Here is a 57,671-nt window from a genome sequence, read left to right as displayed (position 1 = left end):
GCCTCCTCCAGATCTCTTTTTATGAGCTCGCCAGCGCGCTCATTGCTCGATGTGACGAGAAGCTCAACCTCCAGCGTCTTTCCGTCCTTCTCGAAGAAGACCCCCTTCTTCTCATACCCCAGCTCCTTCAGGAGCTCGCCCGCCTTCTCCGGATCATGGGCATACTGCTCAACATCCGGATTGTACCACTCGCTGTCAGGCGCGAAGAGGCCGGGGCTCGCAGGAACACCATACCCGCGCTGGGCTATCTCAACGAGCTTCTCCCTGTCTATGGAATACGCAAGAGCCTGTCTGAACCTGACATCGGAGAACGGCTCCTTCTTGTGGTTTATCATGAGCTTCGCGAGCCAGTCGTGCGCGCCCTCGAGAACCACGAAGCTGCCCCTGAGCCCCTCAGCGACCTCTGGAGGCACAGCCGCAGCATCGACCTCGCCTCGCTTCAGCGCCGGCCCTGCCATCTCCTCGCTCAGCTTGACGAACTTGAGCTGCTTCACCTTCGGAGCGCCCTGGTAGTAATCCTCATTAGCCTCGTACAGATAGGTGCCCTGGGCCTTGTTGTAATCGACAAGCTTGAACGGTCCTGTGCCTGTAAGCGCCTTCGCATCCTGGAAATCCTCCGGCTTCGTCACATCGATGTAGATGTGCTCCGGGAGGATCGGCAGTGTACCTGCGACCTGGTCCAGGAACGGGGCGTAGGGCTTCGCCAGGTAGATCTTAACCGTGTGATCATCGATCTTCTCAGCCCTATCCACAGTGCTGCTGTCGACCCACTGGTACGGATGCTCTTTTATGTAGTTGATCGTGAAGACCACATCGTCCGCTGTGAATGGCTCGCCGTCATGCCATTTCGCGTTCGGATTCAGATTGAAGATGTACGCGTTCTCGTCCTTCAGATACTCCCAGCTCTCTGCGAGCGCAGGCACGAAGCCGTTCTGGTCCTTCCAGACCAAGGTATCGAAGATGAAGCTCATCCGCACATATCCGGGACCCCTGGAGTAGTGGAGGTACGGCGATGGGTACCCCCAGTCCCCGGTCGTGTCCGCTATCGTGTATACCGGTATCTCCTCTGCAACTGCCGGCAGAAGAAGCGATATCAGCATGGCAGTGCAGAGGATCTTTACCAACCTGCTCATGTTCTACATCTCCTTTTCAAGTTAATATGAAATTTTTCCTACATATATGAATTCTTTGTCATTGAATAACATCTTTAATGAAATTGCTTGCAACAAGTCTGGCTCATCAATTTAATCTGGCAACTAAAGTGTCGTATTTATTGGTAGAGGTCATTAAAGTTGCTAAATATAAAGGAGGGATTATGTCCCTCACATCACTCCCGCAACCTTCAGGGGATGCATGCCAGCGTTCTGGAGCTGGGCCAGCATATTCTGGTCAACCTGGAATCTCTTTATAACGCTCACCGCGATCTCTGGCTCATCCCAGTAGTCCATCATGCGAACATCCATCACGAGCTTCGGTGCCCAGGATGGGCCCTTCCAGTCCTTCGTCTCCGTGAGCTCGTACATCCTAGTCCAGTTGAAGCTCAGAACCAGCGCATCCCCCTGCTTTGCGGTATCGTTCCATCTAACGAATATCCCTGCGACGTCGCTCTGGTTGTACTTCGCCCTGAGCGCGTTCTTCTCTGTATCCGTCAGAGCCATGACGAAGATGCCGCTCTTTCCGACCGTCGCATCCCAGAGAATCTGGAGTGCGTCATCCTTGCACCATGGAGGCACTGCTATCACCTTGTAGCTCTCAGCGCTGCTGTTTATCGGCAGCTCCTTCTCCACGTATTTCGCGATCATGTATCCGCTGGTGACTCCGGGGCAGAGATGGTCGTGGAATGAAGCTGCCTGAATGAAGTCGAAGCTTGCGTTCCTGGCCCACACATTTGATATTCCCACAAGCGAGAACTCGTTCCCATCGAAGATCTTCTCGTTAAAAGTTCTGTTACCTTCATCGGTGTTGTTCAATAGGTAATCGAGATCCACATTTGCCTTTGAGATCTTTGAGAAGACTGCATCATCCGACGCAGCTTTCAACCCCTCTAGACTCATCGAGAGCGCCTCCGCCTTCACTTCCAGATACAGCGCCTCTTTGCTGTTCTTATCGAAGAAGTAGAACCACAGCGGCTTCCAGTGCGGCCTCAGAACCTGAAAGAGGTTTCCGTCGCCATGAGAGCAGCCTGCGGTCTCTGAGACTCCCTTCAGCGCCTTCTGGGTGGTCATGCCTGAGACGATCGCGTAACCAGCATTCGTCAAAACAAGTATGTTCTCATCGCCTTTCTGGAAGGATAACTCGCTCATCGCCTTCTCTGCAGCTCTGACACCAATCTCCTGTATCGCGGCATCGTCTGCAAACGCGCATGATATCAGGACAAGGGTGATGCAGATACTACTTAAAACAAATCTCATCATACCATCACCGATTTTGGAATATTAGTATACTACTATTTAAGATTAATCTTAACAATTGTAGCAAAAATGCCTGCAGCATGGGTTTTTTGTGATGGAGTCGATACATTCGTAATCTGCCAGACTGTTTATCGCCTTTGCCAGATCGTATGGGGTTGAGGATCATGGGCTCGAATAACTGAACGCTATCAGCTATCAGGAATACTGCTCTGGCATAATGCTGCATGATATCCACGAGGTTGGATGCGTCAGAACTCGTCGATTCGAATACCGTATCGGGTGATACTGCAACCACAGATGGCCAGACATCTTGTCGTCTATTCGAACCTGGCCGATCATCCGCTACATCAGTCGGGTAGATCTCCAGGACAGTGTCGATCGCCAACCTTTTTATGTTCCCGGACAGACTCGCTCTCATGGAGATACTCGCAGATGTTGGCGGCAGGCCCGGCATTGATTGCGGTGGCTTCTGCACCTACTGCTACTTCAGGGGCGTGAAGCCGGTTCCGCCCTTCGGCTGCAAGCACTGTCTTCCGTTCAGGAAGGGCTGCGATTACTGCACCAGGGCCATAATCGAGGGCTACCCCGGATTCAAGCCGATCGATGCGGTGGTGTTCGATGTCGCCCAGGCCTCTTATGGAGCCACGCCGGACAAGGTGACCATAAGCGGTGGTGGAGACCTGAGCTGCTATCCGGATCTTCTGAAGCTTGTGAGGATTCTCGGTCAGAAGAGCGTCCCGATACATCTGGGGTACACCAGCGGCAAGGGCTTCAAGCGGGGCGATGAGGCGGATGAGCTTGTGGACGCGGGCGTCAGAGAGGTCTCATTCACAGTCTTCTCCACAGATCCTGAGCTGAGACGGAAATACATGCATGATAAGCATCCAGAGGCGGCTCTATCAAACCTGAGGATATTCTGCGAGAGGTGTGATGTCTATGCTGCAGCGGTCCTGCTGAAGGGCGTGAACGACAGGGAGGTCCTTGAGAGGACATGCCAGGATCTCGAGGACATGGGAGCAAAGGGCCTGATCCTGATGAGGTTCGCAAACCATCCTGAGCAGGGATTGATACTGGGAAATGCGCCTATCATCCCAGGGCAGGATGTTCACACCGTCGAGGAGTTCAGGGACACTGTTACTGAGATGAATCAGAGATACAGAATCAGGATAACCGGAACTCCACTCTGGGACCCGGAGACGAAGGCGCCTTTTGCTCTGTCCCACAATACCGAGAGGCTCAGATCCCTCCCGGAGCTGAGGAGATCTGCGACGATCATCACGGGATCGATAGCCGCTCCGCTGCTGGAGAGGATATTCTCCGCGCTGGGTGGAGATGTGAATGTTATCGCCACGAAGAAGGACGTAGCATGCCTCATGACGATCGACGATCTCAGGGATGTGGACCTCTCCAGGGTCAGAAGGACCGTCGTCATTCCGGGGAGAATGCTTGCGCATGAGAGGGAGGTGAAAAAGGAGCTCTCAAGGGATGGTATCGACAGGCTGATAGTGAGAGGTCCGGACAGGCTCACAGTCGATGGCGAGATGAGCATCTCGATGACAGAGGAGGAGGTCATAGAGCTAGAGCTTGAGGCCTTCGCCGAGCTGATCGATGAGATCAACGCGCTCGGCGTGTAAGAACGCGAACGCGGAGATCAGGATGCGAGGCATCTACACCCTGATACTGGACCTGGAGCATGGGATCCGGATAAGAGTTGGCTCTCTCGGCGAGATTCTGTTTCCAGAAGGATACTACGCGTACACCGGCTCTGCCCGCGGCCCGGGCGGCTTCAGGCGGATAAATCGCCATATTGCGGTGATGAATGGTGAGAACGCCACGCGCCGCTGGCATATCGATTATCTCCTTCCACATGTCATTTTGAGGGATGTCATCACCACAGCAACCGATAGGGATCTAGAATGTGAGGCAGCCAGGAGGATCGGCGTGAATTGCATCCCTGTAGCGCGTTTCGGATGCACCGATTGCAGATGCACGAGCCATCTGCATTACAGCCCGAGTTACAGAGAGATGCTGTTTGCTTGCAGGAAAGCACACAGAGATCTGCTGAATCTCTGAATTGTCTTAGGGCAGATGAATCCTCTGTGCCAGCAACTCGGGACCATGCAGGCTTGGAGACACATGGCACATATTCATCTGTAATACGATCAAAAAGATAAGCCAAATGATAGGGCAGGCTGAATTTCCCTCAGCCCAGCTACATCGAGCACGCGATGGCAGCTGTCGGAGCAGGCGAGTGCGCCGCAGGTCCGTCAAATGCTGTGCATTTGAAATCCTGTCAGGCATGAAGACCGGAGTCTGTGTGCTGAATTCCCAATCAGGAGAGCCTCCTCAGCTCCTCCAGCAGCAGCGCCTCCTCATCACTGAGCGGCGGCTCATCATCGTCCTGGATCGTATCGACAACCTGACGTATGGCTATTCCCACCAGGAGCCCTTTGAGGAATGACAATCTCTCCTCATCAACTATGGATGATACGACTCTGTGGATGTATCTCTCCAGAGTTGTGCCGGGTATCGTTCTGTATGAGTTCAGCTCGTACACAACGCTGAAGATCTCGTCCTCCAGGAATCCGAGACTTCTGAGGAAATCGGTGATATCCACCTCGTCAGAGCCCTGCGTGGCCACATAGCCCGTGTAGCCATAGTTCATGCTTAATCATTAAGTTTTTAATGTATATAACCTTAGCTGAGGCTTGAGGATGTAAGAGCTCCATCTTATCCGGAGCGTGCAGCATATGAGTTCCTGTTCTGTGACTCTGGAAGGTTTTGAGTGCGTCTCAGCGCACTACATCAGTCTTTCGGCGCATGTGGGGCTGAGTGAGTACCTGCATCCCATCGATCAACAGCATCCATCCCGGCGAAGGCTATCGATTGCCTCTGCCTCCAGCTCGAGCCCAAAAATGTCGCGATATTATCCCGGAGCATCTCTTCTGCGCTGCCAGTTGTTCGATGCACCGTCATCCGGAAGGTTTAAGTAAGTAAAATTGTCCATACTCAAGATATCTGGATAAACTCCAGAGGCCATATAACACCCGGTGAGAGGGTCTCCTCCCTGGATCTGCGTCCAACCTCTCACCCGCTTCCTTTGCATATGGCGCCTGGGGTTCTGTCGAGGGCCTGAATCGATGAACGGCAAAGCACAACAAGTGCTGCTTGAATCGTGCGGACAGGATGCGCAACATCCGGCGCTCGCATGAGAGCAGCACAAAGGGCGTATGCTCTCAGCAGAGAGCTGTGCCTGGTGCACGAGCGCACCCAGTTTTTTCGCAGTCTCAACACCTATTTTAATATAGATGTTTTACCGGAATACCATGGAAGTCTCTATAGAGGTAACAAGGAGCCCTGCATTCCGGCAGGTCTACGCGATAGGAGCCATTGGCGGTCACAGCCCGTACGATTTCAGGATATCATTCTACAATGATTCACCGAGAGCTTTCATAGAGGGCGGAAAGCAGCTGAGCGCGGTCGAAAGGAGCATGGAGGTTGAGGTCATACTCTCTCCGCTGGCGGCAAAGGAGCTTGCTGAGTGGCTGATGAACCACATAAAGGAGTACGAGAAGCTCTTCGGGGAGATCAAGCGCCCTGGGAAGCCGAAGGAGCCTGAGAGATCATCCCAGCTCCAGGGTTACATGTAGGGGGAAGCGGGATGCATACCAAGGAGAAGATCCTCATACACAAAGGCATTGACATGGTGAAGCGAGGAATGCATGAAAAGGCCCTGGAGTACTATGACAGAGCGCTGGAGATCAACCCGAACAGCTCGGATGCCTGGAACAACAAAGGAGTTGCGCTGTACAACCTGGACAGGATCGATGAGGCGCTCCAGTGCTACAACAGAGCACTGGAGATCGATCCAGATAACCTGGATGCCATGAGGAACATCGCGTTTGTCCACCGCGCACGTGGTGATTTTGAGAAGGCAATGGAACTCTACGAGACCGTTATGGAGAGGGGCGGAGATGCCTACGACCTGGAGGCGAAGGCAACCATACTCGTGGCGCTGGGCAGGTTCCAGGAGGCGATCGAATGCATCGGCAGGGCTTACGAGATGACTCCTGACCCAAGGTTCGAGGTCGAGATGGCTGCCATAATCGGAAAGGTCCAGGCGATGGAGGATCTCGCCCGGGAGAGCAGCGGCTCCGAGCAGAGCGGAGGGTGAGGATCTGGTCGATTGGCCGGTGCATGGAGGGCGCGCATGAAAGGATTTATAATGATAAATGTCGAGCCGGGCTCCGAGAAGCAGGTCTTTGACTCCCTTCAGAGAATCAGAGATATAAAGGAGGTCGTGCCGGTTTACGGTGAGTACGACTTCATAGCGATAGCAGATGTCGAGGCGATATCTGATCTTAACAGGATAGTTCTCTCGGTTCGCGAGATACCCAGCGTGACAAACACAAGAACAATACTCGGCATGGAGCTAAAGTTCTAGATGACAGATCTTCCGAAGAGCATATTCCCCCTGTACCTGTCGGTCTTCGTCTCCGTTCTGGGTTTCTCAGTGGTGGCGCCGGTATTTCCCCTTTATGTCCTCGATCTCGGGGCCACGCACCTCATGCTGGGGATAATAATCTCTGTTTACGGCGCGGTTCAGCTGCTGACGCAGATGCCCGCCGGGAGGCTCTCAGATCTCAGGGGGAGAAAGCCGGTTCTTCTCGTCGGTCTTCTGACATTTGCGATGATGCCGCTGCTCTACATTTATGCCTCGAACGTGTATCAGCTTGTACTGATAAGAATCTTCGGCGGCATAGGAGCTTCGATGGTCTGGCCGGTCGCCATGGCCCTGATAGTGGACTGCGTGGATCAATCTCACAGAGGCCTTGCCATGGGCTGGTACAACGCATCATTCTACTCCGCCGTGGCTGTGGGGCCGGTCATCGGAAGCATCCTCTACGGAGTCTTTGGAATAAAAGCGCCGTTCGTCTTCTGGAGCATGTTTGCCACTGCAGCTCTTGTCATAGTGATCTTCGTCGTCAGAGAGCCACCGATCAGGAGCGGGGTGCTGTCCTCAAACACACACAGATCCAGGCTGATCATAGATGGATCCATGATAACGTTCATCATATGCTGCAGCGTGGTGATGCTACCCGGCCTGATCGGGGGGTTCAACATGACGCTGCTGCCGGAGCTGGCGCTGAGCGTCGGTGTGGGCGTGTCTCAGCTGGGCATTCTGTACCTCGCGTACGCAGGCACCAATGCTCTTTCCAATATATATTTCGGAAGAATAGCGGATCTCGGCCACCGCAGGCTTCTCATAAGCGGAGGAAGCCTCGGCTGCGCTCTTGGATTCGCGGCGCTCGGCCACGGTCCGGGGCTTCTCCCGCAGCTTCTGGCCCTCTCACTTCTCGGCCTGAGCTCCGGAATGTGCACACCCGCAGCTGCTGTGGTGGTCTCGGATGTCACAAGCCCTGAGAGGAGGGGGGAGATCTTCGGGATCTTCAACACCTCCAGAATGCTCGGGGTCGTCATAGGCCCTATAATAGCTGGCCTCACAGCGGATCTCAGCGGTTTGGCAGGAGCGCTCACAGCATTCCTGGCCGTTACCCTGATGATCTCAGCCATGACTCTGAGCCTGAGGGAGACCTGAATCTCCCATGTAGGCTGCATTTTTTGTGCATGCAGTCTGCAGAGATCGACAGAGATAAATTGTGTGAAGATTCACAGCACTTTCAGATTCCGGTCGTGTGTTTGAATCGCCAAACAGAACTGCCGGGGATCGCCACTGGATCACAAATCCTGCGATGCAGAATGCTCCAGTAATTGTGCGCACACGCGACACAGAATGAACGGCATCAGGAAGAGATGAGCCCGGATGAGATGTTCACGCAGGGCGTGAAGGTAATCGGAGGCTTTGAGGGGCATTTATAAAAGGGGATGGATATCGTGGAGATCGTTCTTGGAATAAGCGGCGCATCTGGTGTTGTGTATGGGACAAGGCTGCTGGAAGTCCTCCGTGAGCGCTGCTTTGTCAACCTCATAATCACCGAGGCTGCGAGGAAGATACTGGAGATAGAGTGCGGTAGATCTCATAAGGAGATGATCTCTCTGGCGGATCGCGTATTTGAGCCGGACGATCTCACATCGCCCATAGCAAGTGGCTCCTATCTGTTCGATGCCATGGTTGTGGCCCCATGCAGCATGAGAACGATGGCTGCAATAGCCTGCGGCATATCGGATACGCTTATAGCCAGGGTGGCTGATGTCTGTCTCAAGCAGAGGAGGACGCTCGTTCTGGTGCCTAGGGAGACTCCGCTGAGCCTCATACACCTCAGAAACATGGTCGCGGTCTCAGAGGCAGGAGGAATCATACTTCCAGCATCGCCATCATTCTACTCCAGGCCCAGAAGCGTGGCGGAGCTAGTGGACACTGTTGTATGCAGGATTCTGGACATTCTCGGGATTGATAACAGCATATCGCCCAGATGGCGCGGTTTCGGTGGAAATGCTTATAATGATACGGGTGAAGAGCGGTAGTAGGTGAATTGAATGAAGTGTCAACTCTGTGGGGTGGAGAAGGAGACATTTCCCGTAAAGGCGAAGCAGGTGACGATCTTTGGTCCCAAGGATACCACGTTCTACATCTGCCAGGAGTGCCTTGAGCTGAGCCATCAGGCATACCTTGACAAGGAGTTCCTCCTGGTAAAGGGAGGGACCGGCGGAAAGGGGCACTGATGCATCTCCAGCCCAGCGCCCGCCTCTGGAATCGTGCCATGGGGAATGCAATTGTTAACAATAAACTTAAGTAGGATTCAGTCCTGGAGACCGAATGCAATCTTATAAATCACCATGGGGATTGATACTTTGGCACCTTTTATAGAGATCAAGGATCTGACTGTTCGGTTCGGTGATCTTGAGGTCCTGAGCAATGTGAATCTCGAGATCGAGGAGGGTGAGTCGGTAGGGATCCTGGGCAGGAGCGGCGCGGGCAAGAGCGTTCTGATGCATGTCCTGAGAGGGGTTGAGGTATTTCCAGGCATAAGTGGAAGTGTTGTTTACCACATCGCAATCTGCGATAGATGCGGATATGTTGAGCCGCCGAGCAGGGTGGGCGGTCAGTGCAGATGCGGTGGCACTTTTAAGGCTGCTGAGGCAGATTTCGCAAAGCTGGGGATAAACGATCCTCTCAGGAGAGCCGTCGCCAGACGAATCGCCATAATGCTCCAGAGGACGTTCGCCCTTTACGGCGATGAGAGGGTGATCGTGAACGTCATGAGGGCTGTGGAGGACACTGGAGAGACGATAAGCGTTCACAGGGCAGCTGATCTCCTCGATGAGGTCAACCTCTCGCACAGGATGATGCATGTGGCGAGGGAGCTCAGTGGCGGCGAGAAGCAGAGGGTTGTGCTCGCCAGACAGCTCGCAAAATCGCCGATGCTCCTTCTTGCGGATGAGCCCACAGGAACCCTGGACCCGGCGACCGCAGCTCTGGTCCACGACTCCATAAAAAGAGCTGTCAGGGACTTCAAGATGACCATGGTCATCACCAGCCACTGGCAGGATGTCATGGTGGATCTGGCAGACAGGGCGATACTTCTCGATCACGGGAAGATTCAGGCAATAGGCGATCCCAGGAAGATAGCGGACCAGTTCATCGCCATGGCTGGAGAGATCGGGAAGAGGGAGCCGGTCGCCGTTGGCGAGCCCATAATCAGAGCAATAAACCTCTCCAAGAGATACATCAGCATAGATCGTGGTGTTGTCAAGGCGGTGGATAACGTATCCTTCGAGGTCTATGAGAGGGAGATATTCGGCATAGTGGGCGTCAGCGGCGGCGGAAAGACCACGCTCTCGAAGATAATCAGCGGGCTAATAACCCCGACGAGCGGGTTCGCGTTTGTCAGGGTCGGAGATGAATGGGTGGATATGACGCTGCTCGGAGCGGACGGCCGCGGCAGGGCCACGAAGCACATAGGAGTCCTGCACCAGGAGTACACGCTCTACCCGTACAGAACCGTCATAGAGAACCTGACAGAGGCTATAGGGCTCTCGCTTCCGTATGAGCTGGGCGAGAGGAAGGCGATTCACACGCTAACGACCGTTGGATTCACAGATGACGAGGCTGAGATGATCCTGAACAAATATCCTGATGAGCTGAGCGAGGGCGAGCGGCACAGGGTCGCCATGGCTCAGGTCCTCATAAAAGAGCCCAGGATAGTCGTTCTTGATGAGCCCACAGGCACGATGGATCCGATAACGAAGATAGAGGTGAGCAAGTCCATCCTCAGCGCAAGGGAGGAGATGGAGGAGACATTCGTCATAGTGAGCCACGACATGGACTTCGTCAGCAATGTGTGCGATCGCGCTATGCTTATGAGGAATGGAAGAGCAGTCTCTATCGGCGCTCCGGCAGATGTCCTGAAGCTGCTCACAGAAGAGGAGGAGCGCGAGATGCTGGGGAGCTGATCTCCGGCGTCGGATTCCGGCGGCAAGGAGGCGTATGAGGGTCAGAGTAGATGGATCGGAGATATCTCTGAGGGATGGGGCCACCCTGGGCGAGGCTCTCGAGGCTGCCAGCTCCACAGTATCGCCAGGAGCTGTGATCGGCATCATAAAAGGACGCGGAGAGAAGGCGAGAGCCACAGACTCCTACTGGCTTGTCACGACCAAGGGCAGAATAAGGATCGATCTCCTGGATACTGGCCTGAAGGATGCATGGCATGAGGCGGTGGAGCGGATAGGTGGTCTGGAGGGAAGATGGTCTGATTCAGGTGCTGTTGCGTTTGGGAACTTCCCATCATCGATATCTCCGGGGAGGGGCGCATATGAGTACAGCAGGTTTGATGTGCTCCTCGGCGCCAGCGGCTTCGAAAGCGAGAAATCCCAGCTGATCTTCATCAAGCGCAGGCATTCCGCGGTCTACGGTGTGCCGTCTGAGAGCAGGGGGATCCTCGCGAGGGTCGTCGGCGGGAAGAACATACTCGACAGGCTGGATAAGAACGACCGCATACTCAAAGTGGAGCCGATCGTCGAGTGGGAGGACCTGACCGAGAAGCTTGTCACATCCGACATGTCGTTTCCACTTGCCGATGGGATGGAGATCTACTCCAGGTTCGAGGTCGATCTCATCCAGGACGCTCCAAGAGGGGCGGAGTTCTTCCTTGCAGCGACGAGGGATGGAGCTCTGAAGGTGGATGCGGTCTCGAGCTCATACATCTCCTCGCATGTCCTCAAGGGCGAGCCGATAGAGTTCGAGCACAGAGAGCCGCGGCTTGAGGGCGCAGTTACGGTGAGGACTTCCGGAAGAGGGCTGGGCCACATATTCATCTACAAGGCTGACAGAACATCCAACCCTGGCCACTCTGTCGTCGGAAGGGTCACTGCAGGTCTGGACCTCCTCAAGCTCGCATCCCCCGGCCAGCGTCTCACCGCAAAGGTAAGACCTGAGAGGTTCATGGTGCTTGGCATGCCGCTCAGCGATGCGATGGAGCTCGCAAGATCCAGGGGCATAGAGCCATCGGTCGATGGCTACACCGGAGATGACGCGGTCGTCATCGAGCAGAACCCGCCGACAACCATGGAGGTTCTGAAGGCCGGTAAGGTTTCACTGAAGGCGATACAGTCATCCAGGCTGGTGAGGATAGAGCTCTACGACGATCTGGCCCCGAAGACCCTGGACTATTTCAGGCATGTTGTGGGGCTCAAGGAGCGGCCGGTGGGGCCTCTTCCGGTATTCTTTGTTTATGAGAACACGGTTCTGTTCAAGCCGTTGATCGACGCGCTCAGATACAAGGAGTTGCTGCCTGAGAACAAGCCCACAGGTCCTGTGCCTGCGGGATCGATAGGCGTCACGAACCAGGTGGCGAAGAGGACCGGGCTGATTGGAGTGAAGTTCGTAGAGGACAGGAGGTATGGCCCCTCCGGGGAGAAGTTCGAGGGCACGAACATCATCGGCAGGGTTATAGATCTTGACAAGCTCAGGGACGTGAAGGAGGGGGAGATCGTGTATGTAATGGAGGAGAAGAGATGAGGGTTACGAAGTACGTGATAACATCTCCGGAGTCTGAGATCCTCCCCTCTGACATCGCCATGCACATCTACGGATCCAAGCGCGACGTTCATGTGAAGGAGACCTGCTTCGGGGTGATCATAAACGGTGAGAAGGACGAGATCGACGATCTCGTCAGGGAGATAAGAGCCATGGATCCGAACGGGATATTCATAAAGGACCGTGGGTTCCCACCGGGAGATCCAAGAAGATGCCGCGGGCACCGTGGCGGAGGGCCGAGGCCTGGCTTCTTCATGCTGGAGTGCGAGTCGAAGATGCTTCCAATGATATCCAGAGCTCTCGAGGCGGAGAGCAGGAACGCGCCCCTGCCAGAGGCCGCCCCCGAGAAGACGCCCGTGAGCATGGAAAGACTTGTAGAGATTATTAAGGATGAGTTTGCCTGAGGTATCCTGATGGTCAAAGTCATTGTCTACCCCCCCACAAGCACGATACTCGCGGATCTCGTCGACAGGATGGGGCACACGCCCCTGGTTATGGCGAACGAGATCAGAAAGAAGATAGACACGCCGAGCCTCGAATCCCCTCCTCTGAACATCACACCAGAGGACCCGAAGAAGGGGCTGAAATATGCAGCAGTCGATGTGCCCTCAGGTGTTCGCGGGCGGATGTCGCTGATAGGTCCGATGATAGATGAGGCAGAGGCCGCGATAATAGTCGAGGATAACAACTGTCTCGTGGGGTGCACTGGATGCGCCAGGACGAATGAGCTCACCAGGCTGCTGATAAAGATCAAGGGCATACCGTTCATAGAGCTGAAATACCCGAGGGACGATGGTGAGGCCAGGCGCTTCGTTCATGAGATCAGAATGTTCCTGGAGGGGCTGAAATGATAAGAATAGCCCAGCTTTCATGCGGCGCCGAGTACAGCGGAATCCAGAGGGAGCTTGAGAGGGCGGCCGAGATCGTTGGCGCGAAGATGATCTCGCCCGAGGTCTCGCTCGAGGATGTGATGGAGGTGGAGAAGCGCTTCGGCGTATCGGTTCCGAGTGGAGACCTCAACCTGATCATGGCGAGGGCGACCAGGCTGGTACAGAATCCAGATCTTGCAGACGCTGTTTTCGTGGCGACCTGTTTCAGATGCGCTGAGGGCGCCATTATCCGGGGTGAGGTGAGGCGCTACATCCATGAGCATTCGAGGCTCCCCGTATTGAGCTACTCGTTCACGGAGAGGACAACAGCAGAGACCCTGCTGACGAGAATGGAGGCTCTGGTGACGACTGCCAGGATGAGAGGATTGCTCGCCAGGGAGCGGCAGACGGGTCTCACAGCCGGCATTGACTCCGGCTCGACCACCACAAAGGCAGTGATAATGCGCGATAATCAGATCATCGGCACAGGCTGGGTTCCAACGACAGAGGTCATAAAGAGCGCGGAGGAGGCATTCCAGCAGGCTCTCCAGGAGTCGGGGGTGAAGCGCGAGGAGATCCAGGGCATCGGCGTCACCGGCTACGGCAGATTCCTCGTCGGCAAGCACTTCGATGCTAGGCTTATCCAGGAGGAGATCACGGTAAACTCCAAGGGCGCTGTCTTCCTGGCGAACGCCCAGAAGGGGCCTGCCACTGTGATAGATATAGGCGGGATGGATAACAAGGCGATATCCGTGCAGGACGGCGTGCCCGGGAGCTTCACGATGGGCGGGATATGCGCAGGCGCATCCGGAAGGTTCCTGGAGCTCACCGCGAGAAGGCTGGGCGTGAACATAACAGATCTGGGCAAGCTCGCGCTCAGGGGGTCGTACAAGAGCGTGCCGATGAACAGCTACTGTATTGTCTTCGGCACACAGAGCCTCGTAAACAGCCTCTCGAAGGGCGCACGTCCGGAGGATGTCGCGATGGCTGCCTGCCACAGCGTCGCGGAGCAGGTCTTCGAGCAGCAGCTCCAGGAGGTTGAGGTGAAGCAACCGGTGATCATGGTCGGCGGCACCTCCCTAATTGAGGGCCTCCCAAGAGCGATGGAGGATCTTCTGGGAATAAAGGTCATTGTTCCGAACCACGCCCAGTACATCGGCGCTGTCGGCGCCGCGCTGCTCGTCTCCGGTATGCTGGAGGTCTGATATGGATCCTCTCGAGGTCTACAGGGTGGAGGCTCCGGGAGAGGAGTTCGGCGCTGCGAAGTACCGAGAGATCATACTCGACATACTCCAGGACCTAGGCCTGGTCAGATCCATAGGCAGGCTTTACGTTTACATAGATATGGAAAGACCGTATTTTGCCGTCTATGGCCTGCTGCGCGGCTCGCTTCCACCACTGCGTGTTGGCGATGTTGCAGATGTCGTCAGGACCCAGGAGGGATATCAGGTAAAGGTGAACGAAGAGGAGCATCTCGCCGATATGCTCAGGGTGCTCTGGGAGAAGTACGGGCGCGACAAGGTGGAGCAGCCGGACAGGGACCTCCTCACGGTATCTTCCGATGTTAGCCCGGCTGATCTGATTGTGACGGATGTGGACGCGGAGTTCAGAAGGGACCTCACTGATGCTCTGATAAGAATAGCGCCTGAAGGCTTCAGAAACAGAAGGAACGAGATGACAGAGGACTCCTTCCTCTTCATCGCCTCTGAGGAGACGATAACACCGGAGCTGATCGAGGAGGTCAGGGAGAAACTGAGGGGTATGGAGAATGCTTGAGCCTGTGATGTTTACCGGCGGCGTCTACAAGCACGATCTGGTCATAGAGCTTGTCGAGGACCTTGGCGGTTACCTCCTCCAGAAGAACGTGACGCAGAGCGAGGTGATACTGCTCCTGCTCGTCCCCGCAGAGGACCTCAGGATCCTGGAGGATCTCACAAAGGAGCTTCGCGGAGAGCTCACCCGGGCGCCGCTTGCCGGAACAGAGGTTGCTGTTGTGACCCCGACCCTCGCGATACACCACCTGCCGCACACAGCATGTGATATCGCAGAGTACCTCAGGCGGAATGGAGCGAAGAGCAACATGATCGGCCTGGCACGGGGGGTCGGGCGCGAGATAGCCCAGATAAATGAGTACGAGACAGCTCTGATAAATGAGCATGATGCTGCGGTCTTCATCTTCGGGAACTTTGCAAAATGCATAATCAAGAAGGAGGAGCTGTACAAGGGCATAAACATCCCCGTGGTGGTAACAGGCGGGCCTGAGATCCCGAAGGGGGAGATGCCATACGCCTTCGAGTACGTCTCATCTGTGGGGAGGATAGCTCACCGGTCTAAGAAGGCAACAGAGATAGGAAACCTTGACAGGATCGTCGCTGCAGTGGGCAGAGCTCTTGACAAGATGCGCGCGGATATAGAGAAAGATCCGCTGACGACGTCTCCTCCGAGAGTCATGGACGCGGTTCGCGAGCAGGTTCCTGATATCGAGAGGTCTTACTCGCCGCTTCCGATCGCTCTGAACCTGACGGGATGCAGAATAAAGCTTCCATACGAGGAGTATCACGAGGCAATAGGAGCTGTGCGGTTTGATGAGGGCGTCACGCTCAAAGAGATCGCGAGGATAGTGCCATCGAAGATGAAGAACTACACGCTTGTCAGGATTCTTCCGGAGTCCGAGACAGGGATGGTGTTTTAGGGATATGCTTGAGGACGAGCTAAAGGAAATACTCGAGAAGGGTGTTCAGAGATCTGCTGAGGATATGGTGAAGACGATCGAGAAGCTCTACGGAGAGGTGCCCTACATATTTCACTTCATGAAGGACAGCCCGGAGCTTCTCGTGACAAAGGTCCTTCACAACAACGCGATCGTGCGCAGCTCAAAGCTCGACATGAAGACGATCGAGCTGATATCCATCGCTGTCAGCGCTGCCATAAGATGCAGCCACTGCCTGGAGATGCACATCCGCGTCGCGTCAAGGATGGGGATAAGCGATGAGGAGATCGCTGCTGCGATGTTCCTCGCGGCTAACCTTGTTAATGCGAGCGTCCTCGCAACTGCCACCCGGGAGCTAGATGAGGAGAGGGAGATATGCAGAGCATGCCAGATCGGGACGTGCGAGGTGCATGAGAAGAAGTAGAGGTACTGGTGCTCAGTAAAATTGATTCGCTCATATCCATATGATAACTTGCCCGAAGAGGCACCAGTCACGCTGTGCGCTCGTGGCGAGCGAATGAGTGCATTCAGCAACCGGCCTGCATGCACTCCAAGTTGCTGAATACGTAAGAGCGTTTCTCAACTGAGCACGTTCTAACACTCTTCCTCATCCGGCATGAACGATTCATGTTCATACAAAACTTTCAGCGTCAATCAAGAATAAATAAGTTGTTATGAGGTGATGAACGTCCTCACTTTATTGCTTTTGCCTTGAAGAAGGTGTAACAGAAGGTTCCGGATGGAGGCTTTGCTGTGCCATATAGGTCAGCAATCCCTTTATCCCACGACCCTCTATCTATCATGCCAGTTGAGATCGCCCGGTCCCTCACACCTTCGACCATCGGTATGATGGTCCTTCTGACAAAACCCTCCATCATCTCGGGGTGCGTCTCATCGCTATATACCATACGCGGGGATATGGATATGCAGGTAAAGCCTGCTGCTTTGATCAGAGGATATAATTGCCGGCCTATGAGTGAGTTGCAGCCGATCGATGCCTGTACATCGATGAGACAGTGCCATACCCTGAGTGCCTCAGGGGTCTCTGGATAAAAGTAGCAGGATCCGTGATCTCCTTCGATCACGGTTATAGTGCCGCCCTTCTTGAGAACTCTGTACAGCTCTGCGAGCGCCACATCTGGCTCCTTGAGGTGCTCTAAAAGGAAGCAGACGAAGATGTCATCAAATGTCTCATCATCGAACGGCAAGCGAAATATATCTGCTTGGAGCAGCCTGATGTTTGCAGCATTGAGATTCTTCAGCTCAGCTTCTGCTCTCATAAGGGAACTCCTGGATATGTCCAGCGAGATTATTACAGCATGTGGGCTGGATGCGGCAAGGATCCTGGATTGCGAGCCGGTACCGCAGCCTGCCTCAAGGACCAGACGCCCTCCCTGATATGCTGTATCAAAGTGGAGCAGATGTGCGAGTGTTGCGGCCTGGTCTGATAGCCGCTCAGCCTCACGATCTGAGTAGCCGTGAACGTAGCATTCTGTCATGGGTCGACCACCCGCTGGTCTGGCACAGACCCTATTTCGCATTAACGGTTCGTTCTTTATATGTTTGGCAGCTTAGGAAGGTACGACGTGGCAGCTGTAAACCCCGCATGCAACAGCAGAGGCGTCCCAAAGGATGAAAACGCCCCCGTGACCCAAAATGCTCGATCGAAAATGCATCTCATCCGCGAATCCGGCTACCTGGACGATCAGGGAAGTCTCATCAAGCGCTTTTAGGGTGCTATGTCAAATGGCCAGATCCACGAAGCAGGAAACCCCGTCCTTCAGGACGGGAGAACTCACCTTCAACTCATGTCATACCAGATACCTCAGTCCCCTTGCCCTGACGTAATCAGTCTCTGCCTCCGCCTGGCGGCCCAGCGCCTTGAGAGCATCACCCCTGCCCTTCCACACCCAGGCAGGAACATTTCCAGATCTCAGCTCGATTATCCTTTCATATGCTGCAAGTGATTCGTTATATCTTCCGAGGAGATAACATGTTATGGCTTTCTCTTCCCACCCGCGTGTGTTATTCGGATCGAGGTCAATGGCTTTGTTGATGGCGGTAAGTGCCTCCTCCGATCTCCCCAGATTCAGAAGTATGTTGCTCTTCGTTAGCAGGGCAGCCATCTTCATGGAGCCGTTCAGCTCGATCACTTTGCTGTAGTACTGCAGGGCTTCTGTCCGGTTGGGAGTGAGCTCTGCCCTGTAGAACCAGGCGGTTGCATTTTCTGGATCATTCTGGCCTCCCGCTCATAGACCTCAAGGGCCTTATTCCGGGACAGATCTGCTTCTTCAGTTCTGCCAAGCCACATGAGAGCGACGGCACGTGCCTGCCATGCTCTGGCATCGTCCGGATTATCCATCACCCTATTCTCGCTGAGGTTAAGGACATTCATCCAGGCCTGCCTCTCCAGCAAACCGAAAACCGTGGCCCTGCCTCCCAGGCATCCAGGTTATCGGGATCGATACGAATCGAATTCCCATACATCTCAAGCGCTTCTTCGTATGAGCCGTTTTCAACAAACTCATCGCCTTTTTCAAGCCATTAACCCGGGTCCATGGCTGAAGCACAGATGACCATCACGAACAGTGACAGAGCAAATAAAACAAGCTTGGGCTTCAGTGCTCTGAAAAGCATCTCATCTGCACCCATAACTGGCAACAAAATATTTAAATCATCGCTCTCGCGTGCTCAGCAGCCTGGGGTTCGTGCCAGCTGGCTTCTGGAGGCACTCACCCGTCATGCCTTCGACTGCGTCGAAGATAAGTCGAAACGAGCGCATGGCCAGACCAATGCACCTGTGAGTAAGTATCATACGGACAGTGCTAAATTTTCATCCTGCCCGCCATTGCAAGAGCATACTCCTCCTTTGATCTGCACCTGTTCTCCTTTAGTGCAGCCTTCATAATCGATCCATGCTCCTTCAGCCAGTCGAACTTTGTGCAGGATTCAAGATCATCACATGAGCTGCACATATCATAACCCCTATCCTGTGCACAGCGCCTGATCGGGCAGTCCGGCGGACCTCCACCGCTCTCGCAACCTGCGCATCGAGCATATTTCGCCATCCAGTTTAAGGCCAAATCGACTTCATCCCACTTCAGCTCCTCGCCTTCAGGAACAAAGTGCGACCACTCTGGAATCTTGTAGTTCTTAATGTGCTGCTTTAGAGTCGCAGCAGACTCAGCGACAGCACAACTTCCAAGGGGACAGGCACTGCAGATGATCCCGCAGGGACCTACCCGGACCTTGCTCTCATCTGATGCATCACTCATGCAATGGCCATTACATCCACGATCTATTTATAGTGACCCTTCAGCTCGCTGTATCGCACATCATCATCCGGGAATCCTGCAGGCTCCTAATGGCCACTTCAAACATTTATATTAATATATTTCTTGTCTCTATCCGATAAATTGGCCTTCCGATGTTCTCCTAAAATGAGTGTTTCCAGCAACCCGCCTGCACAGCATCCGAGTTGCTAAGCACATAAGAGTGAATACGATACGTAAGTCCTCACTACGAAAGCACCGTCTTGTGTCAGATCAGTTGATATTCACAGTCCTGGCCTGATACGTGCATTCAGAACTCAGCGAGGGCATCGTCTTCAGGATGAGTCCTGATCTATGCTTTGGCTGATATCGTGTTTGGCGCGCCCATCGTGCCCATCATGTATCCCCAGTCGCCTGCCGTGTCTGTGTCGCGCCCGTCAGGGTACCTCCCCCATGTCATCTCGTTCTTGAGCGTGTCTCTTCTAAGAGGTGACTCATCCACGACATTCCCGGTATCATCGATGAGCTGAACCACGCCGCTGCTGTTGTGCATCCACTCCTTCCTGCCAAGTGCGACATAGAAGCCGTGCGGCTCGATCAGGGCGTTATCCGGCAGACGAATCTCGCCAATCCAGCTTTCATCTATTATTCGCACGCACCATCCGCCGATCACGACGCTCTCGTTCCCAGGGTTGTAGAGCTCAACCCACTCGCTCGATCCCTCCGGCGGGCCGAGCTCCACCTCGTTCAGGAGCACACCTGCTGCGCTGCAGCACGAGAGAAGTGCAATCATGATAATAACAGATCTCATGGTTGCAAGTAACCGGCCGTGGCTTTTAAAAGTATGCCTCAGGGCATCCGCCCATCTGATACACCGCGACCTGCAGAGTTTCTCTTAAATACATCGACTGAAAGCTGATCTGGGGTGTCATCATGCCGCTGAGAGCTGATGCTGAAAAGGTCGATAGGTTCATAAAAGATCTGAAGGACGACAGCTCCACGGTCCGGGCGCGGGCCGCGGAGGCGCTCGGTAAGATCGGCGACCCGAAAGCGGTGGGGCCCCTGATCGATGCGCTTCTCGATGTGGATGCGAGCGTGAGATCAGAGGCCGCGGAGGCGCTGGGGAAGATCAAAGACTCCAGGGCGGTGGAGCCGCTGAGCAGAGCCCTGACCGATGCGAACGCTCTTGTGAGATGGAACGCTGCCTGGGCCCTTGGGAGCATAGGCGATCGCAGGGCGGTGGAGGCGCTCATCGGGGTTCTCAATGACATGAGCCAGGATGTGAGGCTGAACGCAGCATGCGCTCTCGGCAGCATCGGCGATCCGAGGGCTGTCGAGCCGCTGATTCCAATGCTGAAAGATACAAGCTGGAAGGTCAGGTATCATGTGACAAGAGCTCTGGGGCTTATAGGCGACCCGAAGGTCATCAGCCACCTGGAAAGCATAAGCGATGAGAGCCCGATAGTCCAGAAGGCGGTCAGGGAGACCATAGAGCGACTCAGGCAGCGCTGAGATGAAGCGCCAGAAATGCATCAGATGCCGGAGCGCTCAAGTCCCAGCTGTGAGGCCAGCGGATGGTCTCTCAACAGTTCCACAGCCTCCTCCCGTGTCAGTCCGGCGCCGATAGCTATCTCCACCGCCCTCTTTGATGTGATCAGGTCTTCGGGATCGTGTGTGTCGGTGTTCACAGCCATCTTTGCGCCTGCTTTCTTTGCAACGCGCACAACATGTCCGTTTGTGATGTTGTGTCCCAGCCTGGATGTTATCTCCAGCACGACATCGTTCTCGCGGGCGAGCTCAGCCTCCTCCAGGGTGATGAAACCCGGGTGCGCGAGCAGATCCACGCCGGCCTCTATCGCAGCTCTGTTGGTTCCATGCGCAACCGGCTCGACCGGGGTTTCACCATGGACCACCACGATCTCAGCGCCAAGGGCTCTCGAGAGAAGCACAAGCCGCTCTATCTTTCCCGGTGGAACATGGGTTATCTCGACCCCTGGAATCACCTTGAGGGAGTAGGCATCCTCCATCTCCTTCACTTTAAGCATGCTTCCGACGACATGCTCCACGTTCGTGAAGTCGACGTGATCCGTTATCGCTATGGCCGTGTACCCGATCGCCTCAGCACGTCTGAGTAGCTCGGCTGGAATTAGCTCACCATCGCTGAAGACCGTGTGCGTATGGAGGTCTATCATGCTGGATGCTCTGGCGCATGGGGTAATAATGGTTGCGAGAGGATCCGCCAGGATCATTTGACAAAACAGCACATTCATGCAGGAAGAATGGGTGTTTCTTCAATTTGCTTCTTCACTAGCCACTGAGTTGCTACTGGAGGGTTCATGTGGTCGCATCGATTGTAGATCTGACCGGAAATTGTATAACGCACGGAGCCATGGCTGGAATCCAATGGAGTTCGCAGACCTCTATCCCTTCGTAATGGCCATGATCATCGGAGCGCTGATAGGAGTCGAGCGCCAGAAAAGAATCGTAGAGGACAAAACCAGGGGCGTGGCCGGCCTCCGCACGTTCGTGCTCATAGCGCTTCTGGGCGCTCTTGCGGCCAGCCTCTCGGAGATCTTCGGTGATCTGTTTATTGTGGTTGCATATGCCGGCTTTCTCATACTTGTGGGAACAGGATATGCCACAGCATCCAGGATCATTGGATGGCTCGATTTCACATCCGCTGTCGCTGCTGCGATCACATTTCTCCTTGGAGCGCTCTGCTGCTTCGAGGAGAGCATGCTTCTGGCGGTTGCCCTCTCGATTCTCGTCACTTGGACTCTGGCCATCAGGAAGACAGTCCACAGATACGTCGAGGCGATCAGCGATACAGAGCTGCTCGACACGCTCAAGATGGGGCTTGTGGCGCTTGTGATACTCCCCCTTCTGCCCGACCGGGCGCTGGATCCCCTTGAGGTTCTGAATCCGAGAAGGATATGGATGATGGTCGTTCTTGTGAGCCTGATAAGCTATGTGGGCTACATTCTCATAAGAGTGCTTGGAGATGATCGGGGGATCACGCTCACAGGAATTCTTGGCGGTATTGTCTCCAGCACCGCTGTCACGATGAGCATGGCATCAGAGGTGAGGGCGAGAAGCCAGTCGCTGGCATCTGCTGTCTTCGCCACAACCCTGGCAAGCTGCACGATGTTCCCTCGAATACTTCTGATAGTTATGCTTGTCAACGTGGAGCTGCTTCTGCCACTCTCAGCCCAGCTCGCAGCAATGGCGGTAGTCGGCGTGGTTCTGGCGTATGTTCTCAGAAAGAATGCCGCACCGATCGAGAGCCGTGTAGCGCACAAGGATCCGTTCAGATTGATTCCCGCGCTGAAGTTCGGCGTGCTCTTCGCCTTCATACTCTTTGTCACAAAGCTCGCATCCATCTCACTGGGGGAGACCGGAAGCTACGCGGCGGGTGTGATCTCCGGGCTGGCGGATGTTGATGCTGTTGTTCTTGCAATGGCGACGCTTGCAGCAGGGAGCATCAGCAGCGAGACCGCGGTCATCGCCATAATGCTCGCAGCGATAACGAACACTGCGCTAAAGCTATCAATCGCATTCATCATGGGCAGCAGGGAGTTCGGAATGGAGATGGCGAAGGTCTTCATTCCAATGATGGCAGTGGGGATCATGGTGCTTTTCTGGTATGTCAATGCCCTCCCTCACCTCAGCCAGCTTCTCTGAAACCGATGGGCAGATCTCCCTAGAAATATCGGATATTCCGAGTTGAGCAGCATTTCGCCGGGTCTCTTTTCCATCGCAGGCTTCCGCCGGATCACCTGATGGGGGTTATCAGCATATTAAGTATATTCCCAGCGCCACCATGGAGACTGCAGAGAACTTCCTCATCACAGCCCCTCTGCATGTGTCCTCCTCGATTATCCCCGAATACATGGACCTGATGACCAGTATGGATATGAATGTCATCATCGGCTGGAGCGCGCCAATGCCATTCACAAGCGCGAGCGGCCCCCTGGCATATGCGAATATGAAGAGGATCATCCCAAGAAACTGGAATGCCTCCTCCACAAAGATGGAGCACAGGGCGTGCGCGCTTGAGAGCATCATGCACAGACCCGATGCTCCCCCTGATCTCAGAAACGGCATCACGGCTATGAAATTTCCGAATGCGGACCATATGTACATATCCCATTCTCCCATCGAGCAGAGAAGGCACTTCATTGCGAAATAGTATATAGTGTTCATCACCCAGTATGGGAGAATGTGCCTCAGAGCCGGGGTGGTGAGCGAAGCCGGACTGTATGCGACGATGAGAGAGCTCAGAAGTATGAGCGCTGCGCCAGCGTAGTTCTTCACAGGCAGGCTCTCGTCGAGGAGTGATGCAGAGAGGAAGAACACAAGAACCACGTAGAAGTACTCGAGTGATGTCACCCTTGAGAGCTCATCCTCCTTGATCGCCCTGAGAAAATAGACCGTTGGAAGGACCTGGAGGCTGCCAAGAGCCACGGCGAAAAGCGAATCCGGAAACACAAACGCAGGTCTTATAAACGCGAATGCAGCCAGTGCGAAGAGCTGCTGGGCCACCACCTGGCAGAGCAGATAGACCTTCGGCTCCTGCATGTACCGATCCAGTATGAGCTTGTCCAGCAGTCCGGCAAGCGTAAACGATACAGTCCCGAAGAGGGCGAGAAGGAGCCAGTTCACATTTGAAACCATCTCTTTCTGTGCTTAAGTATGTTACTGATGAACGGTACGTACTGCAGATCAGACATTCTTTGATAATGAAAACGGTGTGTCTGATCATGCCTGAAATACACTGCTCCGCGAATATCATGGCGAGTCTCAGAGTGCTGGTCATTAGCTGGGCCTACGTCTCCATGCGGTTCTCAGAGAAAGCTTTAACACATAAAATGGGAAGATAGAGATCCAACAGGCTTAAAGGGTGGCGAGTAAAATCCGGCTGAGAGGCGAGGCACTGCCTTTGGATCTCATTGTGGTGGCTGCTCTGGCTCTGATCACGACAGTCATCGGCATGAGCATCCATGCGGGAGATGGTGTGATCGCGTTTGCGCTTCAGGCGCTTCTGTTCTATGCACTCATATCAGCGATGCTTCCCGAGAACAAGCCACTTGGATCTCTTCTGCAGAGGATCACACTCAGCATCGCCATCTCCCTGACGGCATCGCTGGCGGAGCTCGCACTGGGCTTGCGGGAGTTTCCCGTGCTGATTGTCGCCGTGCTGGTTTTGTTTCTCGCGGTTCTTGCGCACATCCGGAGGGGGGCGGTGCCGAGGAGGAGACGGTTCTCGCTCCAAACCCAGAGGTACGGTCTCAGAAGCAGTCGAAGTAAAGTCCCGCAGAACATCGTTCCCGCGATCGTTCTTCTTCTGATGATCGCTGCCATATCTTTCGGCTATGTGACGGTGAAGAGCGAGAAGCATGAGGGTTTCACGGAGTTCTACGTGACCGGTCTGAGCATGAAGAGCGATGGGCGCGCGACAGCGACAGTTGGTGTCATAAACCATGAGGGGGTGGATGCAAACTACACGATCGCTGTTGAGGTGAATGGAGGGAGGGCGGCCCAGAGGGACGCACATCTGTCTGATGGTAGCGCATACGAGGACACGCTGGAGTGGAGCATACCCGAAGAAGCAGGTGATCTCTGCGCGCTCAGAATTCTTCTCTACAGGGATGGCGAGATGTTAAAGGACTACCAGAAGACCCTGAGGATCAGCGATTACATCACAGAAAAGCCGCCTGATAACCTCTCTGCAGGCGGGGAAGCGGAGCCCGTGAATATAACATCGAATGTCACGGACGGCTCGAAGAACATCTCCAAGAGCGCATCTCTTCGCAGCACATCACTGGCCGCCACGCGGCGGGTGTCATCGGGATCCGGTAGATCTGGATCCTCCAGCGGCTCGGACTACTCATCCTCATCAGGAGGATCTGAGGAGAAGAGCGCTGGTTCTGAAAGGTCGCAGAACGAGAGCAGAACGCCTCTGAATACGACCGGCAATGCATCAGCAACAGCAAGGCCTGACGGAAACGCAACCGCCCTCGCGAACACCACGCTGGCTCCTGACTCCATAATTGATGCTTTGATGAACGCTTCAGCCATCCGGAATCAGACGAAAGAAGAATCTCACGATGCTGCAGTCATGGAGGCATCAACGAATGCATCCACAACCTCAACGGACCTCGAGAATGCAGATCATTTGGCTGCGCCATCTCCGGAGGAGAGGAGCATGAGCGCGCCGGAGAATGAATCTCAGGGGATCGTTCCTCCGAGGCTGGGCCCCGAGATCGAGAGCCTTTGGCCGGATAAGGAGAGCCCCCAGAAGGTAGGAACCACGGTTGTCTGGACTGTAAGGGCTTCAGGGGCCGCGAATGGCCTGAGCTACAGGTTCTTTTTGAACGGCAGGCCGATCACCGGCTGGAGCAGCATCCCGAGCTGGACATGGTACACATCAGGAATCCCGGCTGGCGAGTACAACGTGAGCGCGTGTGTGAGAGGCTTGGATAACACGGACTGCGAGGATACGGCATGGTCGCTGTACACACTCCTTCCGGCGAACCTGCCGCCGGAACTCAGAGCACTGGCAGCTGATCCTGAGGGGGCTCAGCCTCAGGGTGCACGGATCAGATGGTCAGCTTTTGCGTCGGACGCGGAGAATGACACGCTGCTGTACAGGTTCTATGTTGACGGCCTTCCTGCTGGGGGGTGGTCTGGATCTGGCGTGTTTGTTATGAACACATCCGGTCTAGCTCCGGGGAACCATACGGTCCGCGTTGATGTGAGGGACGGACTCCATTCAGCTGAAAATGATGATTCTCTGGAGAGGGTCCTAGAGATTGTTGAGGCTAACACCCCTCCAAGGATAACCGGACTGGTGCCTGACAGAGAGAGCCCGCAGCCCGTGGGATCGGCCATAAAATGGACAGCCTCAGCAGACGATCCTGATAACGATACCATCCTGTACAGGTTCCTGGTCGATGGCGTTGTAGTGAGCGACTGGTCGGCGGAAGATTGGTTCTTATGGAACACGAGCGGATACAGCGAGGGAGAGCACAGGGTGAGCGTTCTGGCGAGAGATGAGCGCGGTGATCAGGAGAGTAAGGATGCGGTCTTCTCTCTGGAAAAGAAGAACTCTCCACCCAGGGCGCTGAGCCTTCTGCCGGACAGGGAGAGCCCGCAGCCTGTGGGCTCGAGGATCACCTGGAGCGTCCTGGCAGAGGATCCAGATAACGATCCGATCCTGTACAGGTTCTTTGTTGATGATGTGGCTGTGAGCGACTGGTCCTCGTCTGCGGTCTTCGAGCTCGATACATCGGGGCTCCGGCCTGGCAATCACACACTCAGTGTTCATGTGAGAGACGGCATGCACGCGGATCATGATGATGCAAAGGAGAAGAGCTTCGAGCTCAGCGCCCCCAACAGGCCGCCAGCCAGGCTGAAGATCTCATCCTCTCCAGAAAGCCCGCAGCCTGTGGGCTCTATGATAACATGGACCGCATCGGCGGATGATCCCGACAACGACACGCTGCTGTACAGGTTCTCTCTGAACGGGAAGGCTGTGTCCGACTGGTCCTCGTCAGGCATCTGGAGATGGAACACATCCGGTTTGTCCCCGGGGGAGTACATGGTTGGAGTGTGGGTCAGGGACGGACAGCATGCTGGTTCCGCAGGTTTTGATGCTGCCCAGACATCGAAGTTCATACTGAACCCTGAGAATCGACCACCTGAGGTGATATCCCTCACCGCTGACAGGGCAGGACCCTACGAGCCCGGGGATGAGGTGATATGGACCGCGGTGGCGAGGGATCCAGAGGGCGATGCGCTGCTGTACAGGTTCTTTGTCGATGGCGTGGCTGTGAGCGACTGGTCGGGCACAGGCCGCTGGACTTTGACTGTCTCAGAGGTGGGAAGGCACAGCATCACAGTGGCTGTGAGGGATGGGTCTCATGAGAACGGCCAGAGCATCACATCCGTGTTCACGGTGGAGTCAAAGAGGGTCGTGAACCAGCCGCCTGTGATCGAAAGCCTCACGCCAGATCTGAGCAGCCCGCAGCACGCCGGCATATCTGTGATATGGACCGCGGTGGCGCGCGACCCGGAGAGTGCTCCTCTGCTTTACAGATTCCTGGTGGACGGCTCGCCCGCCACAGACTGGTCGCCGTCCGGCAGGTTCACCTGGAACACCGTGGGTGTGGCAGCTGGTGATCACAACATCACGGTGCAGGTCAGTGATGGAAGCAGCATCAGCAGCGCGTCAGGCAATTATACAATACGATCCATGGTGGACGAGGCTCTCAGCGGCATCGGCTCCAGGAGCAGCGCTGCCCTCGGGAGCAGGAACGTGACATCCGTAAGGGTTGGAAGGTAGGTGGTTTTATGAACGCGATCGGATTTATCTGGCCATTGGTTCTCGTCCTGGGATTGATCTCAGCATCACATGCGTATCCTTTTCAGGGGAGCAATGGCGCTGTCACATGCGTGGTCTTTGATGGGTACAAGAGCCACTACGACATGAACACAAGTGCGCTGTTTCTCGATGTCGGGATGACAAGAGGGATCAATGCGACATTCGAGGTTGTGGATCAGAACAACAATACATATCCGGTGGATCTCAGCCGCTCAAGGGCTCTGCAGCCGGGGAGGTTCGCCCTGGTATTCATGCTCCCCAGAACCTCGGATCCATCATATCTGAACGTGATCCCTGAGGGGAGCAATCCGTTCTCCATCGCATGGGACAGGCCTGTCAAGTACACCAATGGTGTTGCGAACTTCAGGTTTTACAGCATAACAGACTGGCTTCTCTCAAACACAAGCCAGACGATATCCATGGAGATAAGCCTCTCAAACAACGCTACCGAGGGGGAGATAATAATGAGCCCTGAGAACTTCACGCTGGTCGATCAGTGGGGCTGGAGGTACTTTGCCGATGTCACGTTCTCTCCGGTGGTCATACCACCGAAGAGCATAATGAAAAGCGAGATAACATTTGCGAGCATCTCACCCAGGAGCAGGCCTGTTCTTCTCGAGTATGACTTCGCAACCGATCACGCGATCCAGATACCCCTTGACACAAGCCTGATCGAGATACAGATGACCATGCCTGCTGAAGCTCCGGCGGAAGTGCCGTCTGGGACCGCACCTCCTGCAGCCGGGGTGAATGAGACCGCAAACGTGACCCAGACTCTGCCACAGCTGCCCCCACAGATGGAGGAGCCTAAGCCCATGACGACTCAGGAGAAGGTGATGGCTGCGCGCGAGAGGCTGGCCAGCGTGCAGGAGATGATGCGCAGAAAGTGATGAGCTGAGCGATGGGATCGCCCGCTCCCCTCACTTTATTTGCGATCCTGGCATTCAAGCGCGATCCGTCGTGCGTGTCCTGCAAAAGGGTTTTATACCGGATCTGCGTTCTCTAGCTTGTATCCCACAGAAGCGGGGTGGGGTAGCCAGGAAATCCCGACGGGCTCATAACCCGTAGATCAGTAGTTCAAATCTACTCCCCGCTACTTCTCATTGCGGTCTTCTGTATGATGGGATTGCCCGAATCTCATGGACTTCTGTGCCTCAGATGCGGTTTGATGCTGAACTCCTCCAGAGAGCATCAGCAATCACTGGGACGACGCATCTGATTTTCAGGCCCACGCCGCCATCGGATTATTGTATTCCTCATAAGTTGATATAATATCGCATGTCACATAAAATCATCTATGAGGTATTACATATCCAGTAGCTTTTAAATGGATTTACATGAAGTGACGCAAAGGACTATAATTCACAGACGCTCTTATGTGTTTGGCAACTTGCGGGTCGTGTAATATGGCTGCTGAACGCACTTATTCATTTACCTGGAATGCATAGCAAGCCCAGTGCTTCTATTGGGCAAGTTAACATATGGATAAGAGCGTTCACAGAATGCAATTTCAGGATTTGGCATTCAGTGGCATAGCAGATCGCAGAATTCACAAGGCCACACGCTTTTGATCTCGGTGGTGATACGGCCTTCCACAGCGCTGCCGGTTATTTTGGTAGCGTCGTCGATATCTGCAAACGCTCTTATGTATTCAGCAACTTGGAGGCCATGCAGGCCGGTTGCTGAATGCACTCATTCGCTCGCCACGAGCGCACAGCGTGACTGGTGCCTCTTCGGGCAAGTTATCAGATGGATAAGAGCGTTTTCAGGCAGCATATGCAGACTGCGACCCACGCTGCGTGATCCGATCTGGCGGGGAAAGCTATATTATCTGATTTACCGATCAGTTCTACCACCTGGAGGGATTGCGTGAAGGATTACCTCACCATGGATGATCTCATACTGGAGAACAAACGGGTGCTGGTGAGAGTTGACATCAACTCCCCGATGGACCCCACGGGAAAGATTCTGGACGACAAGAGGTTCAGGAGCCATCTTGAAACTCTGAAGGCACTGGAGGACTCGAAGGTCGTTCTGATGGCCCATCAGTCCAGGCCTGGCAAAAAGGACTTCTCCACCATGGAGCCGCATGCAAAACAGCTGTCAAAGCTTTTGAGGAAGGATGTGACCTACGTCGATGATATCTTCGGCAGCATGGCCAGGGATGCGATACGCTCCCTCGAGTCGGGTGAGATTCTGCTGCTGGAGAACACCAGATTCTATGCTGAGGAGAGTTTGTCAAGAAGCCCTGCAGATCACGCAAAGAGCCACATGGTGCAGAAACTCGCCCCGCTCTTTGATGTTTTCATAAATGATGCTTTTGCTGTGTCACATAGATCTCATCTCTCTGTTGTCGGCTTTACAGAGGTCCTGCCGAGCGCAGCCGGTATTCTCATGGATAAAGAGATCCAGGCGCTTGATAAGGGTCTGAAGGCCAGCGAGCATCCGTGCGTCTTCGCACTCGGCGGCGCTAAGGTCGACGACTCGATAAAGGTCGCCCAGAACGTGCTCAGGCGTGGTGCGGATTCTGTTCTCGCTCTCGGTCTCGTCTCGGTTGTATTCCTGATGGCAGCTGGGATGAATGTGGGCGAGACAAACCGCAGGTTTGTTGAGAGCCAGGGTTACCTGGATCAGGTCGAGATCGCAAAGAAGATCCTGAACGAGCACCCTGGAAAGGTCATTCTGCCCAGGGACATCGCCGTCGATAGGGATGGCGAGAGGCTTGAGGCGAGCGTGGAGAGCATACCCGACTACCCCATCTCAGATATCGGGCTCGAGACGATAGTTGAGTTCTCGAAGATCCTGAGATCCGCGAGGGTTGCGGTGCTCAACGGGCCTGCCGGCATCACCGAGAAGGAGAGGTTCGTCCTCGGAACAGCCGAGATCCTGAAGGCCGCGACAGAAGCAGGATATTCGATAGCTGGTGGGGGGCATACGGTTGCAGCGATCGAGAAGCTCGGCCTGGAGTCGCGTTTCTCGCATGTGAGCATGGGCGGCGGCGCGAGCATAACATACCTCTCCGGCGAGCCGATGCCAGGAATCGAGGCGCTGAAGAGCGCCGCAGCGAGGTACCGGAAGCTCTGATGGATCCCTTTAGGGAGATGCATATGCGTTCTTCAGGCATCAACTCTGCAGGAAAATTGATGGTCGCTCCATCCATCTGATAACTTGCCCGAAGAAAAGTCATGCTATGTGCTCGTTTCGACTTATCTTCGACTGCGTCGAAACCATTCGACGTAGTCGAAGGGTTTCCGAGGGTATGAGTGCATTAAGAAACCGGCCTGCATCTCCTTCAAGTTGCTGAACGCATAAGAGCGTTGATGGTTACACCTCAGGCGGATCAGGCCTTCAGCCTGTCAAGCGCGGCCTCAGCCAGCTCTGCCAGCAGCCTCCCTGGAGGATAGCACACCTCCATTGCTGCAGCCCCCCGATGGCCGCCGCCGCTCCCGCCATGCATTCTGGCAATGCTCTTCATCAGATCCGCCAGATCGATACCAGCCTGAGCGGCTCTGAAGCTGGCCCTCCCGCTAACCCTGCAGACCCCGCCGTGGCTGCTGGCCGCAAATGCAACATCTGCGCCCAGGTCAAGGAGCGCCATGGCAGAGGAGCCCTCGAATGCGCTCACCTCTGTGCATGCGATTATCCACTCGCCCTTCCAGGTGATCCTCGCTCTGGTCGCAGCCTTGAGCACCGCCACCCGCTGTGAGAAGTCCAGGGGAGCCCTGGAGAGGACCTCCATGACCTCGCCGTAATCCACATCGCCGGCCTCCAGGATCTCGTACACATCTCTGAAGGTCTCTGCTGATGCATGCCTGAACCTCCCCGTGTCAGAGATCATGCCTGCGAGGAGGGCAAGAGCGACCTCTCTGGGGATCTCGAACGCCCTGCCGGAGCTCTTTATAATACTCCACACGATCTGAGCTGTAGAATCCACCTCACGCTGGATGTAGAACTCGGCATTCTCCAGGAGATCTGTATCGAGATGGTGATCTATGACGCCGTACCTCTGGAGAATCGCGCCGCCTATCTGTGAGCTCACTGAGGTGTCAACAAGAACTACCAGATCGTATGAGTTGAGATCCGGATCTATTATGGGCGCTATTCCTATCGAATCTGCAAGCTGAATGGCGGCCCTGCTCAGATCGCCAACAGCCCCGATATCACCGCCGAAAAGCCAGCTGAGAGCGAAAGCGCTCCCTATTGCATCCGGGTCTGCGTTCCTGTGGCAGAGGTATATCTTCCTGCGGCCGCAAAGGTGCTTTATGGCATCGGTTTCTGGAATGCGCATGAATGTGCAGATCTCCGTTTATGCTCAACATCCAGGTCAACGGTGGAACAGAAAACAGTGGTAAGGTGTGCGCCTTATAGAAATCTTTTTCCCAGAGCATATCCGATGATGGATCATGCGTGTACTCATAACCGGCGCCGGTGAGATCGGCTACCGGCTGGCAGAGGCGATGGTGGCAGAGCACGATGTGACTGTTATTGACAGGGACATCGCCGCACTGAGCCGCTTCGAGGGCATGGACCTGAAGCCACGGGAGGGGAACGCGGCAAATGCAAGACTGCTCGAGGAGCTCGATGTCAGGGATATGGATCTGGTCATGGCGGTCACAGGCAGCGATGAGATAAACATAATCACATGCATAATAGCGAGCCGGCTGGGCGTCAAACACACAATAGCCAGGGTCAGGAACCCAGACTATATCGATCAGCCGGTGAAGCCTCTGAGGGAGCTGGGAATAGAGTACATGATCTGTCCGGAGCTCGTCATGGTCGAGGATCTCGCCAGCACGATCTCGTTTCCAGCTGCTCTGATGAACAGAAGGCTTGCCGGCGGGATGCTCGAGCTTATCGAGCTCAAGGTGAGCGAGGATATGCCGCTTGTCGGCCAGCTCAGGGACCTGAACATACCCAGGGGCTCGAAGATCGTGGCCGTCAAGAGCAACGGCAGGGTCAGGCTTGGCGATCCGAACATCACAGTGAAACCGAATGATCATGTGACAATGCTTATAGATCCGAGGAGCGTCGCGGATCTCAGGCGGAGCATACATGAGGATGCCAGGGACGAGAAGGCAGTCATAGTCGGTGGCGGGCTTGTGGGATTCTATCTGGCCCAGCGGCTGGAGGAGATGGGCATAGATCTCAAGCTCATCGAGATCGACAACCAGAGGTGCAGGGAGATCTCGACGTATCTCTCGGACACCATGATCCTGAACGGGGATGGGACAGATATCTCTCTCCTGACAGAGGAGGGCGTGGGGGATGCTGATGTTGTGTTTGCAGTCACAGGGATCGATGAGAAGAACCTTCTGAGCTCCCTTCTTTCAAGGCAGCTCGGCGCGAAGAAGATTATCTCGAGGGCTAACAGAAGCTACTACGTGAAGCTCTTCGAGCGTGTCGGCATAGACAGGGCTGTCAGCCCAGGGCAGGTCACCGCAGATGCGGTCCTCTGGCTTGCCATGGGAAGCGAGGAGATGGTGACGCTGAGCGATGAGGGCATGACCCTGATGGATTTCGCGGTCAGGGCCAACTCCAGGCTTGCGGGCAGACATCTGATGAGGGAGCTGCCATCAGGCGCAATCGCCGGGATGATCCTCAGAAACGGTCTTCCTCTGGTCCCAGATGAGCACACGATCCTGGAGGAGGGGGACAGGGTCTTCGTCGTCTCATACCAGTCCTCCATCTCGAGGGTCAGGAAGATCTTCTCATCATGAGCCAAGATGAAGGTCCAGCCCGGATGTTCGAGTTATGCCGCCAGAGTATTTTGATCCCTGCGAGGCCGCACCTCACACCATCCAGACGGCCGGTCTCATCGGGAGTGGATATGCTCATACCCGCCTTACGATACATTCCAGCATCGCCTGGGATGTTCAATCGGACATGTCCGAATAAGATAACGCTCATATTGATTTAGCGACTTATACATACCTTGTATCTTCAGTTTATAAAGAACTTATGGCAGAACATTGTGTCCAGCCAGAGGATGCGCAAGAGTTGTACGCTCTTATGTATTCAGCAACTTGAAGGATATGCAGGCCGGTTTCTTAATGCACTCAATCGCTCGCCACGAGCGCACAGCGTGACTGGTGCCTCTTCGGGCAGGTCATCATATGGATAAGAGCGGAGTTGTATTTGCTCAATATCGTGAGCGTACTTGAGTTACTTATCAAGTAAGGCCCTATCATCGGACGTAGTCGTTTATCCAGAAATCCGCCAAGAGGGCAATTTACCTCACATATTGAGCATGTTCCAAGAAAAGACTGCATTCAGCATTGGATTACAGGCCACCAGATCAGTTCGAATCGGAGGTTGCTTTAAATACTGTTGCTTAAATACCTGTTTACTATTAGGGATGCAGTCCATTATTGACTCTTGCTCGCTCATAGTATTGAGCATGTTCCTGGATCTCAAATGGTCCGGGGGTGTTAGCTTGGCGAGATTTGGCGTGCATGTATCGATTGCTGGTGGTCTGGACCTCTCTGTGGGAAGGGCGATTGAGCTGGGCTGTGATACATATCAGATATTCACATCGAATCCAAGAGGATGGAGATCAAAGCATCTTTCAGCTGGCGTTATAGAATCTTTTAAAGCCAAACTAAGCAGCTCAGGGATATGGCCGGTGGTGGGCCACATGCCGTATCTCCCGAACCTGGCATCCCCCAGGGAGAACGTTTACTCCAGATCTGTGCAGGCGCTGAAGGATGAGCTGATGAGATGCAGCGCCCTGGGCATTCCGTATCTTGTAACGCACATGGGAAGCCATCTCGGATCCGGCAGAGATAACGGCATATCCCGCACAGTTGGCGCGATCGAGGCCGCGCTTCCTCATTCAGATGGCACCAAGATCCTGCTGGAGACCACATCCGGATCGAGGAACAGCATCGGCGGGAGGTTCGAGGATCTTGCAGATGTCAGGGAAAGAGTTGGCTCAGATCTTCTCGGCATATGTCTGGATACCTGTCATGTATTCGCTGCCGGATACGATCTTAGAGATGAGACGAGCCTGGATGAAACCCTGAGGGAATTCGACAGCACCGTTGGGCTGGGAAACCTCATGCTCATACATCTCAACGATTCGGTGGGCGATCTCGGATCCGGCCTGGACAGGCATGAGCATATCGGCATGGGCAAGATAGGACTTGAGGGGTTCGCAGCGGTGGTAAACGATCGCCGTCTCAGAGAGCTGCCCATGATAATGGAGACGCCTGTCGATGAGAGGAGGGATGACCGCGGGAACCTGGAGGTGGTTCGTGGACTCAGCCGAAGAGGGCCCTCATGACAAGCATAATCGCGTCTCTTGAGACTGGCTTAACAAGGTAGGTGCTCGCTCCAAGGTCGTAGCTCTTCTGTATGTCAGAGTCCGCATTGGAGCACGTCAGCATCACCACAGGTATCCTGGAGAAACGTGGATCGCCCTTGATGCTCTTCAGCACCGCCATGCCCCCCACGTCCGGGAGGTTTATGTCGAGAAGAATGAGATCCGGCAGGTGCTCTCCATCTCTGAACATATCCTCAAGAATACGCAGAGCCTCCGCGCCGTCACCTGTGATCTGCATGTCTCCATCCAGGCCACTCCTTCTCAGAACCTTTCTTGTGAGAAAGACATCCTCCGGGTTGTCCTCCACGAGGAGTATCCTGAGCTTTCTCGTATCTTCAACCATAATGCAAGCACTTCTTGAGCCCATACTGCACCTGAGCTTTCTGAATCTTTTTAGCAGGCCCTTGGTCCTTCACCTCAGGGTTTATCTAGTTTTCTCTGGACACTTCCTCTGGAGAGAAGGACCACCCTGCTGAGGCTCACCTGGTCCTCCAGAGTGTATCCAGTGGATTCGGAGAGCGCTAAGGCGAAGCTCACGACCTCCTCATGTGATGGCATGGCATCTCTGGATAACCTGTATCTTGATCTGCCGAGATGCATGTATGCCTTGACCTCTATGAAGTCCGGCTCTGCATTATCTAGAAGCTGGGCGTATGACTCAGGGGAAAACATGTTCACGCCTCTGACAAGCGTGATCCTGACAACAGTCCTGCACCTCAGATCACGCATCATGGCCAGGCTCTCCAGGATGCAATCCCACTCTCTCCCACAGGAGACCTTTCTGTAGGTGTCCTCATCCGGGGCGTTCAGGCTTATGTACAGCTGTGTCGGCTTCACATCATTCAGTGCCTCTGGATTTGTGCCGTTCGTCACCAGGAATGATGTCATCCCCCTCGCATCTATTGCCTCGATCAGACCTCGGAGATGCGGGTAGAATGTGGGCTCGCCCATGAGCGATATCGCCACATGTTTTGGTGTAGAGGCCTCATGAAGCCTCTCGCGGTCGACGACATCCGAACCCCAGTAACCAGACAGGATCCTCCTCTGCTCTCTGAGCACAAGCTCCAGGAGATCCTCCGGTTCAGTCCATCTCTCAGGTAGCGGGAACGAATCATCCACAGGCCGCCAGCAGTGGAGACAGAGGTGGTTGCAGTGGAGCGTCGGCGTCATCTGCACGCATCTGTGGCTCTCAATGCCGTAGAAGTGATGCTTGTAGCACTGCTCCCCCCCTCTCAGGCTCCTCTTCAGCCATAGACATGGCTTCACAGCGCCCTCCCCCACAATATGGTACCCCTGTTGCTCAAGGACTGCAGGATCCATATCCGCCTCCGTTCCGCTTGCACATACCTGTGCAGGTTCACCTCGCCATTCTGCTTCTATGTAATCCTATCTGAATTCTCTCTCCTTAGCGCTCCACTCCTCAGATACAAGCTCTATCGCATGCTCTCTCACCTCGGAGGGATCGAGAGGCCTGCGCGCCACGCCGCTGGCAATTGCGGCCGCAGCCACTGCCTCTGCCACCGCAGGAACAACCCTCCTGTCCAGGGGGGATGGGATTATGCAGTCATCCCTTATCTGATCAACCAGAGATGCTATCGCCTCAGCAGCTGCTATCTTCATGCTCTCGTTTATATCGCTGGCCCTGACATCTAGCGCGCCACGGAATATGCCCGGGAAGCCAAGAGCATTGTTCACCTGGTTGGGATAGTCGGACCTTCCGGTGGCAACGATCCTTGCGCCCGCCATCCTCGCCTCCTCTGGCATTATCTCGGGCACGGGATTTGCCATCGCAAAAACTATTGGATCACCGGCCATTCCCTCGACCATATCCCTGCTGACTATTCCTCCAACAGAGAGCCCTATGAAGACATCTGCGCCTCTCATCGCATCTCTCAGGGAGCCTTTCATCCCCTTAGGGTTCGTGAGCCCGGCCAGCATTCTCTTGATTGGGCTTAGATCCCCACGATCCCTGTGGATTATGCCTCTCCTGTCGCATACCCTTATATCCCTCACACCGAAATCCAGGAGAATCTTTGTCACAGCGACCCCTGCGGCACCGGCGCCCGATACAGCGACCGATATCTCCTCAAAGCTCTTGCCGACGAGCTTCAGCGCGTTGATCAGAGCAGCGACCGCAACAACCGCGGTCCCGTGCTGGTCGTCATGAAATACAGGGATGTCCAGCCTCTTCTTGAGTGCCTCCTCTATCTCAAAGCACCTCGGCGCGCTGATATCCTCCAGGTTTATGCCGCCGAAGACCGGCGAGATCCTGACAACGGTCTCCACGATCTCTGATGGATCTGTCGTGCTCAGAGCTATCGGAAATGCATCTATCCCTGCAAGCCTCTTGAAGAGGAGCGCCTTGCCCTCCATGACGGGTATCGCTGCTAGTGGACCTATGTCACCGAGGCCCAGAACCGCGGTGCCGTCTGTGACTACAGCCACCATGTTCCCCTTCGATGTGTAGAGGTACACATCATCCGGGTTCCTGCTTATCGCGAGGGATGGCTCTGCCACACCGGGTGTGTAGGCCAGGCTGAGGTCGTTTGCATTCCTTAAAGCGACTCTGCTGCAGATGGCTATCTTGCCCATCCTGTGGTACCTGAGAGCATCATCCTGAATCGACATCGCTGGGTATCTGGATGTATTTGAGATAAATATTGCTGTTGATTTTGACCATCTCGGGGCGTGTGGTCCCATTCACGAACATGCTCAATATCGTGAGCGTACTTGAGGTACTGCTCAAATGAAGCCGCCTTGCACAGTCGTTCGTCCAGAAATCTACCAAGAGGTCGATTTACCTCAACATATCGAGCATGTTCCCATTCACCGCAGCCATTCTGGAACCGGCACCCTGGCATGATGCGTTCCACGAGCTGAATGCAGTCGATCTCACGGTTCACATTACGAGCGCGCTCTTATGTGTTCAGCAGCTTGAAGGACATGCAAGCATGCTGCTTAATGCACTCATTCGCTCGACAGGCCTTCGACGCTAGTCAAAGACAAGTCGAAACGAGCGCATAGCAGAGCTGATGCCTCTCCGGGCAGGTTATAAGATAGATAAGAGCGTACGAGCAAACAACCTGGGACGTGGCTCTGACTCCATGGGGGTTCAACCAGCAATTTGATCTACGATCACTTTAAAAGAAACCTGGGATGCTCGACCTGCTGTTCAGAGCCCTGGACACCGCGATACCCGTGCTGTTGACAGTATTCCTCGGACTGTTTCTAGCGGGCATGCTAATGGAGCTCGGCATTCTCGATCGCCTCTCAGTCCTCTCAAGACCACTCGTTTCCATGGCGAACCTGCCATCGATATCTGCATCCTCATTCCTGGTCTCCCTCGGCTCAGCGGTCGCAGCTAACTCGATGATCGCGGAGTTCAAGATGCGTGGCGCTCTCGACGACCGCGAGACCGTGCTCTGCGCCATGATGAACAGCATACCGGTGTACATCAGGGAGATACTCACATACCAGATACCGGTGATTGTTCCACTTCTTGGACCGGTGGTTGGTCTCTTCTACGCAGGCGTGTTCATAACCACGGCCATCGTCAAGATCCTCATAGTGATAGTGCTCGGCAGGCTGCTGCTCAGAGAAAGGAATGGTGCGGAGATCACCTGGCAGCCACCCAGAAGAAACAGAAACCCGCTTGATGCCACAATGAAGATACTTCGCACGCAGATGAAACCATTCGCCAGGATATCCATCACATACATGGCGATGACGCTGCTGGTGCTCTCCCTGAACGATCACGGCTTCTTCGACAGACTGAGCGTGCTTCCGATCGCCCAGACCTTCGGCATCTCCCCTGAGGCGATAGTGCCCCTGACAACATACGTCGCGAGCCCGCTCATCGGGATATCCCTGCTCAGCCCGATGATCCAGAGCGGCTCCCTGACTGAGGTCCAGGCAGCGACCGTGCTCATGCTGGGCAGCATGTTCATGCTCCCGATCTTCGCCATGAAGAGCATGGTGCCGAACTACACCGCCATATTCGGCCCGCGAGTCGGTCTCACGATCGTCACGATATCCACAGGCCTGAGCGTCATGGTGCGCGCCATATTCCTGCTGGCGCTTCTGAGCATTGGATGAATGCAATTCAGTCAGTGCTGGCCGCTCTCATGCTGCCTGCATGTCCTTCGATTGTTCTCCTCTCCTCCTCGCTCAGGATGCATCCCTCAACACATCCGGGATCGCAGCAGAGCCTGCAGGGCTCCACATGTATCGTGACAAACGAGCACGGGTAGTGCTCACGTATGGCCTCTTTAAGTATATCTGTGAGCTGATGCGATTCCTCAACTGTCATATCCGAGTCCACCAGGATGTGAAACTCAGCAAACCTGTACGAGCCGGAGCGCCTGGTTCTGAAGGCGTGAAATCCTCGGACATCCGGCTTCATGGAGACTATCTTCTCCTTTATGAGGGCCTTCTCGTCATCAGGCAGGCTTGAATCGAGGAGATCGCGCGCAGAGTCGACTGTGAGATGGAGGGCAGCCTTCAGGATCAGAAGGGATACGAAGATTGCGGCAAGCGGATCCAGAATTCTCAGGTCCATTGACATTCTGTCGCCGATCCAGATCGCTGCAAGCCCCAGCATCACGCCCAGGGATGTGTAAACATCGGTACGGAGATGCCACGCGTCCGCCTGGAGGGCAACCGACTCCGTCTCGCGTCCGACGGAGAAGAGTCTCCGGGAGACGAGTGTGTTCACAATCGCAGAGATGAGCATGACCCCAGCGCCGAGCCATACCGTCTCGATCTCCGTGGGGTTCAGTATCTTAGACCATGCTTCAGAGAGTATCCAGTAGGCAGCGAGGAGGATCAGCAGCGCCTCCAGAGTGCCAGAGATGTTCTCGATCTTCCCGTGGCCGAAGGGATGGTCATCGTCTGCAGGCCTGCCTGCGATCCGGACGGAGAGAAACGCCATGATGGCTGCGATGAGGTCGACTGCGGAATGCGCGGCCTCTGATATGATCGAGACAGAGCCGATCATCAGCCCGACAGCCAGCTTGAGGGCAACAAGAAATGAGCAGGCGACAACGGAGAGCCTGGCCGCCCTTCCCTTCACCTCTGCTCTGCTTTTCATTTCGGCCCCACGATTATTTTGATCCGGCTATCAGCGGCGCTACGGAGACGGTGCTCACCCCTCGGTCAAGCGTGTCTGTTGCTATGACCCTGTCGACACCGGCGTGATACAGCTTTAGGAGAGCGTTTCCTGTGAGCACAGGGTGGACAGCTGCCAGATGAACGCTCTGGGCGCCCTGCCTCCGAAGCATCGATATCGCAGTGGCCATCGTGCCACCTGTTGCAATCATATCATCCATGATTATGACATCCCTGCCTCTGACATCGATCTCCTTTGGCGCGATTGAGACCTCTGTTCCGCTGTATCTGGTCTTCTCCAGGTGATCGAACTCACATCCCAGGATCTCAGATGCCCTTGATGCCATCGCTATCGCGCCCCTGTCTGGAGATATCACAACCGGATCCCTCAGATCCAGCCTGCGGATCTCCTCCGCGAGAAGAGGAGTCGCATCTAGGCTCTCCGCTCTGCATTTGAAGTGTGTGAGCACTGATTGCGCGTGGATGTTCACCGTGAAGACCCTGGAGCCGCCATTCAGGAACGGGTTCAGGGCGCTCGCTATCGCCCTCGCGGTGAGCGGCTCTCCTGGCTTGAATATCTTGTCCTGCCTGGCATATCCGAAGTAGGGTATGACAAGTGTCACGTTCCTTCCACGGACTATGTCAAGGAGCTGCAGAAGATAAACAATATCCCTGTCAGATGGGGTGCTCTGTATCACAACAACATCATCATCGATCTCGGACTGGAGCTGCGTGTATGCCTCCCCATCCGGGAACGTCCTGTACTCGCAGAGCGCCACCCTCTCCCCGAGGATCGCGGCGACCCTTCCAGCGAGCAGCTGCGACGATGGACCTCCTATGATCATGATAACCTCCCACGGCACAGGTACAGCGAACCCCAGTGAAAGAGGGGAAGATCACCCGGCCGGTATCAGCACACCACTCTCATCCGCACCCTGACGCCTGGAGTCACGATCGGCCCGACCGCTCTCGCCTCTCTCCCGACATCCATATGCTTCAGGAGATCGAATATGTTCCCGGCGATCATGGCCGAGCGCACAGGCTCTGCGATCTCGCCGGCGCGGATGCGAAATGCATTTCTTGCCTCAACTGAGAAGTCTCCGGATATGGGGTTTGCGGTGTGCGCCCCTATCACGCTGTTGACCAGTACACCTTCGCGCACACCCTCCAGAAGATCCACAGGCTCTTTTGAGGAGATGATAAGATTGCGGACGCCGATCCTGGGCATATCCGAGTAGCCGGATCTGACAGAGTTTCCGGTGCTTGATCTTCCCTCCTTTCCGGCTGTGTAGGTATCATAGAGGTAGCTCCCAAGGATGCCGTCCTCCAGGATCACATTTCTCTGTGAGGGGACGCCCTCTCCGTCGAAAGCAGAACTCCCCATGCCCGCTGGAAGCGCTCCATCGTCGATCATCTGGAGCCGCGGGTCGGCTGTGCTCTTGCCCAGCATGCCAGCGAGCGCAGACCTTCCCTTCTGGACGTTCTCTGCGGAGAGCGATGGAATAAAAGTGCTCTCGAGAAGCTCTGCGAATGCAACTGGCGAGAGCACAACATCATAAGTATTGGTCTCTATGGATATGCCGTCAAGAGAGCGTCTTGCGAGATCCGCGGCCTTTTCTCCCACAGCTCTCGCGTTGACGCTGAAGCTCCGCGAGTTGTCAAACTCGCTTCCCGTCGCAACCCCTGAGCTCCCCCTGGCGATCGTCTCAAGGGCGAGATGAACCGATGTGCCCTCCTCTGAGAGGTCGACACCGCTGGAGTTGATCAGGATCTCCAGGCTGTGCGTGCATGATATGCCGCCAGATACTGGCTCCACTCCATCAACAGCACCGCATCCTCTCAGGAGCTCCTCCGATATCCCCAGGAGGGTCTCGGTTTGGACCTCTGCTATCCTGCGGTCGAACACGCCAGCCACAGGGAATATCTGCGATTTTCCTGGAAGTCCCTTCCAGAGTCGATCCGGCCCGAATATGCGGGCAGCGCTCACAGCAGCCTCTGCGACATCATCGAGCCTGCCCAGATCTGATGTGCTTGAAAAACCAACGCCTCCCTTGATAACAGCGCGGAGCCCCAGCCCCCTGAGAACGCTCTCGCTGATGCTCTCGACGTTTCTCCTTCTGAGCTCGAGCGTCAGGTTCCTGCTCTGAACCCCGAATACCTCAGCCTCATCAGCCCCCAGGCGCAGAGCCCTCTCAAGCAGCCTCTCCGCAGCTATCCTCAGATCATCCGATGTACCTGAGATCCTCCTCGCCCCCGCTCTCGTAAGGTACCTGTGCCCTCTCCATCTCCTGGAGCTTGCTCACTATCCGCTCCATCTCGCCCGCTCTCTCCTCGAGAGCCTGAGTCCTGACCTCGATCCCGAGCGCCCTGCAGAGGACCTTAAGAACAGCATGCGCAGACTTTGGATCAACCAGATACCCGCTTGTCGTGCCCATGAGGCAGATGGCATCGATGCCCCTCAGGCCGCCAAGACCCACCAGAAGGCCGCTGACCCCGATGATCCCCCCTCCAGGCTCGTTCTCGTGGAAGACCACCCCCAGCCCCTTCATCTCCTCAACGAGTTCTGACCTGTTCGTTGCGCCGATCACCTGCGGCTCCACGAACTGGCCTGTTCCGTAGCCTCCAAGGGTGTAAATCCGCCGGACCCCGAACTCCTCTGCTATGTCAAGAAATATGCCTGTGAGCTCGTAATGCCCTTCGTTCGTGGCGCTCTGGTAATCGCCCACCAGGATCAGCAGATCCGGCTCTCCATCCTTTCCCCTGTATGCGTAGATCTCGTTCCTTACCTGCCTGACAGTGCCATCTGCCTGTACCAGTACCTGCGGAGGGAAGTGCGGAGAGTATATCTCGATGATCTTCTCTGCTTTGAGCTCTTCTATGAGATGCTCAGCGACGAGTTTTCCAACATGCCCAACCCCGGGCAGGCCCTCAACCAGAATGGGGCTCTCGAGAGATACCTCCTTGAGCCTTCGAACAAGCGTCTTTTTCATGATCTTCCCTCTTCCCGCCCGCTTTCAGAGAACAGAGCACGCCGGTACCTGCCATACCGGTCCTCAGGGGAGAACCTGGCCGGCTTCGTGCCGCTTGTGCGGGATCCACATCTTGGGCAGGTTTCCTTGAGAGTGTAGATCCTGCACCGCTCACATCTCAGTATCTTGGATCTTGCCAATGCTAGGCCTCTCTCACGAATGCGCCCTCTCCACCGTGCTGCTCAATGTACTTTATCGCAGCCTGTGCCGACTTTTTCAGGACAGCCTCAGCATGCTTGTAATCGGGAGCGATCACCTTTATCCTGTACCTCGGCGCGCCGACATACTTTATCTCGAGCGTCGCATCCTTGTCCCGTATTCGCTTGGCCTGCTTCAGAGCCTTTTTGATGACCTCAACACCATCTGGCGCGAAGGATCTCAGATCCACATAGCCGGCGATCTCGACCGTAGGTATCTTGACATTCTCCTTTGCCAGGCGGGAGATTATCTTTATGTCCTCCTCTGTGAGCCCACTGTCTGAGAGGCTCTCCTCGCCGCTTATCGCAGCCTCCTCCAGTGCTCCATAAAGGCTGCTGTAGCTTCTCATCAGCGTATCCTTGACGCGCTTCAGATCCTCATCTCGCCCCTCATAAGCCATCTGAAGCCACTTCCAGGCCTTGAGGTCGGCCTTCCACGCCTGGATCTTCTCCCTCCGCTGGTGCTCGTTGACGTCCTTCAGAGAGAGATCGATGTGATGCTTCGATTTATCGACATTCAGAACCTTGCAGACGATCTTCTGTCCCTCGCGGACATGGTCGCGGATGTACTTGATCCAGCCGCTCGCCACCTCTGAGATGTGAATGAATCCCTTCTTGTCCGCATACTCATCCAGTGTGACGAACGCACCAAAATCCAGGACCTGATCGACTGTGCATACAACCAGATCCCCAGGCACCGGCCAACCTTCGCGTTGCATTCAGATCACTCTAGGACCTCGAGAACCTCTGTCTTGATGTCAGCCTTGCCGCCTCTCGGCTCAGCAAGCGTCCTGCCGCAGACGAGGCACTTCACCACAGTGGCCGCCCTGCTGAATATCACCTGCACGTTCTCGCAGTCGTTGCACTTGACCCTGAGAAACTTAGACAGACTCATCCCTCCACAAGCTCGAATCTTCCGAGGCGTATCCCCTTTCTGTTATGAGCTTTCTTGCACAGGCTGCACCTGTATCTGAGGTTGACCCTCTTCGTCGGCTTGTCGCCGCCCGGCACCTTTGAGAACTTGCCCTGGTTGCCCGTACCATTTGCCCTAGCCTTCTGTCTCACGATGCGCGTCATGGAGCGCGCCTGTCCCCTTCTGACCCTCTCCACCGTATGGGTTGTGTGCTTGTTGCAGAACGGACAGTGAGCCTCAATCTCCTTTGGCATCTTCATGATTCATCCTCACTTCCACAGCTATGTTTTTGCTACACAGATTCCTCGCATGGATCTTCGGGAGCATAACAACATCATCCTTACTCAGAGCATACCGCTTCCCGTCGACCCCTACAAACATCGGGACTGTATCCAGCAACCTCACAGCGATGTATTCCTTGGCTATATCTTTTTTGCCCGTTAAAGGTCTTTCGGTGCTGGGACGCGAGAGATGCGAGAGTATGTTCTCCCTGCATCTGGTCAGCGCCTCAAGTATGGTTTGGTATAGGACGACCTCCTCCTCCGTCATGCCGTCCGGAAGCTTTGCAGGCGTCGAGGAGCTTGCCTGCATCATCGCCTTCTTGGCAATCTTCTTTATCCTGAGGTCTATTAGCTTGCTGATGCTCTTTCTGCTGGACTTCAGCTCATCCTCTATTATCTGAGCCTCCACGCTGAAGTGGTCCTCGAGCTTTTCCAGATCCCTCTCGAGAGATGCTATGTGCTTTCCCGCAAGCCTGTAGAAATCGCCCTCGAGATGCTGGAGCTCTGCTGACCGTCTCTCTCCTCTAAGGACGTTTGCCAGGTCAAGCTCCATGATACCCCGCCATAGTTCTCTCAGCAGTGACTTAATCTTTATCTCAGCGGGGAGCAGCCCCTATCTCAGCGAAGCCCCTCGCCATCAGGAATATGGCAGCGTATGCCGGCAGCTCCGCCCCGCCCTCGCTCAGATCAAAGCGCTTCCCAGCCAGCTCGATGCTCGCCGGACGAAGGATGTCCACAGAAACAGGATCTTCGCCGAAGACGACCGCATCCCTCAGCGGGTCAAATGCGCGCAGCGAATCGATGCTCAGCTTCGTGACCCTGAGTCCCGTGCCGCCATGCAGGCTCTCCGGGAAGCGTATGAGGCGATGCACATCCGCGGTCACAGGCTCGTCCGTCTCGCCGCTCAGAGCGCGGACAGACTCCTCCATCAGGTACGGGATTATCAGCTTCCATATACCTGAGGCGTACTTGAAGAAGTCCAGGTTTCCGGCGCGGATGCTCTTTATCGCATTCTCCTCCCTGATCTGTGCCAGGAATAGCCTGGCCTTCTGAGAGCCTATCCCCTTCACGTTTTTCAGCAAGCTCAGCGCCTCCTCATCATCGAGCTCTCTGAGATGCATTACCATGGACTCGATCGCTTTGTTGATCCTTCCGCCCCACCCAGCTGTGCCATATGCAGGCCCCCGCAGGGATCTCGCCCTCTCAACACCAGCATCCCCATCAACGTCGATCTTGTGTATGAACCTCTCCGGATCCAGCCCTCTTCCCGTAAGGTAATCCACGATCTCGCGCCTGGCATCGCTCCTGAGCTTCATGATTGAAGGATCGCGGACGTGTATGTGGTATCCCCTGCCTCCGGAGAAGACCACGCTTATTCTCTCATCATCAAAACCGAAATCGCTCAGCAGAAACTCCAGGAGCTTCATGGTCTCTCTTTTAACGCGCTCCAGCATCTCTCCGTAATCCCTTCTTCCAGAATCCCTGTACTCTGAGAGGTGATCGGCGTCCAGATCGAAGATCAGATCCGCTCCCCTCCAGATCTTCTCCTTCATCGTGGGGGCATCCGGCTTGAGGTAGTACGCAGCGGAGTGATAGACATGCGCCGGCACAGTGCTCCTGATATAATCAACCAGCTCCTTCCTGCTCCTGAAAGACCTGTGCCTCCTCATGCCAGGAGTATCGTAGAATATGAACCCCCATTCCCTGGACTCAATTCCAGGTGGGGCATCCATCGACGCGGTGAGATAGTACTCCCTGAACCTGGCGCGCAGGTAGCTCGCGGTCCTGCTATCCACATCACCACCCCAGCTCTCTCAGTAGAGCTCTGGCCTTCTGTCCTCCCAGCATGTGATGGATCTCCTCACTCGATCCCTCTCGTCCAGGTCGAGGTCAGCGATTATGACGCACTCCTCGCCATCTGCCTCTGCGAGCGCCTCACCCGCAGGCCCAACAATCATGCTCGATCCACCGGCTGATCCGGAGGCATTGCAAGCGATATGGTGTATCTGGTTCTCTATCGCCCTGGCGGTCACAAGGGCCCTCCAGTGGTGGATCCTCTCAGCGGGAAACTGGGCGATTGTGATGAGTAGGTCTGCCCCAGCTGCGCAGAGCTTTCGGGCAACCTCAGGAAACCTGATGTCGTAGCAGATCTCGAGCCCGATCGACAGATCCGCGACCCTCACAGGGGAGATCCTCTCTCCTGGAACGAAGTGCCTCTTTTCATCACCAAACGGATGTGTCTTGCAGTAAAACCCCATCTCAGCCCCGGCCATGCAGAATCCCATGTTGAGCACCCCTCTCCCAGATGATGCCATGATGGAGCCAGCAAGGATCGCGCCTGACTCGAGGGATAGAGCTCTGAAGGATGTCAGCGATGGATATGGGTATCTCTCCGGCTCGAGATCATAGCAGAAGCCTGTGAGGAAGAGCTCGGGGAGAACTATGATATCAGCGCCGCTGTCAGCCGCGTCCGCCGATAACTGAAGAGCTCGCCGCTTGTTATCGTATGCATCACACTCTCTCACGGAGAGCTGTACGCAGGCAGCACGCATGAATGGATCAAGCTCGCTTCATGTATATTAGGAGATGCCAGGCGTTCTGTCAGGGGTAGAGTGCGTATGGTGGAATCAGCTCACCCTTCGCGGGGGACGTTGAAGTATTTGCATCCAGACGACCCAAGGATAGGCTTTTAGCCGAAGCATGCGAAGGAAGTACAGGTGAATCCAGATGGAACAATACCCGACGGCCGTCGTGGCTGACAGGGAGGTCCCCTACGATCCGGAACAGCTCAGGAGGATCCAGGAGCATCCGTGCTTCAGCGAGAAGGCATGCCACGCCTTCGGCAGGATGCATCTCCCTGTTGCTCCGAAGTGCAACATACAGTGCAGGTACTGCATAAGAGATTTTGATTGCGTTAATGAGTCGAGGCCAGGGGTGACGAGCAGGGTTCTGACCCCGCAGGAAGCGCTTGAGCGTGTCGATGAGGTTCTCTCGAAGCACCATTACATCAAGGTCGTGGCTGTTGCTGGACCCGGGGAGCCTCTCGCAAACGAGGAGACATTCGAGACGCTCAGGCTCGTCGGGGAGAAGTATCCGCACCTCATACTCTGCATAAGCACGAACGGTCTGCTCCTCCCGGACAGGATCGAGGATCTCGACCGTATCGGGGTGACCAACATCACCGTGACACTCAATGCTGTCGATCCAGCCATAGGCGAGCAGATATACGATTATGTCATTTATAAGGGAAAGAGGCATGAGGGGCTGGAGGCTGCACAGATCCTGCTCGAGAACCAGCTCAGGGGGATCGAGGAGGCTGTGCGGCGGAAGAAGATCGTGAAGGTGAACACCGTTCTGATCCCTGGAATAAACGACAGGCACGTCTTTGATATCGCGAGGAAGATAAAGTCGATGGGAGTCTTCATTCACAACGTGATGCCACTCATACCTCAGTACAAGTTCGCGCACATAAAGCCTCCAACTCCGGAGGAGAAGAGAGCGATACAGGATGAGTTGAACAAGATAATAAAGCAGATGCGCCACTGCAGGCAGTGCAGGTCTGATGCGATCGGCAGGCTGGGGTGCGACATACAGCAGGAGTTCGAGAAGGGCGGGAAGGGCTCCTGAAACGCCCCTGTCCTTTCCATTGGTCATCGGTTAAAGATTTTCTGCAAATATATTGGCCATGAAATTTGACAAATTTAGATCGCACCATAGTGGAGAGTTTGATTCAAATCGACCGCCCTGTGGACTTGATACGTGATAGCAGTACTGAGGCGAGATAAGACTATTAAGTTCAATTCTACACATGTCGATCTTAACCGATGACGCATGCTGTCCTTTCAGCAGTTTCATGAAAGCCGGTACCTGATCATCATGGGCGCATGATCGGGCCGTGCCATGGAGCTACCGAGGAGCGCCCTAGGATTCGGTATCATGCGAGGCACGTATTCTGGCGAGGCGTTCCTTTGCTGCTGCGACCCGTCCCTTGACGCTGTTCTCATTAACAGCACACCTGTTGCACTCTCCGGATGATTCCTGCTCTGGGGCGGCCTCTGTGGTGTTCTCACACATCCCCTCGCTTATCACTATTATTCCATCCCCGTAAGAGAGGTTGTAGAGCAGCATTGATGGGATGCTGGATGGCGCCAGGTAACTGAACCGCACCACTCCCCGGATGCTCTCGTTGGTCTTCAGCGTTCTGGGCTCGAACCCATCAGTCGCCCTGTAGCCCCATCCCCACTGGTCGACGAGGGTGTAGTTCTCAGGGGACACTTTCAGTGGAGACGTGGAGTTGTTCCTGACGGAGACATCTATATCAAGCACCTTCCGGCTGTAATCAAGCCTCGACCCCAGGATTCCGTAATACACGACTGTGACGTTCTCGTCTGTGTAGTTCAGCGGCTCTCCGAAATCCACCTTGAACACCTCCCCGATTCCGGAGTCCACCACGAGGCTCTTCGGTATCGCCTCTCTAGGAACCACGAATGCGAGAAGCTTCCTTCCTGGAGAGATGGGCCTGCTCGATGCCGCATCTCTGGTGTAGCTCCTGTCGTTTCCGTCGATCAGAACATATCTGACCCGGGAAAGCTCCGCGCAGCTTCCATTGTGCCATCTCAGGCCCGCATCAAGGTACAGAACCATTCTGTCCGCATCGTAAGAGCCTCCCTGATAAAGGGGCCCCTTGAAAATGTCGAAGACGGTGCAGCAGAGCTCTCCGTTGCCACCTGTAACAGGCAGTCCACACGCAGACTCCATCACAGAGAGCATCAGTATGAGTATGAACCCCAGGGCTGCAGTTCGTATCATCTCAGCCACCACGGATGCTGTGAATTACTTCTGAGATATATTGTAACTATATATTTAGTTTTCCGATGGATCTGACAGGGGAGCTGCGGCCCGCCTGCCCTCAATCAGAAGGAGCAAGAGGGCATCATGCCGTTGCTGGAAGCAGCTTTCTGAGCTCATCCCGCACGATTCTTCTGATCATCTCCTCTGAAAGGTCGAGGTTGTTCTGAATATTGTTATCCTGCTGATGCATGTTGTTCGTCGATTTCTCGAATATCCTCAACTCATTCATGAAGAACGGCTTCTCTCCTTTCTTGAGGCGTGACTTCGCTTCATTCAACTCTCTGACCAGACGATCGAAGTACCTGCTCAGAGCCTCTGTCGTAAGAGATGTCAGGCTCTGATCATCGTTTTCATGCTCCATGTGAAGAAGCTCGCGCCGGTTCTCCTCTATGTACTTCAGGGCGAATGATATCACCCTGTACATCCTTTTTTCGAATGGCCCATCACAGCCTGATCCATATGGGTTCCTAAGCAGTATCAGAACCTCGCTCCCCCTGTTTTCTCCGAGCTTCCTCCATGTGAATATATGGTTCGTATCGAGTCCGGTGATGCTCTTTACAGACGATTCCAGTTTCTCAGCGGAGAGATAACCTCTCGAGAAGATGAACGCTCTGTCTGCCATTGCCGGATCGCATGGGAACAGCGGGCCGCATCCATCCCTTTGCACGCTTCCCGTGAGGGCTTTTGAGACCAGCTCCTCTTCAACGGATTTCTTGCTGTTCAACGATGCATAGCATGGAACCATAACAGGCGGCCTGTTCAGACCCTCTGTGAAGTTCTGCGCCAGGGCCAGAGACGGCGGGTCCTCCTGTGGAAACGCGCGGTCTGCCAGGAAGGGCTTCATGACCTGAAATATATAATTGTTTATACTTGTGTAGTCCTGCTTGAACCTCTCAACGAGGATCTGATTATCCACAAGGATCAGAGCGTCCACACCCTCTTTTGCGCTTTTGGTGAGGAGATCATACATGGATATCGTCGCTCCGAGATCTCTCCGCGCCTCCTTCGACTGCTGCTCCCTGTCTGCCTCATCCCCCTGCTCTGTGAGAACGCCAAGAACGAAGACGGGGTAGTCCTGGATCCCTCCGGATCTTATGTAGCGAAGGATCGGATTTATGAATCCCGTTCCGGTGCCTCCGCCGAGGGATACTATGAACAGTATGTTATCGCATCTGCCTCCGCTGAGGGTTGTGAATCCCTTTATGGAATTCCAGGCGTTCTCTAGTATGGGGTTATCATCTCCGAACTCCTCTCTGGCAACACCTCTGACCTCATCATCCTCATCGAATATCTCGAATATCGCCTTCAGATACTGAGCCTCCCTGAAGAACCCCTGCTTCTTGATATCATATCCGTACTTGCGCATGACGAGGGAGTGCGTCTTTGATCCGACCTCTATCGAGTCGTGTGGTATGACGTATCCCGGGTACCCATCCTTCAGGCTCTTGAAAAAGCTCTGCTTATTAACCGCGGCGTTGACATCTGCCTCCAGCCACACCCCCTCGATTCCGCCGAATGCAACATGCTCAGCATTTGTCAGTTTTGATAGGAGCTTTATCACATCAAGGGAACTGAGAAAGACCATTAGCAGATTGCCGCCACATCCGCCTATGCCAACACAGCATGATCTCATCGACCGGCCTCCACGAACTCATTAAACACAGGGATGAAAAGCAAAATCAGGGCCACAAGAAGCAGCAGCCAGGCTGCAGTTTCAAGCGTCCTGTTCACGAAGGGATAATTGACAAAATTGCAGATTGATAGTCCTGCCGAGACCACAAGCACAAACACCGTGGCTGCGCACAGAGACATCTCATTCCTCGATAGTGGGTATATTCTGTAGATCTCAGAGAGCCTCAGCCATACGGGAAAGCTTCTGCTGGCCCATAGCAGGAACGATGCCAGTGATGCAACGATCACAGCGAAAAGGACCAATCCGTAGTTGCTGGCAATTGGAAACCCTGATCTGAGCAGCCACGGGATCAATGGTGGGAGAATGTAATACATGAACGCTACGAAGAACGCGACCCATGAGGAAAAGACCATGGCAGAGAAGTTGGCTCCGTGATCTACGGACAGCAGCTCATACAGCTTATCCCTGGAGACGCCAGATGAGAGCTCGGAGAGCCTCCTGTATACGCGCTCGAAGTTCATCCGGTGAACCACCAGCCCTACGAGCAGCAGGGCGAGCAGCATCGCAGCCCAGATCATCTGCCTCCCTCCTGGTTGCCTTTAATCTCTTTTTTCCTTCCCCTGTTGTTGCTCACGCGTTCCACGATCACACCGGCAGAGAGGAATATTATCAGAGTGAGGATCACATTTGCTATGCCCAATGGTGAGAGTATCGAATACTTCACGATCTTCGGATTTATCGGTTTGTCCGCTGCGAGATCCATGCTCGTCCTGCCGTTCTGATCCGGCTCTGAGTAGGAGAACCTGTATGCAAACGTCTGGTTGCTGTCAGATACATCAAAGCTCGTCTCGAATGATACAGTCTGCCTCTCGGGCGTCACCGTGACCGTCCTCGATCCGCGGAGCTTCCATGGATTTGATGGTGTGCTGGTGTAGAGGTATACAGTCAGCGGGAACGAGTTCTCGTCCTGGCTCTTCACGTCTATGCTGAAGTTGTACCTGCCCCACCAGTAGTAGTTTTCATCCTCTGCAACCATCCTCGGGCTCTCTACGAGCAGCTTTGGTGTGGGCCTTATCTCAGGGCCCTCTGCGATATTCGTTGAGGTCACATTGATCCCATCACCCACAGTGTAGTAGTAGCGGAATGTCTTCCCTGCATCTTCCTTTCCGAAGAAACCGTACTCGCTGTTTCTGAACCTCACTGTCCCGCTGCCGCGAAGCTCCTGGGTGACATTCGTCCGCTCAGTGCTGTTATCCTCATTCAAGATGTGGAGCGTCACATTCAGAGTATCACCATCGGGATCCATGATATCAGCTACATACTCTATCGGATCGCTGTATCTCGGTCTGTATGTGACATTCGTGTAATTTACCACGGGCGGATTGTTGATCACATTAAGCTCCAGCACGGGGAAGAGCTGCGGGGATGATACCGACCAGTTAGATGAGTACATCTTGTACAGGCTGTCAGTGTATTTTATCCTGAAACGAACCCTTCCCGTCTCTTTCAGGCTCCGCAGATCGGTGATCTCAGGGAAGCTCCTGTATGTGTAGTTGATGCCGTCAGTGGAGAAGTATTCATTGACCTGCACGATCTGGGTCTGGCTGTTGACCCGCCTGAAATCCCCCCCTGGCTCCGCCATCTCAAGGTCGATGTAAAGAGGTCGTCTTATCTCAAGCTCGTTCTCATTTGTCACATACGCCTGTATCTCCAGGGGATCGCTTCTGCGAACCGTTGTGTTTCCCTTGTAGTAGATGAGGACCGCAGGCAGCCTGTACTCCCCGGGAGGGGTGTACTCCTTCCATAGGAGAGTCTGCAGATACTCAAACCTCTTCGGGTTCTGTTTCTTCCCCTGCTCGAGCGCCTTTATTATCTTCTCCATATCGGTCTGCCTGTGGCTGCTCCCACCTCCTCCGCCCTCAGAGGGCGTGGGTGGCGCGGGGCTCACGCTCGGCCCCTCTGCATATGCTGAGAGGACAAGCATGAGCAGCAGGAGAGCGAGAAGCCTGTATCGCATGCTATTACCTCTTCACATCGAACTGCACCGTCTGGTGCCAGGGCTGGTTGTTCCATGATAGCTCGGTCCAGTTGCCAGGGGTGCTGTAGTTCTGAAGGAGACCTGAGCGTATCCAGCTCTTCCCGTCGTCTGTGTAGATGAGCTCAACATCAATCGGCCTCAGAGCTCTGACCGAGACCCTGTAGTTGAATCTGTCTGTGTTGCCTATCCTGCTGTACGTCGCGTCCCTGAAGCTCACATCGAACTCCGGCCCGGGGAACTCGCCGAGCACGTTGTTATCGAGAACGAATCTGTACCAGGCCATTCCGAGGAGATCAGCATCCTTGATATCGAAGGTCACGTTCTTCCAAACAAGTGTGCTGCTGGAGCCTGTGTAAGTCAACATTCCCCTGGAAACCCAGAGGTCAGATTCCGGTGGCCTTATCTGCAGCTCCAGATCGCATCTGGGCTTTGTGGTCTCGATCTCGGCTGTGTACGTGTATGATGTGTAGGCGCTGCCCTTCTCCGGTGATACGGTCGCGTTCTTCACCCACACGACCACCACATCTGGGCCGGCATAGTACCTTCCGATCATATCCTTTGTTGTGGCGAATGGCGACTCTGCATCTATGTAGTGAAAGCCATAGTAGTACTGGGACGATCCGTATGCTTCAGGCGTGGCAGTCACACGTACATCATTCCACTCGAGCCTCTCCCAGGTGGAGACGTTTCTGTATGTGCGCCTTCCCCCTGTGACAAAGCTCTTCGATCCGACATCCCAAACATTAAGCGAGACCTCTATCTCCTTGGATGCGTTGACCTCGAGGGCGTACTGGAACGGTGTGTCAGAGAGACCCCTCTCCGGAGAGAGGGTCGCGTTTCTGAACTCGACCGAGACCGGCCAGAAGGGGCCGTCAAAGGTCTTCTCCTTTCTACCCACAAATCTGTAGTAGGCCGAGCTGAAGTCGAAGTCGAGGGACACGTTCTGCCATCTCAGCACCTTCCAGCTTCCTGGAGCGGTGTAATCCTGTGTTCCCACAGGCGTCCACGGGCCGTTCTTTGATGGAGCGACCTCAAGAGTTATGTTGTCAGGCGCTGTGGAGAAGACGCTCACCTCGTACGTGTAGAGATCATCCCTGGTTCCCTTTCTCGGGGTCACAGAGGCGTCCTTGAACTCCTCAAAGACCTTCACCAGCGTTGGATGGCCGGTGTAGTCCTCCCTGACCACCGGCTTCTCAAAGGGGTCAAGCGATGTTATCGTTGCCCTGTACCAGGTCCTGTCCCATATGCTCGTGTCGTTTTTGTCAGATAGCCATCTGCCGAAATCCCCCTTTCTGAGATCCGGGGACTGGAAGTTGACATCAAATCTGAGCACACCTGTTGCGCCAGGGTTCAGGTTCAGCTTTTCCGTGAAGCTCTTCGAGATTGAGGTATCGGATGAATCCGGGCCGATTGTGAACTCCACGGTGTACATCATCGAGTTCTTCGCGCCCGAGAGCTCCACAACGTAGACGAGGCTCTTGCCAACATCAAGCGGCTCTCTGGGTGTGCCCTCCTGCGAGAAGTAGATCGACGCATCTATTCCACGAGATGATGTGACTGCAAGCACAAGCACCATGAGACACAGCAATCCTCTCAATCAGTTAACCCCCATGCCAACAGGCAGATGCCCACCAACCACTATGATCCATATATGCAGATTGCAGCCCATTGTCCAGGCAGCTCTCACAGCCTCCTATACGATTATAACATTTAAAGCCTTCTGCAGGTGATGTGTTGCGAACAATCCCTCGCAGATGTCGCTCTCACGTTTTCAGAAAACCAGGCAGGCATGAGGCACACTGGCCCTCCAGATCGCATGTCCAGAAACCGCACAGCAATCCATCAGACAGACTACCCGGGAGAGCCTGAATAAAAAGCCAGCCGCTTTTACCTTGGCTCCACATCATTTGGGACTGAAACGTCTGAAACTGTGCTACCATTCCAGGTTTAACCCGAAATTTAGCGAAGCCTGACGGGCATCACAAATCGCCATGTTCCGACTCCATGTGCCTAAAAATATCAAGCTCTTATGTATTCAGCAACCAGAAGGATGCAAGCCGGTTGATGAACGCAATCATTCGCTCCCCAGGCCTTCGACGCAGTCGAAGATAAGTCGAAACGAGCACATAGCATGACTTTTCTTCGGGCAGGTTATCAGACATATAAAAGCGAAGCCGGGAATCGATCCCGGCCTCAGAAGCGTCTGATGCACAGATAGCCTGCCATAAGTGAGAGCACACCCAGCAGCCCCTCGAAGCCAGGCTGTGCCCTGCTGCTTGTCGGGGTCTCTGGCGTCTCACTTGCCTTTCTGTTCTGCTGAGCAGTCTGTTCGCTCATCTCTGGCGTCTTGCATGGCGCTCCGCAGGTTATCCACATTCTGCCCTCTGCCAGAGGCAGCTCGTAATGCCGCCTGAGTGGCGCTGCACATGATAGCGCTGGCCAGTCGAAGTCCACTCTGGAGTACGGCGTGCTGGAGCTGATGTTGCCAACAAATTCGGTTCTCCTCTCCGTAACATCCACAGGCAGCTTCAGCTGTACCGACGCATCGATCGTGGCACTCCACCTCTCTCCGGAGTTCAGGGTTCCAATGTTCCATGTGAGCGTCGTCGAGCCGTCTCTGTTATAAGTAACCGCATCTGGGAGGGGATCGGCGCCGGTGTACTTCAGATACGGGTACAGCGTCTCGGTGAGGGTGACGTTGGTGACCCATGGCCCCTGAGCGCATCCGTTCATCCTCTTGAGTATCGTGGAGATCAGGTTTCCGGCGGTGAGGCTCTGAGGAGCTGATATTCCGCGCTGCAGGGGATCGCCGAGCTGCGCAATCTCAGTCAGGTTTTGTTCCTCCAGAGGAAACTCGTTCAGATCCGTGCCGATGTAGAACGGAAGGATGCCCTCGAACCCTCCGCGGATCAGTGTGCTGTTTCCGGGGATCGTGTAGAGCACGCTGGGCTGCGAAATGCCCCTGAACTCGCTGCGGCACGTTATGAATATGATGAACCTCCGCGTATCGCAGCTGAGCGGATCGTTCGCCTGCGAAATTATGCGGCTGTGCATGATACGCATCGCTTTCTGCAGCCCCGCCTCGTAGAACGTCAGATCGGTCTCCCTGCATGTATCTTCGTTGTACCGCTGGATCGTCGCCATTATTCTCTGATCCCCGATCGCCAGCCACTGTGGGTCGAGAGTGGTATCCCGGTCTGCAGAATCAGTGGGATTCCAGTCGTCCCAGCTCACGATGGCGATCCTCGCGTTCCTGAGCCCGGGAGTGCTCGATGCAGTCTGGAGCATCTCATAAAGGGCATCCTGCATGACTTCGAAGTTCTTCCTGCCACTGTTATCGCGATCTCTCATGCTCCCGGATTTGTCCATGACAAACAGGATATCCGCATTGCACGGTCTCTCTGGCGTCTCAAGTGCAACCCTCAGCCTCGGGCAGTCGGGACATGGTCCATTTCCGTTTGGCAGCACCTCTTTGCTCACACTCAGCACGCTGGTGTTCTGTACCACGGATTCATTGCTTCCGCCGATACCGCTGCCCTCCAGGCTGAACGAGCCAGGCGGGCTGACCCTCAGAGTCGCTGGGGGTATTGCAACCGTTGAGCGTGTGCCGTCACATTCGGTGTAGCTGACTGCCGTATCAGGAGCCATTCCCAGGATGAATGCGCCCGGGTCAGGCGAGCTCACATCAAAAGAGAGCGTCCTGCTCTGGTTTGCCTGAAGGATCCCGATCTGCCAGGTCAGAACAGTAGAGTCGCCCTGCCTTCTCATGGATGCCACAGGCTGCGATCCAGGAGAGAGATTCACATTCAGAGACGCTGGCAGCACGTAGGTCACGGTCACATCCTTCGCCACGATCCCGGTGATGCTGCTCCTGATTCTCTGGTATATGCTTGCCAGAGCGCTCGCATCAGGAGTGCTGTAGAACTCTCCGCCGGTGCTGTGTGCAATCTCCGTGAGATTTCTCGCGTCAGCCTCAGGACCGAGACCTATGGTGAATACCACGATCCCCTTCGATCTGGCCTCGTCCACCGGAGATCCCGGAACGCCTGGTGGCGTGTAATGGCCACCATCTGTGCTGACACCATCCGTGAGGAGCACTATCACCTTTGATCTGCTGCTCTCCGGTAGCAGATCGATCGCAGCCTCCAGGCCTGTATCCAGAGATGTGTTTCCATCGGCACCGATGCTGTTTATCGACGATTCGATATCTTCTAGGTTGCTCGTGAGCGGCGAGGATACTGCTGATGTATTCCAGCTGACGATGCCGACCCTGTCCATGCTCAGATCCAGGCCGGCGACAAACTCCCTGGCAGCAGACTTCCTCAGATCTCCAGGATCGCTTGTAGTCATGCTGCCAGAGCTGTCTATCGAGAGAACGACATCTATCGGACTGGCGCAGGGCACCTCCCCTCCCATGAGGCTTATGCTAACAGTGCAGATCTCAGAGGGCGAGATTGCATTCCTGCTCAGGTGCTGGTCAGCAGTCACTGCTGAACCCAACGCCCCGCCAGTCCAGAAAAGAACAAGAATCACCCAAACGACTTCCCGTTTGATGATTTTACCTCCTGCATCTCAACTGTGTGTGCTGTGTTGGATAAGTAGCTTTATATTCATATATTCTCTCTTATTCTTTCAAGAATCTTCGTCATAATGTTATACG

The 57,671-nt window shown here is 54.8% G+C and carries 55 protein-coding genes and 1 tRNA gene (1 of these 56 running past the window's edge); 26 read left to right on the top strand and 30 right to left on the bottom strand.

The features are described 5' to 3' along the window. Positions 1-1,133, bottom strand: the 5' portion of a protein-coding gene (locus QHG98_04820) for an ABC transporter substrate-binding protein (GenBank protein MDH7597054.1). Its footprint begins 400 nt before the window's first position; the window shows 1,133 of its 1,533 coding nt (coding positions 1-1,133); its start codon is at positions 1,131-1,133; its stop codon lies off the left edge, out of view. A gap of 189 nt (positions 1,134-1,322) precedes the next feature. Further along, positions 1,323-2,414 carry an FmdE family protein gene (locus QHG98_04815; protein ID MDH7597053.1) on the bottom strand — a complete coding sequence of 364 codons (1,092 nt, stop codon included), beginning with the start codon at positions 2,412-2,414 and terminating at the stop codon, positions 1,323-1,325. A gap of 413 nt (positions 2,415-2,827) precedes the next feature. On the opposite strand from QHG98_04815, the gene mmp10 reads away from it, so the two are divergent. Together mmp10 and QHG98_04805 are read left to right on the top strand one after the other, a co-directional pair. Further along, entirely contained in the window at positions 2,828-4,045 is a 1,218-nt protein-coding gene (gene mmp10 / locus QHG98_04810; GenBank protein ID MDH7597052.1) for a methyl coenzyme M reductase-arginine methyltransferase Mmp10, read from the top strand. Beyond that, positions 4,020-4,484: a GIY-YIG nuclease family protein gene (locus QHG98_04805; GenBank protein ID MDH7597051.1), complete on the top strand. Its 465-nt coding sequence runs from the start codon at positions 4,020-4,022 to the stop codon at positions 4,482-4,484. Before mmp10 ends, QHG98_04805 begins: the two co-directional genes overlap by 26 nt. A gap of 259 nt (positions 4,485-4,743) precedes the next feature. On the opposite strand, the gene QHG98_04800 is transcribed toward QHG98_04805, so the two are convergent. Beyond that, a complete protein-coding gene (locus tag QHG98_04800; GenBank protein MDH7597050.1) occupies positions 4,744-5,076 on the bottom strand; it encodes a hypothetical protein in 333 nt (110 codons plus the stop codon). Between the two features lie 661 nt (positions 5,077-5,737). Here QHG98_04800 and QHG98_04795 point away from each other — a divergent pair. From QHG98_04795 to QHG98_04730, 14 genes are all read left to right on the top strand, one after another. Next, positions 5,738-6,061, top strand: a complete 324-nt coding sequence (locus tag QHG98_04795; GenBank protein MDH7597049.1) for a DUF3467 domain-containing protein — start codon at positions 5,738-5,740, stop codon at positions 6,059-6,061. Positions 6,062-6,072: 11 nt separating this feature from the next. Further along, positions 6,073-6,585: a tetratricopeptide repeat protein gene (locus QHG98_04790; GenBank protein ID MDH7597048.1), complete on the top strand. Its 513-nt coding sequence runs from the start codon at positions 6,073-6,075 to the stop codon at positions 6,583-6,585. Between the two features lie 36 nt (positions 6,586-6,621). Then, positions 6,622-6,855, top strand: coding sequence for an Lrp/AsnC ligand binding domain-containing protein (locus QHG98_04785; GenBank protein MDH7597047.1), 234 nt, complete (start codon positions 6,622-6,624; stop codon positions 6,853-6,855). After that, on the top strand, positions 6,856-8,010 hold the full coding sequence (locus QHG98_04780; protein ID MDH7597046.1) for an MFS transporter: 1,155 nt from the start codon (positions 6,856-6,858) through the stop codon (positions 8,008-8,010). 287 nt (positions 8,011-8,297) lie between these two features. After that, positions 8,298-8,897, top strand: coding sequence for a UbiX family flavin prenyltransferase (locus tag QHG98_04775; protein ID MDH7597045.1), 600 nt, complete (start codon positions 8,298-8,300; stop codon positions 8,895-8,897). A 12-nt stretch (positions 8,898-8,909) separates the two neighbouring features. Then, positions 8,910-9,095, top strand: a complete 186-nt coding sequence (locus QHG98_04770) for a hypothetical protein (protein MDH7597044.1) — start codon at positions 8,910-8,912, stop codon at positions 9,093-9,095. 129 nt (positions 9,096-9,224) lie between these two features. Next, on the top strand, positions 9,225-10,826 hold the full coding sequence (atwA, locus tag QHG98_04765; protein ID MDH7597043.1) for a methyl coenzyme M reductase system, component A2: 1,602 nt from the start codon (positions 9,225-9,227) through the stop codon (positions 10,824-10,826). 34 nt (positions 10,827-10,860) lie between these two features. Beyond that, positions 10,861-12,390, top strand: a complete 1,530-nt coding sequence (locus QHG98_04760) for a methanogenesis marker 3 protein (GenBank protein MDH7597042.1) — start codon at positions 10,861-10,863, stop codon at positions 12,388-12,390. Then, on the top strand, positions 12,387-12,812 hold the full coding sequence (locus QHG98_04755) for a methanogenesis marker 6 protein (protein MDH7597041.1): 426 nt from the start codon (positions 12,387-12,389) through the stop codon (positions 12,810-12,812). The genes QHG98_04760 and QHG98_04755 overlap by 4 nt, the downstream gene beginning before the upstream one ends. Positions 12,813-12,821: 9 nt before the next feature. Next, positions 12,822-13,259 carry a methanogenesis marker 5 protein gene (locus tag QHG98_04750; protein MDH7597040.1) on the top strand — a complete coding sequence of 146 codons (438 nt, stop codon included), beginning with the start codon at positions 12,822-12,824 and terminating at the stop codon, positions 13,257-13,259. Then, positions 13,256-14,482 (top strand): methanogenesis marker 15 protein, encoded by a 1,227-nt coding sequence (locus QHG98_04745; protein ID MDH7597039.1) that lies wholly within the window; start codon positions 13,256-13,258, stop codon positions 14,480-14,482. Before QHG98_04750 ends, QHG98_04745 begins: the two co-directional genes overlap by 4 nt. Before the next feature lies 1 nt (position 14,483). Further along, positions 14,484-15,053 carry a methanogenesis marker 17 protein gene (locus QHG98_04740; GenBank protein ID MDH7597038.1) on the top strand — a complete coding sequence of 190 codons (570 nt, stop codon included), beginning with the start codon at positions 14,484-14,486 and terminating at the stop codon, positions 15,051-15,053. Then, a complete protein-coding gene (locus tag QHG98_04735) occupies positions 15,046-15,969 on the top strand; it encodes a methanogenesis marker 7 protein (GenBank protein MDH7597037.1) in 924 nt (307 codons plus the stop codon). Before QHG98_04740 ends, QHG98_04735 begins: the two co-directional genes overlap by 8 nt. 4 nt (positions 15,970-15,973) lie before the next feature. After that, positions 15,974-16,411: a carboxymuconolactone decarboxylase family protein gene (locus QHG98_04730; protein MDH7597036.1), complete on the top strand. Its 438-nt coding sequence runs from the start codon at positions 15,974-15,976 to the stop codon at positions 16,409-16,411. Between the two features lie 268 nt (positions 16,412-16,679). Here QHG98_04730 and QHG98_04725 read toward each other — a convergent pair whose 3' ends face one another. From QHG98_04725 to QHG98_04710, 4 genes are all read right to left on the bottom strand, one after another. Next, positions 16,680-17,486: a methyltransferase domain-containing protein gene (locus QHG98_04725; GenBank protein ID MDH7597035.1), complete on the bottom strand. Its 807-nt coding sequence runs from the start codon at positions 17,484-17,486 to the stop codon at positions 16,680-16,682. A 312-nt stretch (positions 17,487-17,798) separates the two neighbouring features. Further along, positions 17,799-18,119, bottom strand: coding sequence for a tetratricopeptide repeat protein (locus QHG98_04720; GenBank protein MDH7597034.1), 321 nt, complete (start codon positions 18,117-18,119; stop codon positions 17,799-17,801). A gap of 693 nt (positions 18,120-18,812) precedes the next feature. Beyond that, positions 18,813-19,262, bottom strand: a complete 450-nt coding sequence (locus tag QHG98_04715) for a DUF3795 domain-containing protein (protein ID MDH7597033.1) — start codon at positions 19,260-19,262, stop codon at positions 18,813-18,815. 349 nt (positions 19,263-19,611) lie between these two features. Further along, positions 19,612-20,070 carry a lamin tail domain-containing protein gene (locus QHG98_04710; protein ID MDH7597032.1) on the bottom strand — a complete coding sequence of 153 codons (459 nt, stop codon included), beginning with the start codon at positions 20,068-20,070 and terminating at the stop codon, positions 19,612-19,614. Between the two features lie 122 nt (positions 20,071-20,192). Between QHG98_04710 and QHG98_04705 the strand changes: the two genes are divergently transcribed. After that, entirely contained in the window at positions 20,193-20,771 is a 579-nt protein-coding gene (locus QHG98_04705; protein MDH7597031.1) for a HEAT repeat domain-containing protein, read from the top strand. A gap of 20 nt (positions 20,772-20,791) precedes the next feature. On the opposite strand, the gene QHG98_04700 is transcribed toward QHG98_04705, so the two are convergent. After that, positions 20,792-21,451, bottom strand: a complete 660-nt coding sequence (locus QHG98_04700; GenBank protein ID MDH7597030.1) for a histidinol phosphate phosphatase domain-containing protein — start codon at positions 21,449-21,451, stop codon at positions 20,792-20,794. A 211-nt stretch (positions 21,452-21,662) separates the two neighbouring features. Here QHG98_04700 and QHG98_04695 point away from each other — a divergent pair, with 211 nt between their 5' ends. Continuing rightward, positions 21,663-22,940: an MgtC/SapB family protein gene (locus tag QHG98_04695; protein ID MDH7597029.1), complete on the top strand. Its 1,278-nt coding sequence runs from the start codon at positions 21,663-21,665 to the stop codon at positions 22,938-22,940. Between the two features lie 108 nt (positions 22,941-23,048). Here the strand turns inward: QHG98_04695 and QHG98_04690 are convergent, their stop codons facing one another. Continuing rightward, positions 23,049-23,933: a hypothetical protein gene (locus QHG98_04690; protein MDH7597028.1), complete on the bottom strand. Its 885-nt coding sequence runs from the start codon at positions 23,931-23,933 to the stop codon at positions 23,049-23,051. Positions 23,934-24,198: 265 nt separating this feature from the next. On the opposite strand from QHG98_04690, the gene QHG98_04685 reads away from it, so the two are divergent. From QHG98_04685 to QHG98_04670, 4 genes are all read left to right on the top strand, one after another. After that, the gene (locus tag QHG98_04685; protein MDH7597027.1) at positions 24,199-27,603 is read left to right on the top strand and encodes a DUF1616 domain-containing protein; all 3,405 of its coding nucleotides are present in this window, start codon (positions 24,199-24,201) and stop codon (positions 27,601-27,603) included. An 8-nt stretch (positions 27,604-27,611) separates the two neighbouring features. Continuing rightward, complete coding sequence (locus QHG98_04680) at positions 27,612-28,532, top strand: hypothetical protein (protein MDH7597026.1); 921 nt, start codon at positions 27,612-27,614, stop codon at positions 28,530-28,532. A gap of 131 nt (positions 28,533-28,663) precedes the next feature. Then, positions 28,664-28,738: transfer RNA gene (locus QHG98_04675), tRNA-Met, on the top strand. A 773-nt stretch (positions 28,739-29,511) separates the two neighbouring features. Then, a complete protein-coding gene (locus QHG98_04670) occupies positions 29,512-30,726 on the top strand; it encodes a phosphoglycerate kinase (GenBank protein ID MDH7597025.1) in 1,215 nt (404 codons plus the stop codon). Positions 30,727-30,982: 256 nt separating this feature from the next. Here QHG98_04670 and QHG98_04665 read toward each other — a convergent pair whose 3' ends face one another. Next, the gene (locus QHG98_04665; GenBank protein MDH7597024.1) at positions 30,983-31,930 is read right to left on the bottom strand and encodes a DHH family phosphoesterase; all 948 of its coding nucleotides are present in this window, start codon (positions 31,928-31,930) and stop codon (positions 30,983-30,985) included. Positions 31,931-32,045: 115 nt separating this feature from the next. On the opposite strand from QHG98_04665, the gene trkA reads away from it, so the two are divergent. Both trkA and QHG98_04655 read left to right on the top strand, forming a co-directional pair. Further along, on the top strand, positions 32,046-33,359 hold the full coding sequence (gene trkA, locus QHG98_04660; GenBank protein MDH7597023.1) for a Trk system potassium transporter TrkA: 1,314 nt from the start codon (positions 32,046-32,048) through the stop codon (positions 33,357-33,359). A gap of 716 nt (positions 33,360-34,075) precedes the next feature. Next, positions 34,076-34,924 carry a deoxyribonuclease IV gene (locus tag QHG98_04655; protein MDH7597022.1) on the top strand — a complete coding sequence of 283 codons (849 nt, stop codon included), beginning with the start codon at positions 34,076-34,078 and terminating at the stop codon, positions 34,922-34,924. Here the strand turns inward: QHG98_04655 and QHG98_04650 are convergent. From QHG98_04650 to QHG98_04640, 3 genes are all read right to left on the bottom strand, one after another. Further along, entirely contained in the window at positions 34,902-35,306 is a 405-nt protein-coding gene (locus QHG98_04650; protein MDH7597021.1) for a response regulator, read from the bottom strand. The two genes, QHG98_04655 and QHG98_04650, sit on opposite strands and share 23 nt — an antisense overlap. Before the next feature lie 74 nt (positions 35,307-35,380). Continuing rightward, on the bottom strand, positions 35,381-36,283 hold the full coding sequence (twy1, locus tag QHG98_04645; GenBank protein MDH7597020.1) for a 4-demethylwyosine synthase TYW1: 903 nt from the start codon (positions 36,281-36,283) through the stop codon (positions 35,381-35,383). 66 nt (positions 36,284-36,349) lie between these two features. Then, positions 36,350-37,591: a malic enzyme-like NAD(P)-binding protein gene (locus QHG98_04640; protein MDH7597019.1), complete on the bottom strand. Its 1,242-nt coding sequence runs from the start codon at positions 37,589-37,591 to the stop codon at positions 36,350-36,352. Between the two features lie 528 nt (positions 37,592-38,119). Between QHG98_04640 and QHG98_04635 the strand changes: the two genes are divergently transcribed. After that, the gene (locus tag QHG98_04635; GenBank protein ID MDH7597018.1) at positions 38,120-39,058 is read left to right on the top strand and encodes a nucleoside recognition protein; all 939 of its coding nucleotides are present in this window, start codon (positions 38,120-38,122) and stop codon (positions 39,056-39,058) included. 7 nt (positions 39,059-39,065) lie between these two features. Here QHG98_04635 and QHG98_04630 read toward each other — a convergent pair whose 3' ends face one another. The 11 genes from QHG98_04630 to QHG98_04580 all read right to left on the bottom strand — a co-directional run bounded on the left by QHG98_04630 (position 39,066) and on the right by QHG98_04580 (position 47,041). Further along, positions 39,066-40,052, bottom strand: a complete 987-nt coding sequence (locus tag QHG98_04630; protein ID MDH7597017.1) for a cation diffusion facilitator family transporter — start codon at positions 40,050-40,052, stop codon at positions 39,066-39,068. 13 nt (positions 40,053-40,065) lie between these two features. Further along, positions 40,066-40,914 carry a ribose-phosphate diphosphokinase gene (locus QHG98_04625; protein ID MDH7597016.1) on the bottom strand — a complete coding sequence of 283 codons (849 nt, stop codon included), beginning with the start codon at positions 40,912-40,914 and terminating at the stop codon, positions 40,066-40,068. 65 nt (positions 40,915-40,979) lie between these two features. Then, positions 40,980-42,248, bottom strand: coding sequence for a TldD/PmbA family protein (locus QHG98_04620; protein ID MDH7597015.1), 1,269 nt, complete (start codon positions 42,246-42,248; stop codon positions 40,980-40,982). Positions 42,249-42,291: 43 nt separating this feature from the next. Then, a complete protein-coding gene (locus QHG98_04615; GenBank protein MDH7597014.1) occupies positions 42,292-43,059 on the bottom strand; it encodes a proteasome assembly chaperone family protein in 768 nt (255 codons plus the stop codon). After that, complete coding sequence (locus tag QHG98_04610; protein MDH7597013.1) at positions 43,056-43,238, bottom strand: RNA-protein complex protein Nop10; 183 nt, start codon at positions 43,236-43,238, stop codon at positions 43,056-43,058. Before QHG98_04610 ends, QHG98_04615 begins: the two co-directional genes overlap by 4 nt. Before the next feature lie 2 nt (positions 43,239-43,240). Continuing rightward, a complete protein-coding gene (locus tag QHG98_04605) occupies positions 43,241-44,014 on the bottom strand; it encodes a translation initiation factor IF-2 subunit alpha (GenBank protein MDH7597012.1) in 774 nt (257 codons plus the stop codon). Between the two features lie 5 nt (positions 44,015-44,019). Continuing rightward, complete coding sequence (locus QHG98_04600; protein ID MDH7597011.1) at positions 44,020-44,190, bottom strand: 30S ribosomal protein S27e; 171 nt, start codon at positions 44,188-44,190, stop codon at positions 44,020-44,022. Continuing rightward, the gene (locus tag QHG98_04595; protein ID MDH7597010.1) at positions 44,187-44,462 is read right to left on the bottom strand and encodes a 50S ribosomal protein L44e; all 276 of its coding nucleotides are present in this window, start codon (positions 44,460-44,462) and stop codon (positions 44,187-44,189) included. Before QHG98_04595 ends, QHG98_04600 begins: the two co-directional genes overlap by 4 nt. Further along, positions 44,446-45,042, bottom strand: coding sequence for a hypothetical protein (locus QHG98_04590; GenBank protein ID MDH7597009.1), 597 nt, complete (start codon positions 45,040-45,042; stop codon positions 44,446-44,448). The genes QHG98_04595 and QHG98_04590 overlap by 17 nt, the downstream gene beginning before the upstream one ends. Positions 45,043-45,085: 43 nt before the next feature. Next, the gene (gene priS, locus QHG98_04585; protein MDH7597008.1) at positions 45,086-46,285 is read right to left on the bottom strand and encodes a DNA primase catalytic subunit PriS; all 1,200 of its coding nucleotides are present in this window, start codon (positions 46,283-46,285) and stop codon (positions 45,086-45,088) included. Between the two features lie 18 nt (positions 46,286-46,303). Further along, positions 46,304-47,041, bottom strand: coding sequence for a nitrilase-related carbon-nitrogen hydrolase (locus QHG98_04580; protein MDH7597007.1), 738 nt, complete (start codon positions 47,039-47,041; stop codon positions 46,304-46,306). Between the two features lie 175 nt (positions 47,042-47,216). On the opposite strand from QHG98_04580, the gene nifB reads away from it, so the two are divergent. Continuing rightward, a complete protein-coding gene (gene nifB, locus QHG98_04575) occupies positions 47,217-48,116 on the top strand; it encodes a nitrogenase cofactor biosynthesis protein NifB (protein MDH7597006.1) in 900 nt (299 codons plus the stop codon). A gap of 294 nt (positions 48,117-48,410) precedes the next feature. Here the strand turns inward: nifB and QHG98_04570 are convergent, their stop codons facing one another. The 6 genes from QHG98_04570 to QHG98_04545 form a co-directional block, all read right to left on the bottom strand. Beyond that, complete coding sequence (locus tag QHG98_04570) at positions 48,411-49,310, bottom strand: hypothetical protein (GenBank protein ID MDH7597005.1); 900 nt, start codon at positions 49,308-49,310, stop codon at positions 48,411-48,413. A gap of 112 nt (positions 49,311-49,422) precedes the next feature. After that, the gene (locus QHG98_04565) at positions 49,423-50,973 is read right to left on the bottom strand and encodes a hypothetical protein (protein ID MDH7597004.1); all 1,551 of its coding nucleotides are present in this window, start codon (positions 50,971-50,973) and stop codon (positions 49,423-49,425) included. Then, positions 50,970-51,551, bottom strand: coding sequence for a hypothetical protein (locus QHG98_04560; protein ID MDH7597003.1), 582 nt, complete (start codon positions 51,549-51,551; stop codon positions 50,970-50,972). Before QHG98_04560 ends, QHG98_04565 begins: the two co-directional genes overlap by 4 nt. Next, positions 51,548-52,990: a hypothetical protein gene (locus QHG98_04555; protein ID MDH7597002.1), complete on the bottom strand. Its 1,443-nt coding sequence runs from the start codon at positions 52,988-52,990 to the stop codon at positions 51,548-51,550. Before QHG98_04555 ends, QHG98_04560 begins: the two co-directional genes overlap by 4 nt. Before the next feature lie 4 nt (positions 52,991-52,994). Then, on the bottom strand, positions 52,995-54,608 hold the full coding sequence (locus QHG98_04550) for a hypothetical protein (protein ID MDH7597001.1): 1,614 nt from the start codon (positions 54,606-54,608) through the stop codon (positions 52,995-52,997). A 596-nt stretch (positions 54,609-55,204) separates the two neighbouring features. Continuing rightward, the gene (locus QHG98_04545; protein MDH7597000.1) at positions 55,205-57,544 is read right to left on the bottom strand and encodes a VWA domain-containing protein; all 2,340 of its coding nucleotides are present in this window, start codon (positions 57,542-57,544) and stop codon (positions 55,205-55,207) included. Between the last annotated feature and the right edge of the window lie 127 nt (positions 57,545-57,671).

This window comes from Methanothrix sp., assembly GCA_029907715.1.
Taxonomy (GTDB): domain Archaea; phylum Halobacteriota; class Methanosarcinia; order Methanotrichales; family Methanotrichaceae; genus Methanothrix_B.
This window is presented reverse-complemented; position numbering and strand designations above follow the sequence as displayed.

Bases quoted from the DNA above. Each gene is read 5' to 3' on its own strand.
- QHG98_04815 (MDH7597053.1), bottom strand. From the start codon at position 2,414: ATGATGAGATTTGTTTTAAGTAGTATCTGCATCACCCTTGTCCTGATA.
- mmp10 (MDH7597052.1), top strand. From the start codon at position 2,828: ATGGAGATACTCGCAGATGTTGGCGGCAGGCCCGGCATTGATTGCGGT.
- QHG98_04805 (MDH7597051.1), top strand. From the start codon at position 4,020: ATGAGATCAACGCGCTCGGCGTGTAAGAACGCGAACGCGGAGATCAGG.
- QHG98_04800 (MDH7597050.1), bottom strand. From the start codon at position 5,076: ATGAACTATGGCTACACGGGCTATGTGGCCACGCAGGGCTCTGACGAG.
- QHG98_04795 (MDH7597049.1), top strand. From the start codon at position 5,738: ATGGAAGTCTCTATAGAGGTAACAAGGAGCCCTGCATTCCGGCAGGTC.
- QHG98_04790 (MDH7597048.1), top strand. From the start codon at position 6,073: ATGCATACCAAGGAGAAGATCCTCATACACAAAGGCATTGACATGGTG.
- QHG98_04785 (MDH7597047.1), top strand. From the start codon at position 6,622: ATGAAAGGATTTATAATGATAAATGTCGAGCCGGGCTCCGAGAAGCAG.
- QHG98_04780 (MDH7597046.1), top strand. From the start codon at position 6,856: ATGACAGATCTTCCGAAGAGCATATTCCCCCTGTACCTGTCGGTCTTC.
- QHG98_04775 (MDH7597045.1), top strand. From the start codon at position 8,298: ATGGATATCGTGGAGATCGTTCTTGGAATAAGCGGCGCATCTGGTGTT.
- QHG98_04770 (MDH7597044.1), top strand. From the start codon at position 8,910: ATGAAGTGTCAACTCTGTGGGGTGGAGAAGGAGACATTTCCCGTAAAG.
- QHG98_04760 (MDH7597042.1), top strand. From the start codon at position 10,861: ATGAGGGTCAGAGTAGATGGATCGGAGATATCTCTGAGGGATGGGGCC.
- QHG98_04755 (MDH7597041.1), top strand. From the start codon at position 12,387: ATGAGGGTTACGAAGTACGTGATAACATCTCCGGAGTCTGAGATCCTC.
- QHG98_04750 (MDH7597040.1), top strand. From the start codon at position 12,822: ATGGTCAAAGTCATTGTCTACCCCCCCACAAGCACGATACTCGCGGAT.
- QHG98_04745 (MDH7597039.1), top strand. From the start codon at position 13,256: ATGATAAGAATAGCCCAGCTTTCATGCGGCGCCGAGTACAGCGGAATC.
- QHG98_04740 (MDH7597038.1), top strand. From the start codon at position 14,484: ATGGATCCTCTCGAGGTCTACAGGGTGGAGGCTCCGGGAGAGGAGTTC.
- QHG98_04735 (MDH7597037.1), top strand. From the start codon at position 15,046: ATGCTTGAGCCTGTGATGTTTACCGGCGGCGTCTACAAGCACGATCTG.
- QHG98_04730 (MDH7597036.1), top strand. From the start codon at position 15,974: ATGCTTGAGGACGAGCTAAAGGAAATACTCGAGAAGGGTGTTCAGAGA.
- QHG98_04725 (MDH7597035.1), bottom strand. From the start codon at position 17,486: ATGACAGAATGCTACGTTCACGGCTACTCAGATCGTGAGGCTGAGCGG.
- QHG98_04720 (MDH7597034.1), bottom strand. From the start codon at position 18,119: ATGAAGATGGCTGCCCTGCTAACGAAGAGCAACATACTTCTGAATCTG.
- QHG98_04715 (MDH7597033.1), bottom strand. From the start codon at position 19,262: ATGAGTGATGCATCAGATGAGAGCAAGGTCCGGGTAGGTCCCTGCGGG.
- QHG98_04710 (MDH7597032.1), bottom strand. From the start codon at position 20,070: ATGAGATCTGTTATTATCATGATTGCACTTCTCTCGTGCTGCAGCGCA.
- QHG98_04705 (MDH7597031.1), top strand. From the start codon at position 20,193: ATGCCGCTGAGAGCTGATGCTGAAAAGGTCGATAGGTTCATAAAAGAT.
- QHG98_04700 (MDH7597030.1), bottom strand. From the start codon at position 21,451: ATGATAGACCTCCATACGCACACGGTCTTCAGCGATGGTGAGCTAATT.
- QHG98_04695 (MDH7597029.1), top strand. From the start codon at position 21,663: ATGGAGTTCGCAGACCTCTATCCCTTCGTAATGGCCATGATCATCGGA.
- QHG98_04690 (MDH7597028.1), bottom strand. From the start codon at position 23,933: ATGGTTTCAAATGTGAACTGGCTCCTTCTCGCCCTCTTCGGGACTGTA.
- QHG98_04680 (MDH7597026.1), top strand. From the start codon at position 27,612: ATGAACGCGATCGGATTTATCTGGCCATTGGTTCTCGTCCTGGGATTG.
- QHG98_04665 (MDH7597024.1), bottom strand. From the start codon at position 31,930: ATGCGCATTCCAGAAACCGATGCCATAAAGCACCTTTGCGGCCGCAGG.
- trkA (MDH7597023.1), top strand. From the start codon at position 32,046: ATGCGTGTACTCATAACCGGCGCCGGTGAGATCGGCTACCGGCTGGCA.
- QHG98_04650 (MDH7597021.1), bottom strand. From the start codon at position 35,306: ATGGTTGAAGATACGAGAAAGCTCAGGATACTCCTCGTGGAGGACAAC.
- twy1 (MDH7597020.1), bottom strand. From the start codon at position 36,283: ATGGATCCTGCAGTCCTTGAGCAACAGGGGTACCATATTGTGGGGGAG.
- QHG98_04640 (MDH7597019.1), bottom strand. From the start codon at position 37,591: ATGTCGATTCAGGATGATGCTCTCAGGTACCACAGGATGGGCAAGATA.
- QHG98_04635 (MDH7597018.1), top strand. From the start codon at position 38,120: ATGCTCGACCTGCTGTTCAGAGCCCTGGACACCGCGATACCCGTGCTG.
- QHG98_04630 (MDH7597017.1), bottom strand. From the start codon at position 40,052: ATGAAAAGCAGAGCAGAGGTGAAGGGAAGGGCGGCCAGGCTCTCCGTT.
- QHG98_04625 (MDH7597016.1), bottom strand. From the start codon at position 40,914: ATGATCATAGGAGGTCCATCGTCGCAGCTGCTCGCTGGAAGGGTCGCC.
- QHG98_04615 (MDH7597014.1), bottom strand. From the start codon at position 43,059: ATGAAAAAGACGCTTGTTCGAAGGCTCAAGGAGGTATCTCTCGAGAGC.
- QHG98_04605 (MDH7597012.1), bottom strand. From the start codon at position 44,014: ATGCAACGCGAAGGTTGGCCGGTGCCTGGGGATCTGGTTGTATGCACA.
- QHG98_04600 (MDH7597011.1), bottom strand. From the start codon at position 44,190: ATGAGTCTGTCTAAGTTTCTCAGGGTCAAGTGCAACGACTGCGAGAAC.
- QHG98_04595 (MDH7597010.1), bottom strand. From the start codon at position 44,462: ATGCCAAAGGAGATTGAGGCTCACTGTCCGTTCTGCAACAAGCACACA.
- QHG98_04590 (MDH7597009.1), bottom strand. From the start codon at position 45,042: ATGGAGCTTGACCTGGCAAACGTCCTTAGAGGAGAGAGACGGTCAGCA.
- QHG98_04580 (MDH7597007.1), bottom strand. From the start codon at position 47,041: ATGCGTGCTGCCTGCGTACAGCTCTCCGTGAGAGAGTGTGATGCATAC.
- nifB (MDH7597006.1), top strand. From the start codon at position 47,217: ATGGAACAATACCCGACGGCCGTCGTGGCTGACAGGGAGGTCCCCTAC.
- QHG98_04565 (MDH7597004.1), bottom strand. From the start codon at position 50,973: ATGAGATCATGCTGTGTTGGCATAGGCGGATGTGGCGGCAATCTGCTA.
- QHG98_04560 (MDH7597003.1), bottom strand. From the start codon at position 51,551: ATGATCTGGGCTGCGATGCTGCTCGCCCTGCTGCTCGTAGGGCTGGTG.
- QHG98_04555 (MDH7597002.1), bottom strand. From the start codon at position 52,990: ATGCGATACAGGCTTCTCGCTCTCCTGCTGCTCATGCTTGTCCTCTCA.